We start from the raw sequence: 56,679 nt of genomic DNA on the forward strand, positions 1-56,679 counted from the left end.
TAAACCAGTCGGACCGTGATCGTGCGGATGTCGATCCGGAAGGTGTCGGCCAGGAGCTTCGTTTCGTCCAGATTCCTGACCCGTAAACTTGAAACGCTTTGAGACCTGGCGCCCGAGCCGGAGCTAAGGACGGCCAGGCAAAACAACGGGATCAACGCCGCCCAGAATCGCCAGGTTACGGCCTGAGTTCGATGTTCCCTCGACATGCTCATCTCCCTCGGGGAGGGCCTGAACCGAGCCCCCTTCCCCATTGCGAATAACGATGCGGGCTCAAATATTGCTACATCGAAGCCCGGCCCGGACTCCGGCTTCAGCCGACGACCTTATATCTGACGATTCGCAGGGTGTCGTCGGGCGCGCTCTCCCGGATGAACAGCGAATCCCCCTGAATGTTGAGCAGACGCCCCGGCGTCTTCAAGTAAAAAGCGTCGAGATATCGTCCCTCCGCATCAAAGACGTCAAACAGAATGCCCTTGTCGGGATCCTTGATCGAGGTTTGGACCCAGAGAACATCCTTGTATGAGTATATCGCGGTTATGTCGTCGGCAAATTCCGCCCCCGGCAGCTCATGTCGGGTCCCATCCGAAGATATGATGGCGCCCCGCTTCTCTTTCGGGGGCGCGGGGACTTTCTTGTACTTCCGGTTCAAGACCAGCAGCCGATCCGGCTTCTGAAGATCGAGGATCTTGATGGAGTAATCCTTCGTGTGGGACACGGCGAAACGGCGCGATGATAACGGAACTCCGAAAAAGGCGTCCCACTTAATGGCGCCTCCCGCCCTTATCATCCGGACAGGGAAAGCGGCCAAGCGGCGAGCCCCGCTGCCGTCATGCGCAATGGAAACCAGGGCGACTTCCATGGTCTTGACGCCCGCCGTAGCACCCGGTTCCGGCCAATGCATTTGCCAGCCGAGCAGGCGGTCACCCGCCTGACCGATAAAATCCCACCTGTCTCCGAGGCTCTGGAGGGAGATGTCGCTGACCAGCTTGTCCCGGGAGTCGAACCTGACGAGCTTGCTCGAATCATTGCTGTGGACGATAACGCCGTCAGGCAAGGCTTCCAAGCCCGAAACGTAGTTCAGCTCGCCGGGTCCTTGGCCCTTACGATAGAGGTTGGCCATGAATTTGCCTTTGGCATCGACGTGGATGAGCTGATCCTGATCATAGAAATAGAGCGAGCCATCCGGCGCGACCTTGAGATAACTCGGATACTTGAGGAAGAACTCGCCGCTTTCGTCGGTGATCCGAAGATCCTCCTTAAGCTGGAGGATCCGTCCCGCTTCGGGATTCAGGGGCTTGTCCGGGACATGAACCGGAGCCTGGGCATCCGCGGACACAAAGGCCGAAAGGATCATAGCCGCAGCGGCGGGAGCTATTCTCATCGCATTCCCTTTTCGTGACGTTCCCCGATTTTATAGCCCAAAGCCTTCCCGCCCGCAAGCCAGTCAGCCGCCGATTAGTAATGATACCGGGCTTGTAGAAAGTTGATCGACTCGTCTCGCACAAGATAGACCAGCCGATGTTCCTGGGTCAGACGCCGCGACCAGGCTCCCGGAGCAAGGTGTTTCAGAGGTTCTGGTTTGCCAATGCCCTTATACGGGTCCCGCAAAACGGCCTCGACCAGCTCGAGGATGCGAAGCGCTGTTTTTCGGTCATTGCGGACCCAATGGCGCAGATCCTCGAGAAACTCGGGGAGGAAGACGGCCTCACGGTTCTTTGGGCTCAAGGCCGACCTCGGCACGGAGCTCGTTCAAGGTCATGGATGCTCCCTCACCGGCCAAGGCCCCCCGCAGGGCGGACAGCAGCCGTTGCGCGTTTTTCGGCGAGCGCAGAAGGTGCGCCGTCTCGAGGATCGAATCCAATTCGTCCGCGGCGATCATGGCGACTCGCCCCTTGCCGCGGCGGCGTTCGATGACGACCGTTTCCCGATCAAGGGAGACGCGGTCGAGCAGCTCGGCGAGATTCGCCCGGGCATGGCTGTAGGTCGTTCGGAGGGACATCGGATTTTCTCTTAATTGTACAACTTTATTGTACATGTTTTTCGGCCTCCGTCAAGCCCGGATGGCGGGCCCCTTGATTAAGACGCATCGGCGAGGGCTTTTTCTCAAGAAGCTCCAAAAAGCGGCGGCAAGCCGCCCGGCCGGTTTGACTAAACACTCCCCGGCCGCTATATTGTTCGGCAAGGAATCATCCCATGAAGCACGACACGATCGCGGTCATCGATTTCGGGGGGCAGTACGCCCATCTGATCGCCACCAAGGTGCGGCGGATGAAAGTCTATGCCGAGATCCGCCAGCCCGAGGACCCGATCGAGATGTTCCGCGACTGCAAGGGCATCATCATCTCGGGCAGCCCCAGCTTCTCGGCCTTCGGGGAGGATTCCGGCTACACCAAGGCCATCTATGATTTGCCCATCCCGATTCTCGGCTTTTGCTTCGGCCACCAGGAGATCGCCAAGCACTACGGCGGCAAGATCGTCCACGGCGGCAAGGAGTGGGGCCACACCGAGCTTCACGTTTGCGCCGATTCGCCTATTTTCCGGGGGCTGGATCGGGTCGAGCAGGTCTGGATGAGCCATTTCGACACGGTCACGGAGATCGGGCCGGACTTCGAGGAGATCGGATATTCGCGGCTGGGAGCCGAGGGGGACGTCCATCGCTTCGCGGCCATCGCCTCAGACAAGCTCAAGCGCTACGGATTCCAATACCATCCTGAGGTCGACGACACGGTCAACGGCGAGACGATGATCCGCAACTTCGTCCTCGACATCTGCCGCTGCCGCCAGACCTGGACGATGGGCAACTACGTCGGGGAGCAGATTCGCTCGATCAAGGACCGGGTCGGCGGCCAGTCGGTCTTCCTGCTGGCCTCCGGCGGGATCGACTCGACGGTCTGCGCCGTCCTGCTCGGCAAAGCCCTGGGGCCGGAGCGGCTGCATCTGCTCCACGTCGACAACGGTCTGATGCGCAAAGACGAGAGCCGCACGGTCGTGGAGAAGTTCCAGGCCGTCGGCCTGGGCACGAACCTCCACTTCATCGACGCCTCGGAGGACTTCCTCAAGGCCCTGGCCGGGATCGTCGAGCCGGAGAAGAAGCGGCTGGCCATCGGCAACACCTTCATCGAGGTCTTCGAGCGCGAAGCCCGCCGGCTGGGCATTCAGGATCATCTCCTGGGCCAGGGCACGATCTACCCGGACACGATCGAGACGGGCGGCACCAAGCGCTCGGACACGATCAAGACCCACCACAACCGGGTCCCCCTGATCGAAGAGATGATCAAGGCGGGCCGGGTCATCGAGCCCCTCTCCGATCTTTACAAAGTTGAGGTCCGGGAGCTGGGCGAGCTGCTCGGCCTGGAGCGGGACATGGTCTGGAAGCACCCCTTCCCCGGCCCGGGGCTGGGCGTCCGGCTTCTCTGCAATACGGGGGTGGCGGATACGTCCGAGTTCGAGCGGATGATCCCCGAGGCCAAAGCCGCAGCGGCCAAGTTCGGCGTCGAAGCCGAGATCCTGCCCATCCGGTCGGTCGGCGTCAAGGCCGACCTGCGGGCCTACGAGCACCCGGTTCTTCTCTCGGCCGACAAGCCTTGGGAAAAGATTGTAGAGACGGCCGGGACGATCTTCCGCGATGTCTACGGGATCAACCGCTGCCTCTGGAACCTGGCCGGCGGCGCGCCCAAGAGCTTCGAGCCGCTGGCGGCGACCGTCACCCGGGATAGGCTCGACCTTCTGCGGGAGGCCGACGCCCTGGTCATGGACGGACTGTGCCGCCACGGCATTTACGACGAGATCTGGCAGTGCCCGACGGTCTTCGTGCCCCTGCGAATCGACGGCCGGGGCCGCGAGCTGGTCATCATCCGGCCGATCCACTCCGAGCGGGCCATGACGGCCCGCCCGGCCCGCCTGCCCGAGGCGCTGATCGCCGAGCTGCGGACCTCGATCCTGGCCCTGCCCGGAATCAGCGGGCTGGCGCTGGACGTCACGTCCAAGCCGCCCGGCACGATCGAGTGGGAGTGACGGCCGAACGCACCCGCCGTTATAGGCGCTTTTTAATAAAGAATCTCTTCCATTCAGTGTGGGTAGGTGAGACGGCACGGTATTCGGCCGACGGCGAAACCGCGCGGGTTTAGACTTTTTTACGAACCTCTTCGAGGGAACCCAACGGGCGCCGAGGGATGTTTGAGCACGTGGCGCTCATCGAGAACGAAACAGAGTGGGTGATCGTGCAGATTGGGAAGATCGAATATGCGGAGTTCCGCAGGCGCCGAGAAGAGTAGCGCAAAAAAGGCGTGAAAAACCCGCGCCGCCGGGCCGAATTCCGTGCCGTAGGCCACACAGAATGGAAGAGAACCTTAATAAAGTTCTTCTCCCGATTCCGGGAAACGCGGTCCGGAGATGGGAAACGAACCTTAATCCCGCTCCTTACTGCCTCCAGGATTTACGCATCGTGGCCAGGCCGCTGCACGTCCGGCGATCGGCTGGAGCGTCGATCGCCGGCCCGACGATCTCCATCTTGAGAAAGATATGATCGCCGGGAGAACCGGCAGCTCCGTCTTTGGGCAGGGTCAGCCAATAGTCCACATAACGGTCGAAGCGGCCGATGCGAAAGTCCCAGCGGTCCTCGGCCACCGGCTTGGCGCCGGCCCGGTCGGGGCCGCGCAGCAGCGTCACCGCCCGCGTCTTGACGCCCGAGGCCCCGTCCTCGAATCGCAGAGTCACGTCGTATTCGCCCGGTCCGTCAATCGCTCCGTCGACGTCGGCCCACAGCTCGATGGCATCCGAACCGGCGAAGTCTTCGCTTTTCCAGCGGGCGACCGGGCGGCTGCGAAAGGCGGCGGCGGGATCAGGCAGATGGAGATCCGCGAAGAAATAACGTTCGGCATCCGCCAAGTGAGCGGAAAAGTCGACCGTGTCCCGAAAGCGCGAGGCGAGCTTGTGGCGGGGCACGGGATTGACTTCCCTTCCCCAACGGTCGAGGGCTTGGGTAAGCGAACGAGCGGTCGCGTCGAGCCCGGCCAAGGCCCGGCCCAGACGCGCTTGCTTCTCTGCGGCATCCGTCAATGATCTGGCCGCAGCGATTTCCTGCAGACCGGCCAAAAGATCCAAAACACCGGCCACGCTCAGCGTTTCGACCAGGATGGCGGGATCGTCGATCGTGACAGCCAAGGCCAGGGCTTTATCGACGCGGGCCCGGCTGTCGGCGAAATCGGAAGCATCCGCGAACTCGGTCAGGAGCGTCCCCCCGAAGGCCATCCGGGTGAGCGATTCGGACAGGCTGCCCGGCACGATCCGGCCATCGACAAAGACCAACCCTCCGGCGCCGAAGAGCAGATTCTCGACGGTCCGGCTGCCGGCCAGCTTCCAGCCGACGGGTCCGAGCATTTCGGCCCAAGCCGCGAATTCAACCGGATGGGGAATCCCCCGCCGCAAGGCATAGACCTCGGCAAACTCCCGCGGCGTCCGGCCGCTGCTATTCCAGCCCCATTCGGCGGCGGCCGTGACATTGAACTCATAATAGCGATTGTTGGGCGTAGCGTAGCCGAAGAAACCGTGCAGCCCCTTGGACGCGAACTCCAACATCCTGGCTTTCATGAAATGGGCGCCGCTGAAGGGGAAAACGGTTCGCCAGGAGTTCGTCAGCTGGGGATAGACACCCAACCAACCGCCGGCGGATGCGAATTTTTCCAGCAGCGGCTCGATCATCGGCCGGTGGGAGCTGTCATAGGTCCGGCCGCCGTCGTAATAGATCACCTTGGTCTGCGGCGCGATCGAGGCCAGCACCTCGTCGTTGACGTCGTGGCTGGCCTGGGTCAACAGGATGCGGAGCCGAGAGCCGGGATGACGCGGGCGGATCATTTCAAAGGCCCGTTGGATGCCCTGGGCCTCCAGGACGAACGGCTCTTTCCCGGCACAGAGAGGGCAGTAGCAGCGATTCGTCTCTTCCGAAAGCCAGACGTCCACTTCGTCCACACCGGGAAGCGCCAGCAAGAGGCCCATCCAGCCGGAGAGCAGCTCGGCCGTTTTGGGTTGGGAGAAGCAGACGGGCGGCGTGTAGTCGGTCGGGAGAGGCTTGCCCGGTTCGGGAGTCGCCGCCACTTCGGGATGGTAGCGGAACAGGCCCGTGCCGGCCAATTGCTCCATGTGGAGGATGATAGGGACGAGCTTAATGCCCTGCCGGCCGCTTTCCTCCAGCCATCGCGGATCGAGCGAAGCCTTGGGCGAGCCGTCTTCGTTGAAGCCGAGCTGGGCATGGACTTCGACGGCGTTCATCTTGCGCTCGGCCAGCCAGGGCATGTCCAGGATCGAATTGCCGCCCCATTCGCCCCGCTCTTCCAGGTCGGGCCAATCCAGGATCGAGACTTGCGGGATTTCGAAGCGCGTTTCGGGAGTCGGGCCGGGCGAAACGAGCTGACGCAGCGTTGTGGCGGCGTAGAGAAGCCCCGCCGGCGTGTTGGCGGCCAAAAGCAGGCCGCGGAATCGGCCCGCCTGGAGAATGGGCCGGATGGCGTAGGCTTGCGCGCTGTTGGGCGCGGCCCGCAGTGCGTCCTGGAGATCGGCCGGACAATCTCCCGACGTCAGCACGCCGCGGATCTCGAATCCCTCCCCTTTGGCCAAAGGAGCGAGGATCGCGGCCGCAGTGCGGATAAAAGGCGATTTCATGTCCGGTAGTGATAGAGAGATTTCGCGAGAGGCGATCCGTACGGATCCGGCCGTCTCGATCTTCTGGGGCAAAGGGATGAGCCGGTCCGTCCAACGTTTGAGGACGCCGGGCGAATCGACGGCGGGCGCGCTGATGAGCGCCGTCGCGCCGCACAGGAAAACGCCGGCCCAGAATAGTTGAGGAGCGGGGAAGCGGTGTTTGGCCAAGGGCATTTCCTTCAGTAAAGGACTTTATTTGTCCGGCCGGCCCACTCGGCAAAGACACCGAGACAGGCCTCGCGCAATAGCGGGCGGGCCAGCGGAGCCCCTTTCACCGGCCGGCCGGCAAGGGCGTCGTAGATATCCTTGTCGGCGAAGCCGATACGGGCCGCGTCCCGCCGATCGCAGCCGAAATAAAAGACCTTGATCCGGGCCCAGTGCATCGCCGCCAGGCACATCGGGCAGGGCTCGCAAGTCGTATAGACCGTGCAATCGGGGAGGTGGAAACGGCCGAGCTTATGGGAGGCGCGGCGCAGGGCCACGATCTCGGCGTGGGCGGTGGGATCGTTCGAGGCGATCACACGGTTATGGCCGCGGGCGATGATCTGTCCGTTACAGACCAGAACCGCACCGAAAGGGCCGCCATCGCCCGCCCGAACTCCGCGGCGGGCCTCCGCTACAGCCAGGCGCATCCAGCGTTCGGCATCATCGCGTTTTCGGTCCATCGCTTCGCTCACCCGGCTATCATACCGGGCCGGCCGCCACGGCGCAACCGCTGGGGCCGCTTCACAATCCCATAAACTTGATGGCGAAGCCGCACAGGAGGATCATGGCCCCCGCCGTGGCGTGCATCCACCGCTCCAGCCCGCCGAAGCGGGCGATCCGCAGGCCCGCCGATCCCAGGCCGACGATCGTCAGCATGGTCCCGATCGTGGCGACGGCGAACGCGGCCGTAACCAGGACGACCGAACCGGCCCCCATCCGGGCCGCCGGATACATCAGGATCGGGATGAGCGGCTCGCACGGCCCGAAGATAAAGATGGTGAACAGCACCCAGGGCGTGATGTTGGCCTTCGGCTCGGGACCGACGGCGGCCGGATCCCCGGCATGGGCGTGGACATGCTCATGGTCAGGGGAGTGGCCGTGATCGTGCCCGCCGTGGGGATGATGATGGGCGTGGGTATGGGCCCGGCGGCGCAAGGCCCGCTTGATCCCCCATATGGCATAAACCAAACCGAAGCCGATCATCAGCCAGGCCGCGATGTCCCCGCGAGTCGCTTCGATGCCCTCCAGCCGGGCCACGGCGAGACCCAACCCGATGCCGGCCAGGCCGATCACGACCGAGCTCAAGACATGGCCGAGGCCGCAGAGCAGGGTGATGAAAAGAGTCTTGCGCCGGGTCCAGCGGCGGGCCTGGGACATGGCGATGAAGGGGATGTAATGATCGGGTCCGATGAGGGTGTGGACGAAGCCCAGCGAACCGGCGGTGAGGAGAAGGGCGGTCAGTTCGGATGTCATTTTTAGAACTTGGACTTGAGAGAGAGGCCGACGTTGCGGCCGGCGGCCGGGAAGCCGAAGCGCTCCAGATAGGCCGCATCGAGGATGTTGCGGACGAAGACGGAGGCTTCCAGAAAGCCCGTGATCGGGATCCGCGTTTCGAGGTCCACCCGGACATACCCGGGCTGGGTCCGCAGGCGCAGATCGGTGTTGTAAAGGACGTTGTTGTTGTAGATGACCTTCTGCTCGGAAACGGCCTGGACAAACAGCGCCGCGGAGAAGCCCTTGGGCGAACGATATTGCAGTCCGACGTTGGCCTTGTGGGCGGGCAGCCCGGGGAGCTCGTTAAAGCCCCGATCGACCGCGTCGACGAACATGCCGACGAACGGGTCGCCCTTGGTCCGGCTGGCCTGCCAGGTGTAATTGGCGAAGGCCGACCATCCGCCGCCGAGCGATCGGCTGACTTCCAGCTCGATCCCATAGAGATCGGCCCGGTCGATGTTGTAGGAGACGAAGTTGATCAGGTCGAACTGGATGTAGCGGCTGATGCCGTAGAAGTAAGGCGCGATCTCGAAGCGGGCTCCCCCCCATTCCGCCTTCCAGCCGGCTTGGAGAAGCAGGCCGTCTTCTTCCCGGAACGGCAGGCCGCTCGTGTTGACGCCGGCGTCGTCGGGGTCATAGTGCCAGTAGTATTCGGGAGCGGCCGGCATGCGCAAGGCCCGGGCCGCGCTGAAATAGAGCATCGCCTCGGGGGCGTAGGACCAAACGATCTTCAACGAAGGCGCCAGCCCCGACTTGGCGATGTCGGGAATCTGTTCGACCTTGCCTTGGGGACCGGCCAAGCCTTGATAGTCTAGATACCGAAGGCCCGGAACCACAGTTACGGCCGCCTCAAATAGCCGGATCTCGTCCATGGCGTAGATCTCGAGGTTCTTGGTTGAGACGTAGGATCCATAGACATAAGGCGCGCGGAAGTCGTCCGTCTCGTTCCTTTCCCCGGCGTCCCGCAAATGGGAGAAATCCAGGCCGAAGGTCAGGGTCTGGGCGGCTAAAAAGTGGGTGTAGCTCGTCGAAGCTCCGTAGGAGCGATCGTCGAAAAACGTTTTATGAAAGATCCGGTTGAGAGAGGCGCGAGTGTTAAGGGATTCACGATCGCCCCGGTTCTGCCAGTAGCGGGCCGAAAGGAGGCCCTTCTCCCCGATCGCCTGCTCGTAGCCGAGGTCGGCCGTCCATTTGGTCTTGACCCAGTAGCTGCCGGGCTCGGCGTTGGCGCCCATGCCGCCGTACATGATCTCGCCGTCGGCGGCCGGGTAGTCCGGGTCGAGCGGGGTGTCGTAAAGGGGATCGCCGAATAGTTTGGAAGCTCGGTTGGAGACGGCGAAATTCTTTTTGACGTCGGCGAAAGCCAGGTCGGCCGTCAGCCGGCCTTTCCAGGCGAAGTCGTATCCGAGGTGGACGTCGGCGTTGGCCATGCGGGCGGCGCCGTTTCGCAGGTAGCCGTCGCTTTGGGTATAGCCGCCGGCCACCGAATATTCGAAGGCCCCGGGCTTGGCTCCGTGGAAGAGATTGAAGGCCGAGGTGACGTAGCTGGCATAGGAGGCCTGGACTTCGGTCGCGAACCGCTGCGTGAGCGTGCGCGGGACGAGGTTGACGACACCCCCGATGACGTTGCCGGTGCGAGGGTCGCCCACCCCTTTGACCACCTCGATCCGGTCCGCGCCGTTGAGCGGGATCATGGTCCAATCGATGAAATAGCCGCCGGCCGAGCCCGAGGTGTTGAGCGGCCGGCCGTTGCGCAGGACCTTGATCCGGCGGGCTCCCATCCCCCGAATCTTGATCGAATCGTCATCCATGGCCGTGCCGACCTCCTGGATGCGCTGGACGTCGACGCCGGCCTGACGGGACAGGGCGGCGTCCAGAGTCACGCCGATCGACTGGGGGAAGAGCTCCGGCTTGACCACGGTCATGTTGGGGACGGCCTTGTCGCGGGCCGATTCGACGACGTCGATGACGACGGGGTTGAGCTGGAAAAGCTTGGTCTTCTCCTGCTTGTCCTTCTCGGCCTCTTTCTTCTTGGCCTGCTCGGCCTCGGCCTTCTGTCCGGCCGGGGCGGGAGAAGGGACTCCCGGCTTTTTCTCCTCCGCCCGCAGGAAGATCGAGAAAACCAACCCGAAAGCCAGTACCGATACCGCGAATCTGTTTCTTCCAGCCATGAACGTCTCCTCCATCAAAGCCGCGACTCCGCCTGCACTAGCGGGACTCAAGTGCTATTAGAAGATGTATTCGTGCTACCAAGGATACAAAAAAAAGGTTCATCTCCCATCTCCGGGATATGAGTGCGGTTCGGGGTGTTGGCCAACGGCGAAATCGCGAGGGCGGCGCCTTTTTCCACAACTTTCCGAGGGTACTTGGCTCTGGCCAGGCGACGAGGGCTGTTTGAGCACGCAAACCATCTGACGGAATCGAAACGGAGTGGGTGATCTTCAAGACCGGGAGATCTCGAATGCGGAGTTCCGAGGCGCCGAGGAAAGCTGTGGGAAAAGGCGAGTAGAGCCCGAAGCCGCCGGGCCAATACCCCGGGCCGCGCTTCCCGGAGATGGGAGAAGATCCGAAAAAAGGGGTCACTCCAAATCCTGTCCGGCCGTCGACATGCTGACCGTGCCGTGCTTGACGCCTTTGATCGAGCGGAGCGAGTCGGCCAGCCGGCCGACATCGCCCGCCCGGCCCCGAACGGCGATAATCTCCAGGCAGTGGTCATGGTCGAGATGGATGTGCTGGGTCGAGATGATCAAGTGGTGGTAATCGTGCTGGATGTCCGTGATGCGGCCCAGAAGATCCTTGCGGTGGTGGTCGTAAACCAGGGTGACGGCACCGGCGACCTCCTCCCCCGCTTTCCAGTCCTGCTCGATGAGCGAGCCCCGGATGAGGTCGCGAAACGCCTCGGAGCGGCTGGCAAAGCCGCGTTCGGCAACGAGGGCGTCGAACTTGGCCAGTAGGCCCTTCTCTAGCGAGACGCCGAAACGGACAAGCTTGGTCATTGATGCCACCTTCTAAGGAAATAGTAACACTGCCGGAAGGGATAAATCAAGTCAACGACGCCTCAATCTCGCGCACCTTTTCAGACAACCGCTTCGGCGATACCGTCACGGCGGCCTTGACCTCGGGCGCGAAGACCGCCACCTTGAACTCCTCGATCAGCCAGCGGAACTCCTCGACCCCGGCCTTGAACGCCGCCGAGCCTTTGGCCGCCTTGGCCTCCAAGGCGCGCAAGGCCTTGAGGAACGGCTCGACCTGGGCGGCCTTCTTGCGATCCTTCTCGGGATCGACCTTGACCCGGCCGGCCCGGACGGCCAAGGCTTCGAGATAGCCGGGAATCCGGGCCAATCGCTCGCCGCTCAAAGAGGCGAAGAGGTCCTTGGGCGCGAGAGACTCGAGCTCGGATTTGAACTCGTCTTGCAGCGCGCATAGTGTCTTGCTGGAGGGATTCGACGCGGGGATCGCATCCACCGCCGTTCGCGCCTTCCGATAGGCCTCGAGGACGGCCTCGGCGGACCGGAGAAGGGCCTGCCCCTTCTCGAACAGAGCGCGCACCACCTTGTCGGAGTAGGCTCGAAGCTCCACGCCGGACCGGATGGGCACCCGCAGAACATCCTCCTTCAATTTTTCGAGGAGGGCTTTCTCCAAGGCCGCCTTGCCGCCGAAGAAAAGCGCCGCCTTGTGGGCCTCCGCGGGGAGAACCACGTGCCGCTCCATGTATTTGACGTCCTTGGCGAACGTCCGCATCAGGAAGGCCTCGATGCCCACCTTATGCGCCGTCATGGCCTCGTTTTTGTCCTTGAATAACCGCACCCCCACCCCGCCCTCGCCAACCGACAACGCAGGATAGGCCGCGGCACCGTAGCCGACGGCCAAGGCCTCGGGGAGAGGCCCGAAGGCGCACGGGTCCGCAATCGGCGCTTCCCAACGGGCCTGGGCTCGTTTCCACTCCTCGCTTTCCGGCTCGACCTCCCCCTCCCGACCCAGCTTCTTCAATGCCTCCAGGTCACGGCCCGCGGCAAGCTCTCTGCCCTTCTGATCAGTGACGGCGACGCGCATCCGCAAATGCGGCGAGATCTCGACCTCCGCCCAGGCGGCCGGCGGGATCTCGGCCCGGAAGCGGGCTTTGACGAACTTGGACAGGGCGGCGAACAGCGAACCCTCGGCCCGCGGCATCTCGGCCATGATCACATCGACCTTCTCGCCGACTGGGACGAGGAGCTTGCGATGACGCTTGGGCAGGCCCCGGATGAGCTCGGTGATCTTTTCCTTCAACTGGCCGGGAACGCCCCATTCCAGGGGCTCGGCTCGAACGGAGCCTATTCGCTCGGCGGGGACGCGCAAGGTCACCCCGTCGTCCTTCTCGCCCGGGGCGAACTTGTAGAGGGCTCGGAAGCGCCGCTCGCCCAGGCGCAGATCGTCGGGAAACTGGCGCAGCTTGGCTTCGTCGGGGGCGTCCTCGATCAGGTCGGCCTCGGTCATGGCCAGGAAGGCGTCGCCGCCCCGCCGGTGGATGCGGTCACGCAGGCCCTTGATGTCGAAGACCCCGGCCAGACGGGCTTCGTAGAACTCGGCCATCCGCTCTTCGTCGGTCAAGATGTCCCGCCTCCGGAGCTTCTCCTCGGCCGTCTCGAGGCGGGCCTTGAGGGCGAGGTTGCGCGAGAGAAAATCGAACGGCTCCTTGGCCGCGCCTTCGACGAGCGCCTCGCGGACGAAGACGCGATGGGCTTCTTCGGGGTCGATGGGGCCAAAGGCCACGGTCCGGCTGGAGACGATTTCCAGCCCGAACAGGGTCACCCGCTCGGTGCAGACGGCCTGGCCGCGGGCCTTGTCGTAGCGGGGATCGGAGTGGCTCTTCTTGCACATCTCCCCGCCCAGCTCCTCCAGCCATTCGGGCTGGATGCGGGCGGCCAGCCGGGCGAACAGCCGCGAAGTCTTGACCATCTCGGCGGCCGCGATCCAATGCGGCGATTTGTTGAATAAGGCCGATCCGGGGAAGACCATCGCCTCCCGGCCCTTGGCCGCCGTGTAGATGTTTTTCTCTTTGAGGACGGCGATGTTGCTGAGAATGCCGGCCAGGATCGACCGATGGATGGCGCCGTAGAGGACCTTGCTGATCTCCGACTTGTGGGTCCGCCCCAAGGGGACGCGCATCTCCCGCAGGATGTCCAGGATCTGGGCGTGGACGTAGGCCCATTCCCGCATACGCGGGTAGGACAGGAAATGCTCGTGGCAGAAGCGCCGCTTCTGCCCCTGGCTCTTCAAGCCCTCGAAGTCGCCGTGAAAGCGCTCCCAGATGTTGAGCAGGGTCAGGAAGTCGGAGCTCTCTTCCCGGAACGGAGCGTGCATCTGATCGGCCAGGGCGGCCTTGTCCGGGGGCCGCTCGCGCGGATCACGAATGCTCATGGCGGCCGCGATCACCGCCACCTCGCGCAGGCAGCCTTCCTTGACGGCCTCGATCAGCATGCGCGATAGGCGCGGATCGAGCGGCATGCGGGCCATGCCACGGCCCGTCTCGGTCAGGACCTGTTCGCCATCCTGCTCGCGGATGGCCCCCAGCTCGTGAAGCGTCTCGAACCCGTCCTTGACGGCCGCCGCCGTGGGCCGATCGACGAAGGGGAACTTGGCCGGATGGCCGAGCCGCAGCGAGATCATCCGCAGGATGACTTCGGCCAGGTTGGAGCGCTGGATCTCGGGCGGGGTGAAGGCGGCCCTTTCGTTGTAGTCGTCCTCGGAATACAGCCTGACGCAGACGCCTTCGGAGACGCGGCCGCAGCGGCCCTTGCGCTGGTCGGCGCTGCTCTTCGAGATCGGCCGGATGGGCAGGCTGTTGATGCGCGCCCCGGGCAGATACTGGGAGATGCGGGCCAGCCCGGTGTCGACGACATAGCGGATGCCGGGGATGGTCAGCGAGGTTTCAGCCACGTTGGTGGCCACCACGATCTTGGGGCCCGTCACGCGATAAACGCGCCCCTGCTGGGGTCCGGGCAGGCGGGCGAAGAGGGGCAGGACGGTGACGCCGAGATATTTCCTGCCTTCCAGCTTTTCGCAGGTCTCGAGGATGTCCTGCTCGGTCGGCATGAAGATGAGGATGTCGCCATGACGCTTCCCAGCCCTCAGATCGTCGACCGCCTCGACCGCGGCGTCGGTATAGTCCTGATCCTGCCGCGACTCGGGGTCGGGCAGCCGGTATTCCACGTCGACCGGGAAAGTCCGGCCGCCGACTTCGATTATGGGGGGGCCGTCGAAGGCGGCCCGGAACTTCTCGATGTCGAGCGTCGCCGAGGTGATGATCAGGCGCAGGTCGGGCCGGACCGGAAGCAGCGTTTTGGCGATGCCCAGCAGAAAGTCGATATTGAGGCTCCGTTCGTGGGCCTCATCGATGACGATGGTGTCGTAGGCCAGGAGCCTCGGATCACCCTGCGTTTCGGCCAGCAGCATGCCGTCCGTGACGACCTTGATCCAGGCGTCTCGCGGGGTCGTGTCGTCAAAGCGTATTTTGTAGCCGACCGAGCGGCCGACCGGTTCGCCCATTTCCTCGGCGATGCGGCCGGCGATGGTCACGGCGGCGATCCGGCGCGGCTGGGTGACAGCGATCATGCCCCGCCGGCCGCGACCCGCCTCGATGCACATCTTCGGGATCTGGGTGCTCTTGCCGCAACCGGTCTCGCCGGCGATGACGACGACCTGCCGGCAGCGGATGGCCTGAACGATCTCGTCCCGCCGGACCGTGATCGGGAGCTCCGGCGGGTAGACGAGCTTGGGGCGGGCATTGTCCCTCGACCCGGGCGGGGCCGGAGGGGGGACGGACGGATCGCCGGGTCGGATCATGGAATCCCGGACATGATACCCCGTCTCGGCTATTTCTTCGCGTTCTTCTTGAGGAAGTCGGCCGCCTCTTCGCTGAAATCGCCCTTGCCGGCAGCCAGCGCCCGCATAGCGGCCAGGGCGGCTTCGGACTTGTCGAGTCCGAATAAGGCCTCGGCCACGGAGTACTTCAGGCTACGGGCCTCGGCCGAGTCTCCAGCCCGGGCCAGGATCGCCTTCAGCTTGGGCGCGGCCGGCTTCATTCCCAGGGCGGACGCCGTCTGGGCGGCCGTGACGACCAGTGTGTCGTCGGACTCGTCGAGCAGGACCAGCACGACCTTCTCGATGCGAGGCCGGTCCGCCGGCGGGATGGCCAAGCCTTCGCCGGCCTTCTCCTTGGTGGCGAACCGCCAGAAATGCTCGGCGGCCGCCTCGCGCACCGCCGGCAGGGCGTTGCGATCGACCGCCAGGATCAGAAGATCCTCGACGATCGGATACCAGCTTCCGAAATTGAACAAATTGGAAACGCGCCGCCTGATCTCGGCCGCCGCCGGGTCGGCGTCGGGGCCCGTCTGGCGAACGAAGAGATTCCATAGCGGCCGTATCAAATCCGTGTAGTCGCCGGCCGCCCAGCCCTCATGGTCGGTCGTCATCAGGGCAAGAACCTCGAGGATATCGGCCTCGTCCCCTTCCCGAAAAGTCTTCAAAACTGAGCTTGTCTCCAGGGAAGGAGGCGCTTCGCTTGCGGCGGGAGAGGCTGTGGCGGCGTCCGCGGCGGGTGTTTTGGATTTTCGGCACGCGGCGACCGAGGCCAAGAGGACGATCAGAAGAAGGACCAGGCTTTTTTTCATGCGGACGCTCCTCTACCCAGTACTTCCGCTCCCCGTCCTTCGACCCTTTTCTTCGAAAGGACGGACTTATTCTACCACCGGCCGCGGCCGTCCGCAAACGGGCCGGCGGCGTTGACATCGTCCGACCTCTTCAAGCATAGTTGGCTCGAAAAAACAGAACGAGGAAGAGGGACAGCATGGCCAAGATGGTGCTCGCCGCCCTGATGGGCCTGGTCCTGCTGGCGACCGGAAATTCCTGCCGGAAAGGCGGGGATGCGGCGGCCGACGGGAAAGCCGGCCAAGCGGCCGAGAGCTATTTCCGGATCGGCCCGCAGGACGAATTGAGCGGACGCGTCGGGGGAAAAGTCGTCCTGGAAGGCCGGCTGGCAAAGACCCCCTGGCAACATATGATTCATTGGCCCGAGGGCACCACCGAGATGGCCTATTTCGATTATGAGCTCGGCCGCCAGACCGTGCTCTACGCCAAGGCACCCGTGGTTTGTCCCGGCTTCTTGACCGTCTGGGGGACGGTGGTCGAGGTCAAAGGCGAGACGAAGCGGCCGGGCTCCGACGCTCCCGCAGTGGAATACCATATCCTGGTCGAAAAGCTCGAGTGCGCGAAATAGCCCTCGGGCAAGCCCGGATTTTCCGTCCGAAGAAAGAGGAGATTTCCATGTCCATCCAAAACCGAATAACGGCCATCCCGCTTCTGGCATTCCTCCTGGCCGGCGCGGCCTCCGCGGCCTTTGGCCAAGCCCCAGCTCCGGCATCCGCCGGCCTCGTCGTGCAAGCCAAGTTCGGCGATTACCCCGCCATAGCCATCCCCCTCTATGATTCCTGGGTTCGGACCTCCCAATACGTGAAGATGCGCGACGGCATCCGGCTGGCCGTCGACATCCTCCGGCCGGCCCGCAAGGGGTCCGTCGAAACCATGCCCCTGCCCGTGCTTTGGACCCACACCCGCTACCGGCGGGCTTCGGTCATGGACGGCAAGGTCCGGAGCTCCCTGGAGGCCCCGCATCTTCTAGCCCTGCTCAAGCGAGGCTATATCCTGGCGGCAGTCGACGTCAGGGGCGCCGGCGCCTCGTTCGGCGTCTCGAACGGCGTTTTCACTCCCGAGGAATCCGAGGACGCCCGGGAGATCACCGAATGGCTGGCCGTGCGGCCCTGGAGCGACGGCAAAATCGGCATGTTCGGCGGCTCCTACCTCGGCATCACCCAGCTCATGGCCGCGGCGCGTAAGCCGCCTCACTTAAAAGCCATCATGCCGATGGTGGCCCTTTTCGATTTATACGACATGGGCTCGCCCGGCGGCGTCTTCCGGGAGGATTTCACCAAGACCTGGAGCGACCTGACGCGGCAATTGGATCATCAGCCCGGTACTGCGCCGGTTGACGAAGACAAGGATGGGAAGCTCCTCAAGGCCGCCCTGGAGGAGCACCGCAAGAACCGCCCATTGATCGACATCATGAGCCCGCTCCGATTCCGGGACAGCCTGGACCAAGCCACCGGGACGCGGCCTTTCGCCCTCTGGGATCCCGCCTCCCATATCAAGGAGATCAACGAGAGCGGCATCCCGGTATACCTCTTCGGCGGCTGGTACGATTCCTTCACCAGCGATCAGTTCGCCCTCTGGCGAAACCTCTCCGTCCCCAAGCGATTGACCGTCGGAGCCTGGTCGCACTCGCCCAGGGATCCGGCCGTCGCGCGCGAGGAACTGGTCCTGCTGACGATCGAATCGCTGCGCTGGTACGATTACTGGCTCAAAGGCATCGATACGGGCGTCATGAACGACGCGCCGATCACCTACCAGGTCATGCTAAGCCCCGGGGCCGGCGAGTGGCGGACAGCGGCCGACTGGCCGCTGCCCGCGGCCAAGCCCGTCGAATTCTATCCGGGCCAAGGAAAGTCCGGGACCATCGGCTCGGCCAACGACGGCTTCCTGCGCCGCAAGCCGGCGGCCGAGGGAGCGGACGCCTTGACCATCGATTACTCGGCTACAAGCGGCACGGCGACTCGCTGGGACAACGCCGTCGGAGGCGGATTCGGCTGTCCCGATATGGCCGCCAACGACCGCAAGGGCTTGACTTACACGACACCGCTCCTGGGGGCGGACCTCGAAGTCACGGGAGCGCCCGTCGTTAAGCTTTGGATCGATTCGACCGCCAAGGACGCCGACGTCTTCGCCTATCTGGAGGAAGTCGACGCCAAGGGCATCTCGACCTATGTCACCGAAGGAGTTTTAAGGGCCTCCCAGCGGATCGTGAGCGGCGCGCCCTACAATAACGATGGTCTCCCCTACCACCGGGGCTTTGCCGAAGACGCCAGGGATCTCGCGCCGGGCGAGCCGGTCGAGCTTGATTTTGAGATGGAGCCCACCTCGAACGTGTTCAACGCCGGCCACCGGCTGCGGCTGACGATCACCGGCGCCGACAAAGACAACGCCCAAACGCCCGCCCTGACGCCGCCGCCGGTTCTGAAGGTGCACCGGGGCAAGGGCGCCCTTTCGGCTCTCGTCCTGCCGGTGGTGGGAAGCGTGCAGATGGCGGAACCGGGCGCCAAAGCGGCTTTTTCGCTGGCCCTCCTCATCACCCTGGCCGTTCTGGCCCTGGTCTTCTCCTTCACTTTCTTTTTACGACGACGGATGGTGACGAAGGCCTGAACCGGCGAGTCGGGCCGGCCGAGTATAAACCCGCTCGATACCCCGGGCTTTGCAGTCCTCAGCCGCGAAGCGGATGAGGGAGGGCTGAAGCCCCGGGGTATTTATAGGGTTCATACTGAGCGGCGCTTATATCCCCGATTTGAAAATCGGGGTTTGGCGCCGCGAATGTATCAGCGGTAGGCCAGAAAGCCCAACACGGCCGCCCCGACGATAAGCAGGACGGGGTGAACCTTGGTGAAGGTCAGCAGGACGAAGGCGGCCAGAACGATCAAAATCTTGTCCCAGCCGATGGTCAGGGCCGAAGCCCAGCCTTGAGCCTTGACGCCGAAGACGTTGGCGGCCATGTCGTAGGCGGTCCAGAGAAGAAAGCCGACGACGACCGGCCGCACGGCTTTGAGCATGGCCTTGACGGCCGGGCTGTCCTTGATGCTGTAGAAATAGACGATCATAACCAGCATGAGGAGGGTTGTCGGAAGAACCGTCCCTGCCACCGCCATGATCGCCCCGGGCAGGCGGGCCAGCTTGTAGCCGATGTAAGCCGAGACCTGGGGCGCGATCGGTCCGGGCAGGGCGTTGCTGATGGCCACGGCGTCGGCGAATTCGCTCGACGTGACCCAGCCGGCGTGGGTGACCTCGCGCTGCATCAAGGCCAGCGAGGCTGGGCCGCCGCCCCAGGAGAAGAGCGCCACCCGGGTGAAGATCCAGAAGATCTTGAACAGCATGGGCGCCTCCTCGCTTACCCGCCGACCAGGATCAGACGGGTCTGCGGGTCGGAGAGCCATTCGGCTCCCGTCTCGGTCACGACGACCATGTCTTCCACGGTCACAACCCCCCGTCCCGGGACGGTCAGGCGGGGCTCGATAGTGAAGACCATTCCCGGCTCCAGCGGCCGGAAGGGCTTGCGGGCGTATTTCTCCCAGGCCGGGCCGAGCAGCGCCGTTCCGTCGTGCGGGAAACGGCCGACCTGGTGGCCCAGCCCGTGCGGAAATTCCTCGTAGCCGGCCGCGGTGATGACGCCGCGGGCCGCCGCGTCGACGTCTTTCCCGAGCACGCCCGGTCTCATCGCCCGCTTCGATGCCTCGATCGCGCGGGTGATGGTTTCGAAGCCCCGCCGGACGTCGGCGGGCGCTTCAGTCTGACCCGGCTCGAGGATATAAAACGTTCTTTGCAGGTCCGAGCAATAGGCTTGGAACTTGACGCCGAAGTCCATATTCAGAACATGGCCGGGCTGGACCGTCCGCCCGGTCGGGCCGTAATGGGCCTGGGCGGTGTCGGGCCCGGTGAAGACGGCCGGGCAGGAGACCTCGCCCCAGGCCGACGGCAGGCCGCGGCGGACGCGCTCGGCCGTGATGAAGGAGGCGATCTCTTTTTCGGTCCGGCCCGGCCGGATGAACGGCGTCACCAAGGCAAATATCTCCTGCGTCTCCCGGATGGCTTCGCGGATAAGCCCGATCTCGGCCTCCGACTTGCGCTCCCGCAGGGCGGAGACCAGGCGTTCGGCCGAAACGAGCCGGTCGGCCAGCCCGATTTCGCCCAAGGCTTCGACCAGGGTCAGGTACATGCCGTGGGTCAGTCCGTCGCAGATCTCGCTGTCCTTGGAATAGTTGACGGCAATTGTCCGGGGCGAGGCGTCTTTGAGGATGGCCTGCAGGGGCTCCTTGAAGCCGGTGACGAAGGCCGTCACCTCGTCGTAGGCGCCCGTCTCTTCAACCGTCTTCTGATCGTAGCGGCCGACCACGGCCTTGGCCCGGCCGTCGCGGAAGACAAGGAACGACGAATGCCAAGTCACGTCGCCCGTGGTCAGGAACGGGAGCACGGGGTCACCCAGAACCTGACTCTCCCGGGTAAACGTCAGCCAGCAGTCCAGGTCGAATTCGCCCAGCAGGGCGCCAGCCTGGCGGATCTTCTCGCGAATCAGCATCGGAGTCTCCCTACCCGGCGAAGCGCCGGAGCCTTTTCATGAAGACGAGGATCAGTCCGGCGGACGCCGCCAGCAGTCCCGTCAGCAAAAGGAAGTACTGGTGGTGGGCGAACTTGCCGTAGGACTTGCCCAGCAGGCCCGAGCCGTAGCTGCCGAAGGCGGTGGCCGCATACCAGCCGCCCATCATCAGCCCGGCCAGCCGGGGTGGGGCCACTTTGGAAACATAGGACAGGCCCATCGGCGAGATCAGGATCTCGGCCAGGGTGACGAGGAAATACGTCCCGATCAGCCAGGTCGGCGACATGACGGCGATGTCCCGGTTGCCTCCGGCGAGACAGGCCAGGACCATGACGATCATGGACAGGCTCATGATCACCAGGCCGGAGAAGATCTTAACCGGGGTGGATGGCTCGCGGCCGCGGGCGTTCCAGCGGGCGAAGAGGGCCAACAGGATCGGGGTCAGGATCAGGATGAAGGCCGGCTCAAAGAACTGGTAAGTCTCCGGCCGGAGCCAGGACAGAGCCTTCGTCGAGCGCGCGGCGAAGAGGGTCAGGGCGAACCCGTTCTGGTAGAACCCGGTCCAGAAGAAGATGACGATGAGGAAGAGCAGGATCAGGGTCACGACCCGAATCCGATCCTCGGCCTGATCCGCGGGCGGCGCCGCGGCGGCCGCCGACATCCCCAGGGGTTTCGGGGCGCTCCGGAAATCGGCCGGAGCGATGGCCTTGTCCCCGGCCTGGAAAATGATAAGCGAGAGGACGAGGCCGACGGCGCAGATGGCGAACGAGATGTTATAGCTCCCCCAGACCACGCCGACGAGTGTGGCGCCCAGAGGGGCGATCATGGCCCCGAAGTTGACGCCCATGTAGAAGATGTTGAACGCGGCATCCTTGAGCTGGGGGCGGTCGACGTAAAGATTCCCGACCATGACCGACATGTTGACCTTGAAGATGCCGGTCCCGACGCCCACCAGGAGAAGACCGAGGAAGAAGCTCGTCGTCCGGGCGGCCGAGGAGGCGGCCAAAGCGACGTAGCCGGCGGCCATCAGCCCGGCGCCGATCTTGACCGTCGTCCGGCGGCCCAGGACCCGATCGCCCAGCCAGCCGCCCAGGAGGGGCATGAAATAACAAAGGGCCAGGAAGAGCCCGTAGATGTCGCCTTTCCGATCGTCGGGAAAGCCCAGCGTCTTGTCCATATAGAGGACGAGGACGGCGATCAGGGTATAGAAGCCGACCCGTTCCCAAACCTCAGTGCCGAGCATGAAGAGGAAGCCGCGGGGGTGGTTCTTAAGCATGCTTATATCCTCAGCGGGTCTTCGGACAGGATTCGCGCCAGGACCGCCAAGAAGAGGTCGGCGTCCGCGCGGTCGAAAACGAGCGGCGGCTTGATCTTGATGACGTTGCGGAAAGGACCGTCCGTGCTGACAAGCACGCCCTCCTCCCGCATCCGTTCGGCCAGATAAGCCGCCTGAAGCGGCGCCCGGGCCCGGGTCGAGGGATCGAGGACTAGCTCGAAGCCCAGAAAGAGCCCCAGCCCGCGCACATCGCCGATGATCGGAGCGGCCTCGGCCAGCCGCCGCAGGCCGGAGAGAAGATAAGCGCCTGTGTCCAGAGCGTTCCTCTGCAGGCCCTCGCCTTCGATGACGTCGAGGACGGCCAGTCCGGCGGCGCAGGCGACCGGGTTGCCGCCGTAGGTGTTGAAGTACTCCATGCCGTCGGCGAAGGCGTCGGCGATCGCCCGGGTCGTGACCACGGCGGCCAGCGGGAAGCCGTTGCCGATCGGCTTGCCCATGGTCACGATGTCGGGCACGACGGCCTGAGTTTCGAAAGCCCAAAAGGCCGATCCGGCCCGGCCGAAACCGACCTGGACCTCGTCGGCGATGCAGACGCCGCCCGCGGCGCGGACGACCCGATAGGACTCCGCCAGGAATCCCTCGGGCAGGACGATCTGGCCGCCGCAGCTCAAGATCGATTCGGCGATGAATCCGGCCGCGGGCCGTCCCTCCCCCGCCGCATGGACAAGAGCATCGGAAACCGCGCGGGCATATTTCGACCCCGCTTCCGGATCGCCGGCCCGGAAAGGCCCTTGGTAAAGATCCGGCATCGGAACAACATAGGTCCCCGGCGGACAGCCTCGGCCGCCTTTGCCGTTGAACTTGTAAGGGCTGATGGCGATGAGCGAGGTCAGATGGCCGTGGTAGGCGCCGTCTACAACGACCATGGACTCGCGGCCCGTGAACCGGCGGGCCAGCCGAAGGGCCAGGTCGTTGGCTTCGCTGCCGGAATTGACGAGATAGACGACCGCAAGCGAAGGCGGCAGCTTGGCCGTCAAGCGATCGATATAGCGCGCCAAATGATCGTGAAGATATCGGGTATTGGTGGCCAGGACAGCGGCCTGCCGCCGGACCGCCTCGACGACCCGGGGGTGGCAATGGCCGACGTGAGGGACATTGTTGACGGCGTCGAGGTAGATGCGGCCGGTGTCATCGTAAAGATGCTGGAGGAAGCCGCGAACGATCTTGATCGGATGGCAATAGGAAAGGCTCAGCGACGGGCCGAGGTGTTCGCGGCGGCTCTTGATGATCTCGGCGGGAAGGAGCGCGGGGTCGGCCAGCTCGTCCGCCGGCAGGCCGAGGATCAGATTGGGGTCGGGACAGAGGCTCGTCCAAATCTCCCTCTCCGAAGCCCGGGCGACGCCAGGAAAGTCCCCCTCCCGATCCAGCAGGTCGAGGATAATCTGGAAATGGAGATGCGGAGGCCAACCGCCGTTTTCGGGATCGGGGCCGATCGCAGCGAATGGCTCGCCCCTGCGGACGGGGCGGCCTTTCGCGAGCCCCGCCGTCGAAGCCCGGGCCAGATGGCCGTATAGAGTGTAGAACGCCGGCCCGCCCTCTTCGAGGCGGTGCTCTAAAATGACGGTCGGCCCGTAATCGTAAGGGCGCGCGTTGTCCGCGATGCTATGGACGACGCCGTCGAGCGGGGCGCAGACCGGCTCGCCCGCCTCGACGAACAGGTCGATGCCGAGGTGGACGGTCCGCCCCTCGGCCAGAGGATCGCCGGTCGGCCGGAAGGCGGGCCCGGCGTAGATGATCCGCGGCTCGTTATAACGGCCGAGGCCGAGCGCGGCGCCCCGCGTCTTCATCTCGCCGAACAGAATCTCCGTCAGACGCGCGGAGTCGACGGCTTCGGCCGGATCGGCGATGAGCAGCGTCCCGATCGACAGGTCGAAGACGGTCCGTTTCGAGGCCGGAGGGATTTCCCCCAGGACGGGGGCGAATCGTCCGGCCATCGACCGGAGGGCTTGGACGGCGGCAGCATGATTCGGACAGGGGGCGAAGCCTGCGGCCCGGCGGAGGACCGCCGCCGCGAAACGAGGATGGATGCTGTCCAATCGCTCCAAAAGAGCCCAAGCCGCGGCGTTGGAGATCTTAAGGTATTCGTTCCCGGGACGAAGCAAGGATTGGCGGGCGCAATTGGCCACGCTTAGGAGCAGCCGCAGGACGATGAGCGGATAGAGGAGGTCGATCTCTCCTTCGGGCATCGGAAGCTCAGCTTGGAAACCCGCCAGGACCTGGGCAGCCGCAGCCAGTGGGTCGGCCTTGCCCAGCATCGTATAGGCACAGGCCACGGCGGCGTCGGAAAGCGTGAAGGAGCGGACCATGTCCCCGAAATCGACCACGGCGGCGACGCGGCGCCCGAAGGACGCGTCGCCCGACGCAGCCGGGGCGACGATCACGTTGTAATCGTTGGCGTCGTTGTGGACGACGCTTCGGGAAAGCCGGCCCCAATGAGGTTCGGCATCGCGTTCGAGCCAAGCCAGGAATCGTTCCAGCAAGGCCCATCGGCTCGGCTCCCGGACAAGCCCGCCGTGTCGCCTGACGACCGCGATCCCGCCGTCCAGGTTCCAAACGAAAGGCCGCCCGGCCATGGGGTGTTCGAATCCGCTGAGTCCGCGGGCGATTCGTCCGACGGCCCGGCCGACGTCCCGTAGCAGCTCGGGGGAATGCGGCTTGACGGCGGCCAAAGGCTCGCCCTCGATGTAAGACACCAACCTGACGAAGTGGCGCTCGCCGCCGGCCGGCGAGAATTCCGAAATGAGGCTTCCCTCCAAGTTCGGCAAAACCTCCGGGACGAGCCCCGGGTCCGCGACCGCCAGCCGCCGCAAAGCGGCGTTCTGCATTTCCAGGACCGCGCGCTCTTCGTCGGGGTTGGCGATCTTGAGGACGAACCGGCCGGAGCCCGGCGCGGCATCGAGCCGCGTGAGCAGAAAATTCTGATCTCGCTCCCCAGGCAAGATCTCGGCCCGGGCGCGCAAGCCGAACAGCGATTCCGCCAGCCCGGCCGCGTCGGCGAGACCGAACCGGGGCGCGCGGTCGACGGAGGTCATGAGCGGGTCACCGGACGATGACCAAGCCGCGGATGCGGGCGAAGGTCTTGTTCTTGGTCCCCTTGATCTTCATCAGATTCTCAGCATAGACCGGGCTTACTTGCCCGTCTTGGGCTTGGCCTTGGGCCGGGTGTTTTCCCAGTTCTCGATGAACCGGCTCTGGGCCGGCTTTTCGGACATCTCCAGCACCGCCTGGAAGATGGCCTTCAGGTTGGCGTAGGGCAGGGTGCCGATGATCATCCGGCCGTTGATGATCATGGTCGGCGTCGAGCGGATGCCATGCGAGAACTTGTCCGAGGTCTTCTCGTACTCGGCCCCAGTCTGGATGATGCGTTCGACCATGGCCTTGGTCCCCTCGTCCGTCAGGGCGGCTTCCAGCCCATAGCGCTTGACGAGCTCGGCCCGCCACTCGGGCTTCTTGGCTTCCTGGAAGTTGGCGAAGATCTCCTCGTGGATCGACGGGAACCGGCCCGGATCGTAAGCCGCGATCAGGGCCAGATCACAGGCGCCCGGATGGATGTCTTTCTCGACGACATGGTTGCACTTGCCCTCGAGCGGGAAAAACTGATAAGCGATGTTCAGCTTGCCGGCGAAGTCCTTCTTCAGCTGGGACAGCTGCTGATGGAGGAACAGGCAGTCGGGGCAAGTGTAGTCGGAGAATTCGATGACCCGGATGGGGGCGTCCTCCCAGCGCTCGGTCGCCTGGGCGATCCGATAGGGGGAGATGAAGCTCGGCTCGGGGACGACGGCCAGGCTGAAGAACTCCTTGGCCATCTTGGCCGCCGTACCGCCTAGCTGGGCCTGCTGTTTGGCCCCATGGAATTCATGGAACCCGTAGCCGCCCGCCCCGACGACGACCGCGGACGCGATCAGGATGGCGAGGGAGGGCTTGAGGTAGGAGCCGAAAAAGCGGCCGATCCCCTTCCCGGCGCCGCGCAGCCCAAGCTTCCAGAACAGGAAGAAGCTGAAGAGCGAGAACAGATAGAACCCGCTGCACAGCAGGCAAAGGCTCTTGAGGACGAAAAGAGAGTAGCCCAGCAGGGCCAGAACGCCCAAGGCGTTAAGCAGGGAGAGGGACTTGTTGGTCCGCTCGAACCGGGGCGAGGGGAAGACCGCCCCCAGAACGACCAGCGATCCGACGACGAGGCCGAACCAGCCCATCGGAACGCCCCAGATCTGGGCGATCGGCGAGAAAGCCGAGCCGTCGCAGTTGAAGAAGGCGCTGATGTCGCAGAAGGCGCCTTTATAGATCGAATCGGGAAAATTGGCCAGGAAGAAATGGCGGATGGTCATGGCCGACGCGGCGATCATGCCGGCCCCGGCCAGGAAGCTCCATAAGCGCCGCCAAGGGTGCTGTCCGACGGTGAGGGCTTGCTCCATGGGGGTCTCCTGATGCGGCCCATTTTATCAAAAGAGCGGGTTTTTAAGTATACTTGCCTCTCATTCGTTTCAAGGAGTGCGGCATGAGAATCGTCATCCGGACCTGGGGGGCCATCATTCTTCTGCTGGCGACAGCCATCGTGTCCGCGCCTCGATCCGCCGGGCAGGCGCCGGAGCCCATCTCCGCCGCCGTCCTCGTCTCGGCCAATGCAGAGTGGGCCGTCGTCCGGACGCTGTTCCCGAACGAGGCTTACCAGAAATCCCCCTTCGGCGAATTTTTTCTCCGGGACTTTCGGCTCCCGGACGGATCTTCCCGACGCGTCCTCGTTTTTCACGGCGGCTGGGGCAAAGTAGCGGCTGCCGCCTCAACCCAGTATGCCATCGACCGTTTCGCCCCCGGCTTGCTCATCAACTTCGGAACCTGCGGCGGGTTCGAAGGAGCCATCGAGCGGAACTCGATCATCCTGGCCGACCGAACCGTCATCTACGACATCATCGAGCGGATGGGCGATTTTGAGGGTGCGATCCGAGACTATACGACCGACATCGACCTGACCTGGCTGACCGGGAAGCCGCCGCTCGACGTCGTCCGCGGGACGCTCGTTTCCGCGGATCAGGATCTGGACCCGGCGGCCATAGCCGGCCTGCGGAAAAAGTACGGCGCCGCGGCGGGCGACTGGGAATCGGGGGCCATCGCTTATACCGCGGTCCGTAACAGCAAGCGCGTCCTCATCCTGCGCGGTGTGACCGACCTGGTCAACACGCACGGCGGCGAGGCCTACGGCAAGATCGAAGTCTTCCAGGCCGCCTCCAAATCGATCATGAAGCGGCTCTTCGATTCGCTCCCGGCCTGGCTGGCAGCGGCCGGCAGTTGATCAGCCTGATATGCGGGCCTTAAGCCAGGCCGCCGCAGCCTTGAGCGTCTCCGCCCCCGGCCCCTCGTGGCCTTTACCCGCTTCGAGGCGGAACTCGACAACGGCCCCGGCCTTTTTAAGCTTCCCCACCAGCTCGATTGTCAGCTCGATCGGGCAGTTGCGATCCTCGGAGCCGTGATAGACGAAGATTTCCTTCCCGGCGAAGCAAGCTAGATTTGCCTCGTCCAGAAAGTCCACGTCCGCCCCCCACAGCCGCGGATGGCCGGCCCAGACCATCAGCCCCCGCCAGGGCTTGGGATTCTCGAAGAACGTCCGGTAGACGCCGTAACCGCCCATGGAGAATCCGCCCAGAAAGATTTTCTTTTCGTCCACGGAGAAATTGCCGAGCACATCGGCCAGAGCCTCGCGGATATCATCCTGGGCCCGATCACGGACATAGTTATTGGACGTGCCGCGGCCGTTCGGCGCCAGCACGATAGCCTCCGGCGCCGCAACATTGAGCCCTATGGGCAGACTGCGGTCGTCCTGGCCGCTGCCGTGAAGCCAGACGATTAGCGGGCACCTCTTATTGGGCGAATATTCGGCCGGCAGCTGGAGCGTATAGGGCTGAAGCGTACCGTCGACGGCCGAACGATAGGCCCGGCGGCGGCGGCCCGGGCTGACATCGCGGGCAACCGCGTCCACGCCCCCGCTTGCGTCCTCGATCGCGCCGGCCAGGACGGCGGCCTGAGACGGGAGGTCCTCGGGCGCGTCATAGGGCTTGAGCGCGGCCAGCCTACGCCTCGTTTCCTGCAGATGAAATCGCAGGCAGGCCAAGCTGGACGGCTTGAGCCGGTCCACGTTCGCCTCGAGCGCCTTGACCATACCGTCGCCGTCAAACGGGGGCAGGATGCTCAGGGAGAGAGAGGGCAGGCCTTTTTCGAGCTTGAGGGTGTACAGCCCCGCCTCCCAATGTCCCTTGTCGATCGTCTGCGTGACGACCTGCAGGCCGGGCCGGAGATTGAACGCCAGCCGCTTCTTGGAATTCCCCGCCGAGCCGGCCCCGGGAGTGGCCATCATGACGAAGCCGGTCGCGGTTGAGACGGCCGTGGATTCCGCCGCCGTGGCCGGCGTCGCCGCCGTGACGGCCAGGCGCGGAGCGAACAGTCCGCCCCGGTTCGATGCAGCGGTGCGCGGTTCGATCTCCACGATCGAGACGTAATTCTCGCGCTTGGGCGAAAGAACCGCCGCCCGGATCACGACCGGCTCTCCGGCCCGGATATTGTTGCGTTCAAGCACCGCGTAGGCTTGCGTCTCGCCCGCCGGGGTCGGCGGCTCGAAAGCCAAGCGGACGGAGAGTCGGGGCCTTTGCTCCATCTGAATGGAACCATCGGGAAGGACGAAATGGTATTTCCGTCCGGTCTCGCCGACGGCTTGGACATAGCAAAGATTGAAGCCGATCGCCTCGCTCAGCCAAGGGTGGTAGGGATAAACGTCGGCCCACGGGATGAGTATTTCGAGACCGGCCTTGCCTCCCTCGCTCCCCTCGCGGAACTGGGCTCGGCGGAGCGGCTGCATCACTACGTCGACGTTCCGGTACCAGATGAACTGCCGCTGCCAGCGTCTAGCCGGATCGGCGGTGGGTGTAAAGCCCAGGACGTAGAATTCTTCCGACGCCGCGCCGTCGGGCCGGGGCAAGGCCAATACGAGATGGCAGCCATCGCCGTTCTGATAGCCGCGGTCGCGAGCCGCGAACGCGGATTGGTCGGCTTCGATGAAGACATAGAAAAACTCGGTCCCGTAAGCCAATCGGTAAGTGACGTTCAAGCCGGGACCGGCCTCCCGGCCAGGCTCGTCGGAGGCGAAGCGGCGCACCGGCAGTCCCAGCAGGGCCTCATCGAGCCGGCCGTCGATGAAGGGGGGCTTGGCCAAAAAAGTCACGGCCGGACCGAGGTTGGCGTCGGCCGATGCCGGCCGTTGATTCGCCTGCACCGCCGTCGCGATTAAAGCAGCGGCCGCTATTAAAAGCCCGATCGCCGGGCGAATCAGAAGGCCGTCTTTTCGATTCACAATGGTTCGCACGCTTCGATTTCCTCGGATTTGGCGCTGCCTACAGATTATACGAAATCGGGACCGCTTTTATTGATGATTGGATCTGATAAACGGTTGCTCCGGTGCTCTATACCAATTCGTTTAATAGTTTGACAATCAATTGTTTGTATAATACAATTATCATATATTTCAAACATAGAAATTCGCATGGAAGAACAAAAAATCATTAAATTACGGGAAAAGCTGCGTATTCTCGAGCGTGAATCCGGCGGCGTATTCGACGGGCAAGCCGATTGCTGCGGCGTCACAATGGGCCAATGCCATACCCTTCTCGAGATCGGAAGCCGCGGCGAGATCAGCCTGGTCGACCTGGCCGACGCGTTGGGCTTGGACGCCAGCACCATGAGCCGCACCATCCAAGGATTGGTTCTAATCGGGCTGGTGGACCGCCGGTCCAGCGACAAGGACCGCCGCTTCGTTGTTATCCGGCTGACCGATCAAGGCCGCAAGATCTTCGCCGAGATCGAGACGCGCTACAACGCTTATTTCAGCCGCGTCAGCGAGCTTTTGCCCGAAGACAGGCGTGAGTCGATCCTGGAGAGCGTGGGCGAGTTCGCCGATGCCATCAAACGCCTGAACACCGCCACCGGATGCTGCCGGAAAGGACAGAGACCATGACCAAGATATTCGATCGCTTTCTCAAGGATCCCGGCGAGGTCTCCTGCGGCTGCGACGACGGTGGCTGCTGCGGGTCCGGGCCCGCCAAGTCCGACCATGACGCGGCCGCGGGCCCCCTCTCCCCTCTCACGCCCGCCGATCACCGATGGATCATCGGATCCGTCGAAACACCCGCGGGGGTCATCCCCGTCGTCGCGACGGAGCTCAGCCGCGCCGATCGCCGCGGGAGGATTCTGGCCCGGCTATCCGTCAATCGAATGAGCTACTCCGTGCGGCCGGGGCTGTATGCCGTCGGCAAGCCCGATCCCTGGTCCTCCGTCTTCGTCACCGGGAACTATAAAATGAGCTTCGACCATCTGCGGCGAGCGCTCGACGGCCGAGACGGCTGGATTCTCGTTCTCGACACCCGCGGCATCAATGTCTGGTGCGCCGCGGGCAAAGGCACCTTCGGGACGGAAGAAATCATCAGCCGGGTGGAGGCGGCGGGCTTGGCCCGCGTAGTCTCTCATCGCACCCTGATCCTGCCCCAACTGGGAGCCCCCGGTGTTGCCGCCCATGAAGTCGCCAAACGGACGAAGTTCAGGGTTGTTTACGGCCCCATCCGGGCCGAGGATCTAGGCGCGTTTCTCGAGGCCGGCTCGAAGGCGACTCCGGAGATGCGGCGGTACCGCTTCCGATTCAGGGACCGCATCGTCCTGACGCCCGTCGAGATCGTCATGGTCTTCACCAATAAGTATTTTCTGGCCGTCCTGGCGCTTTGGGGGTTGGGCATAGCCGGGGTGAAGTTTCTCGCTTTCAATCTGCCCCTGGTTCTGGGGGCCGTCTTCATCGGGACCGTCCTGGTCCCGGCTCTACTGCCCTGGATCCCGGTGCGGCGGTTCTCCCTCAAGGGATGGCTGTTGGGCTTTCTCTGGACGGCCGGTTTCCTAGCCCTCCAGGGAGCGCCTGTCACAGCCGCCGGCTGGTCCTTGGCCGCCGCGTATCTTTTGATACTCCCCGCGCTCTCGGCTTTCATCGCCATGAACTTCACCGGATCGAGTCCCATCACCTCGCTGTCCGGGGTGGTCAAGGAAATGAAGACCGCCGTGCCGCTGATGATCTTGTCTTCGGGGTTGGGATTGGCGGCCTTTATCGTTTCAGCCGTGATTTAACCGCAAGGAGCCTGCCATGTCGCTTCGCTATCTGGAAAACGTCGTCACCCTCGAATACGACCGGAATAAATGTACCGGCTGCGGCAAATGCGTGGAAGTCTGCCCCCACGGGGTCTTCGTCATGGAAGGCGAGCGCAAGGCCCGGCTGACCGATCGCGACCTGTGCATCGAGTGCGGCGCCTGCATGCGCAACTGCCCCTTCGACGCCATCAAGGTCCGGGCAGGGGTGGGCTGCGCCTACGCCTTGATGATCAGCGCTCTGCGCGGCAAGCCCGCCCCCGTCTGCGAGTGACCGTCGAATCTCTCGAGCCGCCGTCGAGCCAAGCGCCGAAAATCGCGGATAAATAGCCGCCGGGACAGCCGATGACCCGGTCCGCCTCACCGTGATATGATGCGGGGCCGGAGGCGATTCCACATGAGCTATCTGTCCCACCTCGAGTGCCCCGAGTGCGGCCGCACCTACCCGGCCGACGATCTCAACACCATCTGCGCCCCCTGCGGCTCCCCGCTGCTGGCCCGCTACGATCTGGACCGGGCCTGCGCGGAACTGGACCGGGACGCATTCCGCTCCCGCCCGGGCGATATGTGGCGCTGGCGCGAGCTGATGCCCGTGCGCGATAGAGCCCGCATCATTTCGACGGGCGAAGGCGGAACGCCGACGCTCGAAGCCCCCCGGCTCGGATCTCGGCTCGGCGCCCGCGCGCTCTTTATCAAGGACGAGGGCCGCAACCCGACCGGCACGTTCAAGGCGCGCGGCCTCGCGGCGGCGGTCTCCCGGGCCGTGGAGTTGGGTGTGAAGGGCTTCGTCATCCCGACGGCGGGGAACGCGGGCGGCGCGCTGGCCGCCTATGCGGCGCGCACGGGATTGCCCGCGCACGTCTTCATGCCGACCGATGCACCGCCGGCCAACCAGCATGAGGTCGAGGCGGCCGGGGCCCATCTCCATCTGGTCCAGGGGCTCATCAGCGACGCCGGGCGGGAGTGCGCCAAGATGGCGCTCGAATCCGGGCTGTTCGACGTCTCCACGCTGAAGGAGCCCTATCGCCTGGAAGGCAAGAAGACGATGGGGTACGAGATCGCCCTCGACTTCGGCTGGACGCTGCCCGACGTGATCCTGTACCCCACGGGCGGCGGGACGGGCCTCATCGGCATCTGGAAGGCCATCGACGAGATGCAGCGCCTCGGCTGGATCGGGCCGCAGCGGCCGCGCATGGTCTGCGTCCAGGCGGCGGGCTGCGCCCCCATGGCCAAGGCCTTCGCCGAGGGCCGCGAGCGCTGCGAGTTCTTCACGGGCGCCCAAACGCAGGCCGCGGGGTTGCGCGTACCCAAGCCGCTGGGCGACTGGCTCATCCTACGCACGCTTCGCGAATCGAATGGGACGGCGGTCTCCGTGCCGGACGAAGAAATGTTTGAAATGCGGGCGCTGGCGGCGGCCGGCGAGGGCCTACAGGTCTGCCTGGAAGGCTCGGCCACTCTGGCCGCCCTGCGGCGATTGCTTGCCTCGGGCTGGATCCGCCCGGACGAGCGCGTCCTGTGCCTGAATACCGGCACCAGCTTGAAGGACGCGGTCTAGGAGGATGGCGTGGCCCCTCGGGCCCTGCCCGAGCGGCTTTCTTGACACCACTCACCACGTGGAGTAACTTCGTTTTATGGTCAAGGGGGCTGGCTCCGAGCCGGAATCAGGCAGCCTCATCCCCCGACCGCCTCCGAGGCGATTCCCCGGGAGTGATCCGGCGGCCGCGCCAGGGCGAGCCGGACGGCCAAGAAAGACAATTTTCTAAAAAGGAGAATCGCTATGAAGAAAACAAATATCGGGAGGGCCTTGATACCGACGCTCTTGGCGACCGCCTACACCGTCCCCAGCCTGGCCTACTCGGGCAACCAGGCCGACATGGCGCCGCAGCCCGGGCGGGACCAGATCAAACCCGCGATCGCCTCCCAGGCGATCCGGCAGGAAGTGATCCAGTTGCTGCTCAAGGAACATTCGGACTTCGTCACGCTCAATATCGCGGGACAGCCCGGCATCCGCTTCCGCGTTTATTACAGCTTGACGGGCAAGGACAAGAGCTACCGCATAGCGCCGGAAAGCGAAAAGGTTATCGGCACCGACGGAACGGGCTCGGTCGGCCTTAAGCTCGGCCAGTTGAGCCAAGGCGAGATCTATCTGAAGGTCAAGACCTCCGACAAGGCCGATTTTTCCGAGACGCTGACGATGGCCGAGCCTTTCGTCCTGGAGCTGGCTCCGCTCGCCGAGGACCGCATGACGAGCAAAGGATTGGGGCTGTCCGAAGAGGATAAAAAGAAGGACGAGAAGGGCGTCGTGGAAAAAGTGAAAGACAAATACGAAGCCACAATCAAGGAAATAAAGGAGAAAGTTCAGAATAAGTTCGAGACAAGGACCCGAGTCAGCGCGGTCGCCGGCGTACGCGGTTGACCCCAGCGAGAAAAAAGGGCGCCGGCCCGGGGCGATCGGGACCGGGCGGTGGCGCCCGCAGCATCCCTATTGTCGGGGCGCGCCCCGGAAACCGTGACGGCGGCTCGCCGCAGCGGGCCGAACGGACGAACCCGGGGCCTCCGCGGCGGGGCGCCGAAGCCGACGTCACCCTCGTCAATTTGAATCTTCTCTATATCAAGCTCGACGACCGGATCGACTACGAAGCCCACCCTCCGCTGGGGCTCCTCTACCTGACCTCGGTGCTCGAGCAAAAAGGGTATTCCGTCGATCTCGTCGATTACCAGGTCCTTCCCCGGGTCAGGCCGGACATGGATCCTTTCAATCTCGAAACGGCGCTCGGCTATATCGGCGCAACCGCCGCTGTGGTGGGCTTTTCCTGCATGGCCAATCTTCTTCCTTTCACTCTGCTCGTGGCCGAGCGCTTCAAGCGGCTCCATCCCGAAAAGACGATCCTTCTCGGCGGGGTGGGGCCCTTCGGGGTGGAGTCCGCGATCCTGGCACGCTTTCCCTGGATCGACGCGGTCGTCCGCGGCGAAGCCGAATTGAGCCTCCCCCTGATATTGGATGCCCTTCCGGACCGCGAACGCCTGGCCCAAGTGCCGGGCGTTTTCCTGCGCCGGCCGGACGGGTCCGTCTTTCAGACCGCGAGCCCGGAGCGGATCCCTGATCTCGATCGGCTGCCGCTGCCGGCCTATCACCGCCTCGATATGGCCGCCTACGACGCCTTCGGCATCGTCTCCTCACGGGGCTGCCCCTACGGCTGCCGCTTTTGCAGCGTCGCGCCCATCTGGGATCGAAGAACCACGCGCCGGAGCCACGCCAACATCATCGAGGAAATGCGGCTGCTCCACGAAGGCTATGGAGTCAAGACCGTCCTGTTCCAAGACGAGTTTTTCTTCTCCAGCGAGGCGAAAATTCTCGATTTCTGCGACCGCCTGCAAGCCTCGGGACTGCCCATGCGCTGGAAGTGCTACGGCCGGGTCAACCTGGTGACCGAGCCGGCGATGAGGCGGATGGCCGAGGCGGGCTGCATTCAGCTTCGGTTTGGGATCGAATCGGGCTCCGACCGCGTGCTGAAAAGAATCGTCAAGGGATTCGAGTTCCGGGACGCCCTGCGGGCCGTGACCCAGGCGCTCGGCATTTTCGAGTCCGTGGAGACTTTTTTCATCTGGGGCTTCCCCTTCGAGGAGATGGAGGATTTCTACGCCACAACCCTGCAGATGGCCCGCTTCCGGCAAATGGGCGTCACCGTCCTTCCTTCGCTTCTATCTATGCTTCCTCAGACGGACATCTATCGGGAATACCGCGAGGGGCGCTACGGAGGAAGTCTCGATTTGATCCCGGCGCTGATCCCGATCTACGTGGTCACGGGACACGAGGTCGTCGGCGCGCTGAACCGAGTTCCGAACCGATACCGGCCTTATTATGACTTCATCGGCGCCCACCCGGACATCTTCCCCGGATTCTTCCTCTACGACCACGAAACAAACGTCCGTCCGAAACACGCCGTTCTCCAGCAAATGGGATTCGCTTGAGCCAGCGGAGCCGGGGGGCGGCCATACTCGGCGGAAGCGGGTTCATCGGCCACGCCGTGACGGAGGAGCTCGTCCGGTGCGGCTATCGCGTCAGCGTGGTCAACCGGGGACTCACACCCGCCGCCTTCGCCGGTCCGGTGGAGCGAGTCAAGGCGGATCGAACCGACCCGCTCAGCTTCGCCCAGGCTCTGGCGGCCATCGATGCCGATTGCGTCGTCGACGTGACAGCCTTCCGGGAGGAAGAAACGCGGGCCGCGATCGAGGCCTTTCGCGGGCGCATCGAACGCTTCGTCCACATTGGCTCCCTCAGCGTCTATCAGTGGCCGTTCCCCTGCCCCGTGGCCGAGGATTGGCCTCTCGAAACGGACCCGTTCGTCTCGTACGGATTCCATAAGGCGGGCTGCGAGCGAGCCCTCCAGGCCGAGCCGGTGGCCGGCCTCCCCTGGTCGATTCTGCGGCTGCCCGCCGTCTGCGGACCGCGCGATCCCACCTCCAGGGAAGCGGACCTGCGCCGGCAAATCTGCGGAGGCCAGCCCGTTTACGTGCCGCCGCGGCCCTACTTTTGCCAGAACCTCTTCGTCCAAGACGCGGCCCGGGCGGTCCGCATGATGATCGAAACGCCCGCGGCGGCCGGGCGCGCCTACAATGTCGGCGGCCCGCCCTTCACCCTCGAAGAGTATGCCGGACTCCTGGCGGATCTCCTGGGAAAGCCGCCTCGGCTGGTAAGAGCTTCCGGCCGGGCTCTCGCCGAGGGCGGGATCGATCCGCACAAGATCCCGTACTATTTCGAGGGCGATTTATGCCTCGACACGCGGAGGATCCGCGACGAGCTTGCCTTCACGCCGGCCTTCGACCGGGAACAGGCCTTAAGCCTGACCCTGGATTGGCTGGCCCGCGCGGAGGGAGCGGATGCGGCCGAGTGACCCCATGAAGAAAGAGCGCCGGCCCGAACCTGTCGACGTCGATCTGGTGCTCGTCTTCCCGCCTTTCGAAAGGCTCCTCGTCTCGATGGAGAACATCGGCATCGGTTCCATTGCCGCCTCGGCTCGCGCGGCGGGCTTCAGGTGCGCCATCATCAATGCCGGGCTTTACGGGCTTTCGACCGGCCAGGTGATCGAGATCCTGCGCCGTTCCCGGTTCCGGGTCCTCGGACTCTCGACGATCCACTGGACGATGCCCGCGGCGATCGAGATCGCCCGGGCCGTCAGATCGTCCCATCCCCATTGCCACATCATCCTGGGCGGCCTCGAGGCGGCCCTCGATGCGGACCGGCTTCTCCGGACCCAGCCCTGCGTGGACTCGATTGGCCTCGGCGAGGGAGAAAGGACGGTCGCGACCTTGTTGCGGGCCTTGTCCGAATCCGCTGACTGGCGCGGGATCCCCGGTCTGGCCTATCGCGATGGCGCCGTGGTGCGCCGATCTCGCCCCGCAGGCCTCATCGCCCCCCTCGACGATCTCCCTCTCCCGGCTCGCGACGACATCGCCGCGGTGCTCGCCGCCGGGGGGCCCGTCAGCATCGGCACGAGTCGGGGCTGCCCGGGGCGATGTTCCTTCTGCTCCGTGCGGGCCTTCTACGGAGTCTCGGAAGGCCCGGCTTGGAGGGGGCGTTCGCCCCGGTCCATCGTGGCGGAAATGCGGGAGATCACTGATCGTTACGGAGCCCACCTCTTCTCCTTCGTCGACGAAACGGCCATGGGCCCGGGGCCGCGCGGGCCGGCCCGCCTGGCGGAGCTGGCCGGGCTCATCAGGACCTCCGGCTTGACGCCCGAATTCTTCATGGCCGTGCGGGCCGACCAGGTCGAAGAGCCTCTCTTTCGGGAGCTGCGGTCCGCCGGCTTACGGAAGGTCGAGGTCGGCCTCGAATCGATGGCCCCGACCCAGCTGAAGCGGTTCGGCAAGGGGACACGGGTCGCGGACAACCGAAGGGCCCTCCAAATTCTCGAGAAGCTGGGCCTAGCCGTCGAGATTCTCATGATCCCGTTCGATCCGGGGGTCACGGCGGGCGAGCTGAGGACGAATCTCCGTTTCTACCGGAAACGATTCCAGACCGGCCGGAGCTACGACGTCGCCCCGCTCAGCATGGGCAATTACTTGTGTCCCTATCCCGGGACGGGGACGCGAGCCGTTTATGAGAGAAACGGCTGGCTCGCCGGAGACGGCCAAGTCTCCTTCCGCGCCCTGGACGCTCGCCTGCAGAAGGTCGGCCATGCGCTGATGAGGTTCATCGGTTCGGCGGAGTTTGTTTTCCCGAGGTCCTACATGAATCTCGGGAACCTCTGGGTCAACAGCGCCGGCCTGCCGGCATCCGTCTCGGACCGGATCGGCGGCATGTGTTCCGAGACCGGAAATCTCTTCCTGGATTTCGCCGAGTGGGCACTGAAGATCACGGCCGGGCCGCAGCCGATCCCGATCCAAGAGATCGGGCGGCTGATCGACGACCTGCGCCGGTTCTTGGCCCGGCTGCAACCGCTGCGGGAAGAGCTGGGTGCGCTGGTCGAAGCCCACGCCAACGACCGGCGGCCTATGCCCCGCGGCACGTCAGACTTGGCTAAAAGGCTCTTTCTCTTGGCGAGGCGAAGGAAGCGCCGCATCCTAATTGAAGCCAGCCGCGCGCCGGACCCGTACCGGATCATCACCGGAATCCTCGATGCCCTGACGAGGGACGCGCCTTCTTGAGGCCCAAGCTCCGCCGGCCTCCTGCGGGATCGACCGGGAAGCCCGCTCAGGCAAACACGATATAAAGCCCGATCATAATCACGATCAGGACCGCGGCGACCAGCCGGTAATCGAAGAGCCCGGTCCAGGTCCCCCGAACCGCAGCCCAAGGGTTCCTCCAGACCAGCGCCTCGCTCTCGGGCGTGTGGCGATGGGGCTTGAGATACGAGACAGCGGCCAGGACGATCGAGCAGATCACGAACAGATAGAACGTCGCCATCATCGACGGCACATTCCAGCCGGTCTTGGCCTTGAACCAGTCAAGGAAAAAGACGCCGAGCCCCAAAGCCGACCCGATCGTCAGCGTCGCAGCCGCCGCCTTGGCCGAGGCCCGCTTCCAGAAGACGCCCCAAAGGAACACGGCGGTGATCGGCGGCGCGATGTAGCAGATCAGAGCCGTGACACCCTGGAAGATGCTCTGGAAGTGGCTGATGAGCGGAGACCACAAGATGGCCGCGACCATGGCGATGAAGGTGACGACACGGCCAATGTGGGTCAGCTTGCGGTCGGAGGTGGCCGGCCGCCAGCGCTTATAAAGATCCAAGCTGAACAGGGTGGCGATCGAATTCAGGGCTCCGGACACCGTGCTCATCAATGCCGCCAGGAGCGCCGCCGCCACAACCCCCTTGAGCCCGACTGGCAGAAGATGGTTGATGAGGACCGAGTATGTATCGGCAGAATCGCCGAAAGCGGGCAGCTTTCCCTGTCGGACGAGTCCCGCCGCGATAAGCCCCGGCAGGACGAACAGGAAGACCGGCAGGATCTTGATGAACCCGGCAAAAAGCGGGCCCAGCCGGGCGTTGCGTTCGTCCTTGGCGCCCAGCACCCGCTGGACGATGGTCTGGTCGGCGCACCAATACCACAGCCCGATCACCGGATAGCCCAGAAAGACCGCGTACCACGGCAGGGACGGCGTCTCAGCTGCCGTGCGCAGGATGGTCAGCTTGACCGGCTCGACCGAGGCTGCCAACCCTCCCCAGCCGCCGACCTGGACCAGGCCGATGACCACGACGCAGGCTGCGCCGGCGATCAGGATGACCGTCTGGACGGATTCGGTCAGCACCACGGCCAACAGCCCGCCGACGATCGTGTAGAGGCCGGTCAGGACGGCGGTCAGAACGATGCTGACGTTGATCGGGATGCCGAAGAGGCCCTTCAACACGACGGCCCCGGTGTAAAGCGAGAAGCCGATGTGAATGAAGACCGCGGAGAAGATCGACAATACCGCCAGCCAGTCGCGGCTGGCCCGGCTGTAGCGCTTCTCCAGGAAGTCGGGCAACGTCGCGACGCGGGAGCGGATATAGAACGGGGCGAAGAAAAACGACAGGACGACAAGGAGAAAGGCGGCCATCCACTCGAAGTTGCCGTAGGCCAGGCCGTTGACGTAGCCCTCCTGGGCCAGGCTGACGAGGTGGATGGTGGAGATGTTGGTCGAAAAGAGGGCCAGGCCGATGATCGGCCAGCGCAGGGACCCGCCGGCTAAAAAATACTCCTGGCTGGATCCCGTGCGGGACCGCCTCCCCTTCCAAGCCCACAGGCCGAGTCCGACGATGCCCGTCAGGTAAACGGCGATGACGGCCAGATCGGGCCAGGCCAGCCGCAGAGAGCTTCCCATGGCGTCCGTTCCGCGTCCCGGCTCAATCGGTGTGGAAGACTTCTTCCAGGGCCGACCACCAGTCCTTCTCCCCGCTCAGGGGAATCCGGGTTTGGCAGGGATCAGTCTCCTTCCACCAGCGCTGGGTCTCCGGGTCGGCGGCCATCTTGGCCATGTCGGCGGCGAAGTCGCTGCCCGTGTACTCGAAATAGGCGAAGAGGTAGAACTTGCCCTTCTCGATCTCTTTTAGATAGATCGAGTAATTGCGGATGTTGCACTCCTTGATCCGCTTCAGCACCGACGGCCAGACCGCCGCATGCAGTTCTTTGTAATAGGCCAGCTTCTCGGGCTTCAAGGCGATGATCTGACCGAACCGCTGGACCTTCGGCTCCGAGAACGCGGCCAGCAGAACGGCCACCATTCCCGAAAAGATCAGAACGCTCGTGAGTCCGACCGTGATCCCTCTCAGTGTCATGAGTCCTCCTCTTCTTCCTTCCCCGTTATTTCTTCTTGGCCACGGGCTTCTTGGCTGGGACGCTTCCCGCCGTTGCATTGGTGATCTTGACGACGATCGGCCAGGCAGGGCCCCAGGTCATGCTGGGAGCTTTCGCTCCCAAGGCTTTGGCCATCGCCGCCGGCGTCTTGATGAGCTGGACAGAGTGGGTCTGCGAAACGGTGACATGCAGCCCCTGCTTGTCCTCGTTCCATTCAACCCCTCCGTCCTGGCTCAAGACGGAAACCTGGGTGCCGGTGCCGGCCTTGACCGATTTCAAGGTAAAACGGGCGCCGCCCGGAGTCTTGATCCCCTTGAGGCCGTACTGCAAGCCGACGAAGGCATAAACCGTCCCGTCGGAGCGCCGCGTCGTCAGCCAGACGTCCCCCTCGTTGGTCGTGATCCAGGGCCGCACGCCGCGCACGCCCTCGCCGTAGAGGCTCATCCACAGACCCAGCTCGCGGAGCAGGGCTTCGTCGGGCGGGGCGATCTTGCCGTCCGGCCTCGGGCCGACGTTGAGCAGCATGTTGCCGCCGCGGGCCCGGATGTGGATCAGGTTGCGGATCACCTCGTCCGCCGTGCGGACGTCGGCGTTGGGCTGGTAGGCCCACTGCCAGCTCGTGGTCATGCAGCTTTCCCAGGCCCGGTCGTCGGCCTGACCCGGGATCTCCTGCTCGGGAGTCGGGATCTCGCCCCGGCCGATGAAGACATCCTGCTTGACCTGCCAGGAGCGCTTCTTGAGCGGCTCGCACTTGCCGTCGAACCAGATCATGAAGATATCGCCGTACTTGGTCAGCAGCTCTTCGATCTGCCCGCGTTCGTAGTCCAGGAAAGTCGTCTGCTTGGGGCCGAAGAGCGCCCCGGCCGTGAAATCGGCCTCGTAGAGATGGGTGAAGCGCTTGCCGGTCACGAACTGATATCGGAAATCGCCGGGCGAATAATAAATCCCGACCAGGATGCCCTCCTTGCGGAAGGCATCGGCCACGGCGGCGGTGATGTCTTTGCCGTAGGGCGACTTGGTGATCTTGAAGTCGCTGTAGGCCGTGTCGAACATGGCGTAGCCGTCGTGGTGCTTGGCCGTGAAGCAGACGTACTCGATCCCGGCCAGCTTGGCCAGGCGGGCCCACTCGGCCGCGTCGAAGGCGGTCGGGTTGAAGGTCTCGGCCAGGGCGTAGTAGCGCTTGACATAGTCGTCCGAGGCGCCGTTGAGCGGCCAGGAGATCTCGGTCCCAAGCTGGGAGTTGGGGCCCCAGTGGATGAAAAGGCCCAGCCCGGCGTCGCGGAAGATCTCGGTCTTGGCCGGATCGTTGGACAGCCGGACCTTATCCTCCGGGATGAGCGTGACGGGCTTGACGGCGGCGGCCGCGGACTTGTCCGGGCCGGGGCTGCAGGCGGTTAAAAGCAAAAGCGTTGTTCCCGCTAGAACCAGAAGGATGCCGATTTTCCATTTGTTTCGGATTTTCATTGAGCCTGCTCCTTTAATCGTCCTCACGGCTAAAGTCCTAAGACGAGGTCCCCACGCCCCGACGAAACGTCGGGCGCTCGGGACGACAAGCAAAGTAGTCGGTCGTCGCATGACATCGACATGGCGAGTGATTCCTAGCATAACAGCGTCATTGCGAGCCTCAGGCATGGCAAATAATAGCATCTCATCTTTATGTCATTGCGAGCACTCGCACAGCGAGTGCGTGGCAACGCTTCGTCGTCCCTCGCGGCGATAGTCGAGGCGATTTCGCGTCGAGGACGGCAAGGCACCGCCTCGCTGCGACCAGCGCAAGCAAGTCGCCGCGAGGGCAACCTCTCCATTATAGATACCCCCCGCATTCCCGCACAGTGTCATATAGCGCGATCGTGTTTTCGACGTTCGTTTCGGGCAATAGATAATCGTGGCTGGGCGAGGCGATATAGCCTCCGCCGGGCTTCATGGCCGCCAGGATGCGCCGGGTTTCACTTCGGACAAGATCCGGCGTCCCGGCAATGAGGAGATGATGGGTATCGAGGCAGCCGTTGAGGACAACGTCCCGGCCGTAAAGCCGCTTCAGCCGCTCGGGCTCCATGTCGCGCGCGTCAGGCTGGAGCGACTGCAGGCCGTCGATGCCGGCCTCGATAAGCAGAGGGATGAGGGGCGCGAAGCCGCCGCAGCAATGCAGTTGGACCTTCAAGCCGAAGGCATGGCCCAGGCCAGCCAGCCGGCGCAGGTGCGGCAGGAAGAACTTCCGGAACATGACCGGAGAGACGACCGGCCCGTTCTGGGTTCCAAAGTCGTTGCCGATGAAGAAGACGTCGATGGCCCCCGTCGCGGCCTCGAAGATCCGGCGGCTGACTTCGGCGTAATAATCGGTCATCCGGGCCAAGACCGCCTCGACGATCGCGGGAGTCTCGACCATGAGCGTCATGAACCGCTCCATCCCGAACAAGTCGATGGCATCGTGGAAAAAGGGCGACCAGTCGCCGCCCAGGACAGCGTATTCGCGATTCCAGGCAAGGGCGTCGGCCCGGATGGAAGAGACATCCATCCAATCGGGATCGGGCCAGGCGAAGCCTTCGACACCGGCCGGGGACGCGGCTTCGGCCAAGGGATGACCGAGCGGTTGGCCATATCCATATCCCGTCCGCTCGACTCCGAACGGCGTGCGGGACGTGGCTTCAGGGTGGTTGAAATAGGAGGATGGAGAGCGGCCCTCGGGGCCGGCGTAGCGGGCGAAAACCCGCCGGAAATCATCGCCCAGCCGCCGCGACAGGCCTTCGTCGTCGTCCCCCAGATCGAGCCGGTCCCGCAGCATGGCCCGGAACTCGGGCGAGGCGCCGCACCAGGCCGGGACCCGATCGGGTTCACGGTGGGCGTAGACGGCCAGGACCCGCTCGCGGGATGTCATGCGGGTCCTTTTTTATACCAGCCGGCGCCGCAAGTCAAAGTGCAGCCGCCGATGGACGGATGGATTTTGGGCCGCCCGGGCTTTGCGCTATAATTCGCCCGCCTCACCGGAAAGGGGGGCCGCCTTCATTCATAAGGAGCTCTCTTCATGTTCGACCTCAACGATAAAGTCTTGAAGTTATTCCAGGATTCCGACGCCCTCCTGCGCGGCCATTTCAAGCTGACCTCGGGCAAGCACTCCGAGTGGTACTTCGAGAAGATCCGGCTGATCGAGAAGCCGGCCGTCATGGATCGGATCATCGACCTCCTGGTCGAGAAGATCCGCCGCGAGGTGCCCGACTTCGACTACGTCGTCTCCCCTGCCTACGGGGCCATCGCCCTGGGCTTCCTGGCCGCCCTCAAACTGGGCAGGAAGTTCGCCTTCACCCAGCGGGTCGAGGAGAAGATGGCCTTCCGGGCCGGCTTCTCCGGACTCGAGGGCGCTCGGGCCGTCATCGTCGAGGACATCCTGACCACCGGGGGCTCTCTCAACGAGGTCGTGGCCGCCCTTAAGGAAAAAACCACCGAGGTGGCCGGAATCTATGTCCTGGTCGACCGCACCGGCGGCGCTGTCCCGATCGAAGGCCGGCCGGTGGGAAGCCTGCTGGCCCTCAAGGTCGAGGCCTTCGAGCCCGACGCCTGCCCCTTCTGCAAGCAGGGGCTGCCCCTGACCAAGCCCGGCGCCTCCGACAAGAAGGCTTGAGCGAGCAACCATGCGGCTCCTGATCATCAACCCCGGCTCCACATCGACCAAGATCGCCGTCTATGACGACGAGCGCGAGGTCTTCTCCGAGAACATCGCCCACACGGCCGAGGAGGTGGCGCCCTTCGCCCGCATCGTCGAACAGAAAGGCTTCCGCAAGGACATCATCCTGCGGGTGCTCAAGGAGCGGACGATCGATGCGACGAGCTTCGATGCGGTCGTCGGCCGGGGCGGACTGCTCAAGCCCATCCCGAGCGGCATCTTCGCCGTCAACGACCGCCTCCTGGAGGACCTCTTCCAGGGCGTCCAGGGCGAGCATGCCTCCAACCTGGGCGGCCTGATCGCCGACGAGATCGCCCGGCCGCTGGGCATCCCCGCCTTCATCGTCGATCCCGTCGTGGTCGACGAGCTGGCCGACTGGGCCCGCCTGACCGGGATGGCGGAGATCAAGCGGCGGAGCATCTTCCATGCCCTCAACCACAAATACGCGGCTCGGCTGGCGGCCCAAGAGCTGGGCAAGCCTTACCCAGAGTGCAATCTCATCGTCTGCCACTTGGGCGGCGGGATCTCCGTCGGCGCCCACGAAAAAGGCCGGGTCATCGACGTCAACAACGCGCTCAACGGCGAAGGGCCGATCGCCCCGGAGCGGGCCGGCACGGTACCGGCGGCCGATCTCGTGGAGCTCTGCTTCTCCGGCAAGCTCGGCAAGGACGACCTCAAGCGCAAGCTGGCGGGCAAGGGCGGCATGGTGGCCCTCCTTAAGACCAACGACATGCGCCCGATCGAAGCCCGCGTCCTGGCCGGCGATGCCGAAGCCAAGCTGGTTTTCGAAGCGATGACGGCAACCGTGGCCAAGCAGATCGGCGCCTGCGCGGCCGTCCTGTGCGGCGCCGTCGACGGCATCGTCCTGACGGGCGGGCTGGCCTACAGCCAGCCGTACGTCGACGGCATCGTCGCCCGCGTCAAGTTCCTGGGCCGGGTCTTCATCTACCCCGGCGAAAACGAAATGATCGCCCTGGCCACGGCCGCCCTGCGCGTGCTGCGGGGCGAAGACACGGCCAAGGTCTATTCATAAGAGAGGATTCATCCATGATCACAACGCTCGCCCAGATCGTCGAAAACGTCAAGGGCCGTCCTGCCAAACGGCTGTCCGTCGCCTGCGGCGAGGACCCCCACACCATCGAAGCGGTCGGCCGGGCCTGCCGGGAGGGCCTGGTCAAGGCCGTCCTGACCGGGTCCAAGGCCAAGATCGAGAAAGTCGCGGCCGAAAACAAAATCGACGCCGGCCTGTTCACCATCCTCGACGAGCCCGATCCGGCCAAAGCCCTAGCCGCGGCCGTGGCCCGAGTCCACGGCGGCGAGTCCGACTTCCTGATGAAGGGGCTGATCGACTCGTCGCTCTACATCAAGGCCATCATCGATAAGGAAAAAGGCCTGCTCAAGCCGGGCAAGCTCTTGTCCCACGTCAGTGTCATCCAGGTGCCGCGCTGGAAGAAGCTGATCATCTGCGCCGACGCCGCCGTCATCCCTTACCCCGATCTCGAGGCCAAGGTCCAGATTTTGAACTATTGCATCGAGGCCGCCCATCGGCTGGGCATCGAGAAGCCCAAGGCCGCGATCATTTGCGCCGTCGAGAAGGTCAACCCCAAGATGCAGCCGACCATCGATGCGGCGATCCTAAGCAAGATGGCCGAGCGCGGCCAGATCAAGGGCGCGATCGTGGACGGGCCGCTGGCCCTGGATGTGGCCTTTTCCAAGGAGAGCGCCGGGATCAAGGGCGTCAAGTCCGAGGTTGCCGGCGACGCCGACATTCTGCTCTTCCCGGCCATCGAGACGGGCAACGTCTTCTTCAAGGCCTGTTCCTATCTGGCCGGGGGCGAGACGGCGGCCGTCGTGGCGGGGGCCAACTGCCCCTGCGTGCTGACGTCGCGGTCCGACAGCGAGGATTCGAAGTATTATTCGATCGCCGTCGGGGCGCTGCTGTCCTGAAACCGTTCTGAAATAGAAAGGGCGCCGCCGCCCCGGGCTTAGCTTGGAAGCGATCTGTCCCGAGGCCGTCGCGGCGCCCTTTGGATAGGCGCGGAAAACTAAGCGGCTTACTTTTCGATGGTGATCGAGCCGTTGGTCGTGTCGAGCTTCATCAGCGGGCCGCCGTCGCCGATCGTGCCGGACAGACGGCTCCGCGACTTGCTCAGATCCTTGATCGTCACGGGCACCGCCACATCGATGTGGCCGTTGGTCGTGCGGGCCTCCAGCCGGGCGTTGACCGTGCCGAGCAGCTTGACCCTGATCGAGCCGTTGGTCGTATCCGCGGTGACGTTGTCCTTGAGCCCGTCGACGGTCAGAGTGATGCCCCCATTGGTCGTGTCGGCCTTGACCGAACCGCGGATGTCGCGGGCGACGATGTCGCCGTTGGTTGTGTCCAGGACGGCGGGGCCGGCGGCGCCTTCGAGGCGGACGTTGCCGTTCGTCGAACTCGCGGCAACTTCGCCGAACTTGCCGATGAGCTCCACATCGCCGTTGGTCGAGCGGACGAGCTCCAGCCGGACGCCGGCCGGGACCTTGATCTCGTAGTCGACACTGATCCGGAGGTTGCGGAAGGGCGATTTGGGCCAGATCGTATCGATAGCCACGAATCCGGAGCCGCTCTGTTCTTCGATCTTGACCAGCTTGAGGTTCTCCTCATTGCTCTTGGAGATCTTGACGGCGGTCACGTCGGCCTCGGCCTTGTCCCACGTCGAGATGTGGATGTCGCCGTTGACGTTTTTAACGCTGAAGCGGCCATCAGGGCCGAGCGGGAAGGTCTTGTGGTAGTCCTCCCGGAATTCTTTTCCGCCGGGGAGAGAAAAGCCGCCGTCAGCGGCGACGATAACGCAGCCGCTGAGGACCAATCCCAGAACCAGCACCGCGGCGATAGCCAAACTGTTGTTCTTGTTAGAGTTACGCATGGACATGATGAGTCCTCCTTGTTCGGATGTCACCTGAATAGACGCAAATAGCCCCGGAATGGTTCCCTGGAGGCGGAACAAAGTCCAATTCTGTGATGTCATCGCGAGCCCTCGCCGGGCGAGGGCGCGGCGATCCGGATCCCCACGCCATACCCAAACGGGTACGGCTCGGGATGACAGCCAAAAGGCAAGACGCGCGCGTCCGAAAACGCTATTTTATAGCCGCCGGCACTTCCAGCCGCGGTGCGATATCGTAGCCGCCCGAATCCAAGTCGATTGTCACGGTCGTCCCGTCGGCGTAAGTGAAACGCTGGCGGCGATACGAACCGTCGAGGAATTCGTGCCGGACAAGCTCCAGCAGTCCGACCCGAGCATTCAAGGCGCACATCGTCCGGACTTGTTCCAGCTCTGCGGCGGACGGATCGAGCGACAGATACGGCAGGCCGGCGTGGCCGAGCCCGTGCAGGAAGCCGAGATCCGTCTCCGGGATGCCCCAGGCGCCCTTGCCCAGCGACCAGGGCAGGAGGATCGAGTCGTGGTAAACGAGGTTGAAGAGCGGAACGGGAATCCCCATGGCCGGTCCAGATCCCGGATTGGGATCGAGGGCGAACGGCCCATGATGGACAAGATCAAGCTTCGGCACGGCCCAGTCGGCCGGTTCCTCCGAGCTGACGACACCGCCGCGGGATCGAATGACGTCGAAGGCTTCGCCCCGATAGCGCAGGCATTCCGTCCGCGTAACGGGGTGCTCGGGATTGTAGCATTCGTCGGGCGGGACGACGGCAAAGACGTCGAGGTAGGCTCCGCGGACCTTGATGCCGCGGTCGAGCAGGGCGCCGTAGTTCTTCCGGACGTTTCCGGGGGCCAAGCTGGGGCAGAGATACGTCTGCATCCCGCCGTACCAGGTCCCGTGCGTCGAGAGCTTGCCGTCCTCCTCTATCTGGGCGTTTCGCGGCGTGTAAGAGGGAGCGTCCAGATAGAAGTCGCGGTACTGATCATGAACGGCAAAGATGAATCCCAGAGTATCGCAGGCCCAAGAGAACCGGCGCATGCCGTCCCACCCGCCTGCCTCGGGGTTCGGCGGCAGGATGTCGGGGTGGAGGTTGTCGTAGCCGCGAACGCCCCAGCCGTCCAGGTGGACGTAGGCCCGGCCGATCCCCTTCCCCGCGAGGGCTCGAAGCTCCGCCGCGCGGGCATCGAAGGAAACGAGCTGATGATTTTTGGCCGGGTCCTTGCGGTCGTAATAGCTCGACTGCGGCTGGATGTGATAAAGGATGCTGGTGTGGACGACCGGCGCGCCCACCAAGCGGGCCACGAGCGGATTGCGGGCGATTTTTTCCTTGAGCGAGACGAAGCGCCCCCGCTCGATCACATGGCGCCGATAACGCTTGGCCAAATCGACGTAATTGCCGCGGTCGAGGAAGGCGAAACGGACCGAGCGCGGATAAGCGAAGCGGCCCAGCGAATGGACCCAGCGGACATCGATCCGGGTCGGGCCGCCGGCGGGATGCTCAAATCGGCATCCGGCGTCGTCGGGCGTCTCCAAGATGACCGCCGCCGCCGCGCTCCCGCGCTGGAATCCCCACCAGGGCATGTAAAGGCCCCGGCCGTAGCTCATGGAGTCGTAAAGCCAGACCTTGCGCGGCCAGTCGCGGGGCAGGAGCATCCCCTGCATGAACGGCACGACGGCGAAGTCGGGCCCGGCCGGATCGACGGCGGCCGGCCAGAGCAGTTCGCGGATGCGGTCGGCGCCGTCGGCAGCGACGATCCGGCAGACGAGGTCTTCGTCGATGCCGTCGAGCCCGACGAAAAGCTGGATGGCCGTGTCGAGCGCCGCATCGGCGGCCTTGAATTCCTTGAGCTCGATCCGGACTCCCGCTTGGAAGCCCGTATCATAAGGCCCGGCCGCGCGGCCGGAAGCAGAGGCCAGCCGCAGCTTGACGTCACTCTCCCCGCGCCGGACGACGAGATCGCCGTCAAACGACGGCAGGGTGGCCCAATCGGTCCCGCCCGAACGGACTTTAAGCGCCAATGACGCCGCATCGACCTCGACCGTGCGTTTCGAACCGGCGATCGTCCAGACGTCGCCGCGCCGCGAGATCCGCGCCGAGGGAGATCCCCGCCAAGCCTGGGCGCCGACGGCCGCGATCGAGGCGCCTTCGACGGGTGCGCCGTCCGCAACCGATAGCCAAGTGATTCCCCCCTCCTCGGCCCTGAACCGGCGGGCCCGGATGTTCGAGCCGGCGCCTTCCTCGTAATAGACGATCAGGACCGACCCGTCCTTGAGGGGGGCCATGGAGGGGTAGGCGCCGAGGCAATCGTCGACGAGAACGTCCGCGCTCCAGGACTTGCCCTCGTCCAGACTGTAATGGAGGGAGGTCTGCGGCAGACGATGGGCCAGCAAAAGGATGTCGCCGGGGGCGCGGAAAAGATAGGGGCAATGGCCGGGAAATCCCATGGGCTTGGAGACGCTCCAGGTGCGGCCGCCGTCGGCAGAGATCGAGGCGCACATCGTCGTGGACGGTTCGCGCTCGACGGCCAGGATCGTGCCGTCTTTGAGCGGGACGACGTCGGTCTCGGCGTCCAGCTTCCAGCCGCCGTTGGGGATATCGACGACCGGGCCCCAGGTCCTGCCGGAATCGTCGGACGCGATCACGGCGCCCCAGGCTTTGTCCTTCTCCTGCTTGTAAAGGCCCAGCATCAGGCGGCCGCCCGGGAGGATGCGGATCGGCGAGCTGCAATAATAGTCGGCCGAGAGCCGGCGGGGCGACGACCAGGTTCGGCCTAGGTCGTCGGACTCGACGAGCCACGTGCCGAGCCCGTCCCAGGCCTTGGGATCGCCGGGCTTGGCCCGGAGGGTGAAGAAATTGCACAGGAGGCGGCCCGAGGCGAGCTGGACGATAGACGGGTCGCGGTCGTCGTCGGGCCCGTCGAAGACGGCGGACGGCTTGCTCCACGTCCGGCCTTCGTCCGAGGAGAAGCAGGCCGCGATCCGGCCGCCCTTGGGCCACGCGGCCGTGGGCAGGCTGACGTGGTCGTACCCCGCATAGAAGACGGACATCAGCCGGCCGTCGCGCAGGCGGCAGACGTCGGGAAACGCCTCATAGCCGCCGGCGCCGGCGTCATGGCAGACAAAGGCGAAGTCGCGGCCGGGAATTTGGCCGGGGCCGGCGGAAGCGGGGGTCGGAACGGCCGTCTGCGCAGCGCCCGCGTCCACGACCATTCCAGAGGCCATGAAGGCGCCGATCGAAATAGCGATAAAAGCCAAAAAGCCGCCGATTCTTTTCATTGATGGCTCCTCCTGCCGCGGGCCGGCGCGCTTGATCAATCGAGGGCTCCATGAATCGAAGCGCGATTTTCCACCCTCCGACCCCCAGAAATCGAGTCGATCTCCATCACTTGGGCAGGATTCCCGGATCCAGCACCACGTGGCGGATTTTCTCGCGGCGCCAGGTATAGGTCACGTGAAGTCGGCCGTCGGCGGTCTGGATGACGGCAGGATAGGAAAACTCCCGGGCGGGGTCGTCTTCGAGACGATAGGCAGGCCGCCAGGACTTGCCGTCCAAGCTGTAAGCGACATCCAGGATATCCCGCCCCCGACGCAACGGATTATAGACCAGCACGGCGCGACCATCGGCCAGCGTCACGGCGTCGATGCCGCTATCCGGGTTGGGGACATCGGTCGGAGCGAGCCTGGTCCAGGACGATGGATCCGCGGCCTTGCCCCAACTCGCCATAAGAACGCCCTGCTTGGATCGGCAGAGCGCCTGAAGCAAGCCGTCGGGGAATCGCAAGATGGCGGGCTGGATGGCGGAGATCGCGGGTGCCTCGTTTAGGTCGGCGCCGCGACTCCAGGCGCCGACGGGGTCACGGGTCCATTCCATGTGGACGCGCCACCCGCCTTCTTCGACGCTCGAACCGCAGAGCATGGTCCCGTCGGCCAGCTCGATCGGCTTGTTTTTGATCGGGCCGAGGATGCCAGCGGGAAGACGATGCGCCGCCCCCCAAGTTCGGCCGTCGTCGGAGGAGATTTTCAGCATCCCCCACCAGGACGCCGGCGCGGGACCGACTTTGTAGAAAAGAAGAAGCTCCCCGGATCGACGACGGAACAGCACAGGGTTCCAGCAGGGATAGCGGCGCGGGTCGCCGGATAAAACGCCCGCCGCGACTTCGGACGGCTCCGACCAGGCTCGGCCGTCGCGGAGCGCCAGCCAGATGCCGACATCGGGCGCCCCTTCGCGGCTGCCCCCGAACCAGGCCGCGACGAGCCCGGAAGGAGTTTCGACGATGGTCGAGGCGTGGCTGGAGGCGAAGGCCGGCGAGGGGACGATGAATTCGGATTCCAGGATGCGGAAGACCGCGGGGACGGGCGGAGCCGCCGGCTTCGGCGCCGCTTGACGGCTGGCGGCTGCGGAGAGAAGAATCCCGGGTCGGGCCGGCGCCGCCAGCAGAAACGATGCGATCAGCAAGGGGAACAGGGCCGGCCGCCGAGGGCGGATGATCATAGGCTTTTTGTTATCACACGCCTGACGGGATGTCAAAACGTCCGCCGGGGCGTGAAACGCCGCGAGCCGCCCGAACGTATTACTGTCTTAAGGAGCCATCGCCATGCCCAAATCGACGCCCCTCCTCGCGGCCGCCCCGTTGATGCTTTTACTGGCCGGATCTGCCGTTCTGGCTATCGACCGATACGCCGCCCCGAATCGCATGGCTCTCCAAGCCGGCGAGATCCACGCCGCGGCCGCCGCGGGCGACCTAGTCAAGCTGAAAGCCCTGCTGGCCTCGGACCCGGCGCTCGTCCGCAGCCGCGACGGCAAGGGCATGACGCCCCTGCATATCGCGAGCGTTGAAAAGCGCAAAGACGCGGTCGCCCTTCTGCTGGCGGCGGGCGCGGATGTGAAGGCAATCGACGCCGATAAATACACGCCGCTTCACCGCGCCGCGTTCGTCGGCGACGCCGAGAGCTGCCGGCTGCTTCTCGAGGCGGGCGCCGATCCCAAAGCCGTCGAGACGATGGGCCGGACTCCGCTGATGCTGGCCTGCGGCTTCGGAAAGGATCTGGAAACGGTCAAACGCTTGATCGCAGGCGGGTCGGACATCAACTATGCGGTCCCGGGCGGCGACAACGTCCTGCTGTCGTCCCTTTTCTTCGGCAAGCCGGAGATCATCGATTTCCTGCTCCAGAGCGGGGCCCGGCTGGCCGAGGACGGGCGGTCGATCTGGATGGCTGTGCTGGTCTCCACCAGGACCGGCCAGGAGGCGGTCTTCGAGCAGGCCCGGGAGGCGGCGAAGAAGAAAGGCATGCCCCTGGACCGGATCGTGTCCCTGCAGGACGCGGCCAGCGGCGGCTCGGTCGCCATCGGCGAAGCCCTGTTGGCGGCTGGGTATACCGTCGACCAAAAGAACGTCTATGGCTGGACGGCGCTGCACGCCGCCGCGGACCAGGGCCGCACGGCTTTCGTGCAATTTCTCCTCGCGCGCGGGGCGAAGATCGACGATCCGGACCGCATGGGCCGGACGGCCTGGCATTTGGCCCGGGAGAACAAGCACACGGAGACCGCCGATCTATTGAAAGCCCGCGGCGCGGCGCAGGGCAAGCCGAAGTTCCCCGAGCTCCGGGGGCTTTGGCTGGGCCAGCCCGAGCCCGGTGACACTCCGGCTATTTTCGCGCCCGGGATCGTCTCGGGGTACGCCTACGAGAGCGAGCACAGCCCGGTCGCCTTTTCGCCGGACCTGAATGAGGCTTATTGGACGCAAAAATACCGCGGGCCGCTGATGGTCTCCAAGCGGATCGGCGGGCTGTGGACAGTACCCCGGCCGGTCTCCTTCATGTCGCCGTGGGGGGATGGAGAGCCCTTCCTTTCGCCCGACGGAAAAAGGCTCTACTTCCTGAGCTTCCGCCCGCTCATGCCCGGCGGCCGCACCGACAAGGAGAACGTCTGGTATGTCGAGCGCCGGGGCGGGGACTGGGGCGAGCCCAAGCCGGAGTCGGAGGCCGTGAACGCCTTCGATCATCACTGGCTGTTCTCGGTCGCGGCCGACGGCACGCTCTATTTCTCCTCCAGCCGGGACGGCGGGATGGGCGGCGGGGACATCTACGTCTCCAAGATGGCCGGCGGCGTCCACCAGGCGCCCCAAAACGCCGGCCCCGTCATCAATACGGCCGGCGACGAAAGTATGCCCAGCATCGCGCCCGACGGAAGCTACATGCTGTTCGTCTCGCGCGAGCCCCAGGGCCAGTTTCGCATGCTGATCAGCTACCGGGACGGCGAAAGTTGGACGAAGCCGGTCGGGCTGGGCGAGAAGATCGACAGCATCCAGCAGGGCCTGTGCCCGCTCGTCACACCGGACGGCAAGCTCATGTTCTTCATCGGCCAGGGCGACATCTACTGGGTGCGGGCCGACTTCCTCAAGAGGGGTCAGGTCTCAACATTCAACATTTCTCCAGCTAATTGACGGCCTCGCGAAAAACAAATGTTGAATGTCGAGACCTGACCCCTCCCGCTTGACAGCCGGCGGCGTCTCGTTTAGCGTAGCGGTGCGCGCCCGGAAACCCGGGGAAAGGGAGACACCGATGACCCGCTGTTCCACCCGCTTCGCCTTCGCCCTTGGACTCGTCCTGGCGGCCGCCGGCCTCGGCCTGGCCCAGGACATCCAACTCGACGTTCCCTACGTTCCGACGCGCACCGCGGTCGTGGACGAGATGCTCCGGCTAGCCCGGGTGACGAAGGACGATGTCGTTTACGACCTCGGTTGCGGCGACGGCCGCCTGGTGATCGGCGCGGCCCAGAAGTACGGCGCCCGCGGAGTCGGCTTCGACATCGACCCCGAACGGATCAAGGAATGCCTGGAGAACGCCCAGAAGGCCGGCGTCATGGACAAGGTCAAGTTCATCCTGGGCGATCTGTTCGAGGCGGACTTCCGCGAGGCCACGGTCATGCCGATGTACCTGCTGACCTCGGTCAACCTAAAGCTGCGGCCCAAGATCCTGAAGGAGTTGCGGCCGGGGGCGAGGGTCGTATCACACAATTTCGGCATGGACAACTGGCGGCCCGACGAACAGACCATCGTCCGAGTCGAGGATGTGCCGCACGACGTCTTCCTGTGGATCGTCCCGGCCAATATCAGCGGGACCTGGATTTGGACCCTGGTGAACGGAAGTGCGCCGCAGGCTTATAAAATCGAAATCGCCCAGAAATTCCAGCACATCGAGGGCAGGATTATGATCGATGGGGCACCGGCCGAAATGAAGGATCTAAAACTGCGGGGGGACAAGGTCGCTTTCACGGTCGAGACCAAGATCGGGGGTAAGCCGGCCGTTTTGGCGTTCGAGGGCACAGCCTTCCTGCACCAGATCGCGGGGATGATCAAGGGCAAGGTGGACGGCAAGGACGTCGCTTATGCCTGGAAGGCCGTGCGCGACCCGGCCACGGAGACGCGCATCGACGACGACCCCTCGTGGATTTATTAGGGGTCAGGTCTTAAGATATTAGATTTCTTCTATCGATTTGCGACATTTATTGACAATTATCGCCATTAGAAAACTAATATCTTAAGACCTGACCCCTATTTTATCAGGGCTGGCGGATCTCGAGAATTTCGGCTGAATCCGATAGGTCGTGACGGAAATGGCGCTCGGCTCGCTCGCGCGCCACGAACCCGAAAGTCATCAACACCGCGCTCTCGGCCCGCTTGAGATTCACGGACTCGATCCGGATACCGCTGGAAGCCGCGAGGCCGCCGATCTTGTCGGCCGTAGCGTCCATATCGGGGATTTTCAAGGTATAGGCATAGCTGCGCCTCTTGGGAACCGCAGCCTCCACTTTTCGGAACAAGGCCAGAGTCAGGACGATCATGGCGGTGAAGACGACGGCCACCAGATAATAACCGGCTCCCACGACCAAGCCCAGCGCGGTGACGGCCCAGAGCGTCGAGGCGGTAGTCAGGCCTTGGACATGTCCGCCCGCCCGGATGATCGTGCCGGCGCCCATGAACCCGATCCCGGTGATGACGCCGGCGGCGACGCGCAGAAGGTCCGATCCGCCCGCCGCGGGGGCGGCGAGGATCATGCCCGAAAGGGCCATCATCATCGTCGCGCCGGTGCAAATCAGGATGTTGGTCCGCAAGCCGGCGGGCTTGTTGCTGAGCTCGCGCTCCAAGCCGATCGCCCCGCCCAGGACAAGAGAAACGGCCAACCGGATCAGGATGTCGGTAATGAGCACGGGAACCTCCGGCCCAATTATACGCCCCCGGCAGGGGTCGCGTCTTGCGATTTGCGGTTTCAATTGCCGTGGAACTGAAATAATTCCTATTTTTCGGCTCGAGAAACCGCAAATCGCAAGACACGACCCCTCGGGTTTCATAGGCGGCCTCTCTGGTGCTAAAATAAATGAACGAGGTGATCGGAATGAAAAAACACGCCGCTGTCGGAATCTCCATAGCCCTTCTGGCCTTCAGTCTCGGCGTCTCCGGATGCGCCTGCGCCCAGGGGGATCAGAGCGCCGCCAAGGAAAAGCCCGCCGGACAGGTCCGCCCCCCGGCCGAGCCCGCCCCTGCGGCCAATTTCCAGCTGACCGAGGACGAGCGCAACACCATCGACGTCGTCAAGCGCAATAAAAACTCGGTCGTCTATATCACCAACATCCAGCTGGTCCGCGACTTCTTCTATGGGGAAGAGGAGAAGATCCCGAAAGGCAGCGGCTCCGGATTCGTTTGGGACAACGAAGGCCACATCGTGACCAATTTCCACGTCATCGAGGACGGCGTCGAGTTCCTGGTCGCCCTGCCCAACGGAGAGCAGCGCCAGGCCAAGCTGGTCGGCAAGGAGGAGAGTAAGGATACGGCCGTCCTCAAGCTCGAAGGCGGGTTGAGCGGGATCTATCCCATTACGCCGGGCTCCTCGCGGGATATCCAGGTCGGCCAAAAGACGATCGCCATCGGTAATCCCTTTGGGTTCGACTACACGGTGACGAAGGGCATCGTCAGCGCCGTCGGCCGCAAGATCCTGGGCGCCGGCAACGTCACCATCCGCGACATGATCCAGACCGACGCCTCGATCAATCCCGGGAATTCGGGCGGCCCCCTGCTCAACTCGGCCGGCGAGCTGATCGGCATGAACACCGTCATCTACAGCCCGTCGGGCGCCTCGAGCGGGGTGGGTTTCGCCGTTCCGGTCGACATCATCAAGAAGATCGTGCCCGAGATCATCCGGACCGGCAGCGTGTCGCGCCCGGGGCTGGCTGTCTCGTTCGTGGCGGATGAATACGCCCGCCGGGCTCGGATCGAGGGGGTTGTATTGATGGAAGTCCAGGCGGGAACAGCAGCGTACGCGGCCGGCCTGCGCGGCGTCAGCCGAGACCGCTACGGCCGGACCTTCGTCAACGACGTGATCACGGCGATCGACAAAGCGCCGGTCAAGAGCTACGACGATCTGTTCACCGCCCTGGAGAATTACAAGATCGGCGATAAGGTGAATTTGACGGTCGAAAAGAACGGCCAGAAGCGGCAGGTGCCGTTCACCCTCGTCCGCGATTAAAAGGGGTCAGGTCTTAAGATATTAGTTTTCTATTACCAATATTCGGCGTTTTTTGACGATTATCGACAAAAACCCTCACATCATAAGGCCTGCCCCCTTTTGTTCGGCAAAAGATAACTTATATCTTAAGACCTGACCCCTCTTGATTTTATCGAGCGGCGGGGATCGAAGACCGCGATGACATCATGGTCGAATATCGGCGAAATGCGCCTCCATGCCTCCATTCCGAGCGCATTCAAAGGCGTTCCGGCCTTTTCCGCCTCGGCCACCGCCGCCCCGACGATGCCGTGGGCTTCGCGAAACGAAACGCCACGCCCGACCAGATAGTCGACCAGATCGGCCGCGTACAGCCCGGGATCGAGAACGGCCGCCGGCACCTCCGCCCGAGGCCGGATGTGGCCCAGGGCCTCGGCCAGGACCCGCATCACTTCGATCGGCTCCTCAACCCCCTCCCGGAGCGGACGCTTGTCCGCCTGCAGGTCTTTGTTGTATGTCGACGGCAGGCCCTTCAAGGTCATGAACGTCGCCATCAGCCGGCCCGCGGCCGCTCCCGATGCGGCTCGGATCAGCTCGAAGATATCCGGGTTCTTCTTCTGCGGCATCAGGCTGCTCGACGTGGCGACCGCCGCGTCCATCTCGATCAGCCCGAATTCGCGCGTGACGTAGATCACCAGATCGGACGCCAGCCGGCCGACGTCAAGCATCATGACGGCCATGGCGTAGAGCACATCGAGAATAAAAGTCCGATCGGCCACGGCGTCCATCGGGTTTTCCGTCACGCGGCCGAATCCCAGGTCCGCCCTCATCTTCTCCCGATCGAGGGCGACCGTCGAGCCGGCCAGCGCCCCCGACCCGAGCGGCAGGACGTCGACCCTGGCCAAGGCCTCCCCTAGCCGC

Annotated in this window: 44 protein-coding genes; 18 read left to right on the top strand and 26 right to left on the bottom strand. The window is 64.2% G+C overall.

Annotation, left to right across the window (positions count from 1 at the left end):
• The 4 genes from NTZ26_11630 to NTZ26_11645 form a co-directional block, all read right to left on the bottom strand.
• Positions 1-206, bottom strand: a 206-nt coding sequence (locus tag NTZ26_11630) for a hypothetical protein (GenBank protein MCX6561146.1), incomplete at its 3' end; no start/stop codon positions are given.
• Between the two features lie 104 nt (positions 207-310).
• Positions 311-1,381, bottom strand: coding sequence for a hypothetical protein (locus NTZ26_11635; protein ID MCX6561147.1), 1,071 nt, complete (start codon positions 1,379-1,381; stop codon positions 311-313).
• A gap of 74 nt (positions 1,382-1,455) precedes the next feature.
• A complete protein-coding gene (locus NTZ26_11640; GenBank protein MCX6561148.1) occupies positions 1,456-1,725 on the bottom strand; it encodes a Txe/YoeB family addiction module toxin in 270 nt (89 codons plus the stop codon).
• Positions 1,706-1,999, bottom strand: coding sequence for a type II toxin-antitoxin system Phd/YefM family antitoxin (locus NTZ26_11645; GenBank protein ID MCX6561149.1), 294 nt, complete (start codon positions 1,997-1,999; stop codon positions 1,706-1,708). The genes NTZ26_11640 and NTZ26_11645 overlap by 20 nt, the downstream gene beginning before the upstream one ends.
• Before the next feature lie 194 nt (positions 2,000-2,193).
• Between NTZ26_11645 and guaA the strand changes: the two genes are divergently transcribed.
• A complete protein-coding gene (gene guaA / locus NTZ26_11650; GenBank protein MCX6561150.1) occupies positions 2,194-4,014 on the top strand; it encodes a glutamine-hydrolyzing GMP synthase in 1,821 nt (606 codons plus the stop codon).
• A gap of 405 nt (positions 4,015-4,419) precedes the next feature.
• Here guaA and NTZ26_11655 read toward each other — a convergent pair whose 3' ends face one another.
• The 7 genes from NTZ26_11655 to NTZ26_11685 form a co-directional block, all read right to left on the bottom strand.
• Positions 4,420-6,864, bottom strand: coding sequence for a hypothetical protein (locus tag NTZ26_11655; GenBank protein MCX6561151.1), 2,445 nt, complete (start codon positions 6,862-6,864; stop codon positions 4,420-4,422).
• Between the two features lie 11 nt (positions 6,865-6,875).
• Complete coding sequence (locus tag NTZ26_11660; protein MCX6561152.1) at positions 6,876-7,361, bottom strand: nucleoside deaminase; 486 nt, start codon at positions 7,359-7,361, stop codon at positions 6,876-6,878.
• A gap of 61 nt (positions 7,362-7,422) precedes the next feature.
• A complete protein-coding gene (locus NTZ26_11665) occupies positions 7,423-8,154 on the bottom strand; it encodes a hypothetical protein (protein ID MCX6561153.1) in 732 nt (243 codons plus the stop codon).
• A 2-nt stretch (positions 8,155-8,156) separates the two neighbouring features.
• Positions 8,157-10,346: a TonB-dependent receptor gene (locus NTZ26_11670; GenBank protein ID MCX6561154.1), complete on the bottom strand. Its 2,190-nt coding sequence runs from the start codon at positions 10,344-10,346 to the stop codon at positions 8,157-8,159.
• 408 nt (positions 10,347-10,754) lie between these two features.
• Positions 10,755-11,171 carry a nickel-responsive transcriptional regulator NikR gene (gene nikR, locus NTZ26_11675; protein ID MCX6561155.1) on the bottom strand — a complete coding sequence of 139 codons (417 nt, stop codon included), beginning with the start codon at positions 11,169-11,171 and terminating at the stop codon, positions 10,755-10,757.
• Positions 11,172-11,217: 46 nt separating this feature from the next.
• Entirely contained in the window at positions 11,218-15,000 is a 3,783-nt protein-coding gene (gene hrpA / locus NTZ26_11680; GenBank protein ID MCX6561156.1) for an ATP-dependent RNA helicase HrpA, read from the bottom strand.
• Positions 15,001-15,029: 29 nt separating this feature from the next.
• Positions 15,030-15,827, bottom strand: coding sequence for a hypothetical protein (locus tag NTZ26_11685; GenBank protein MCX6561157.1), 798 nt, complete (start codon positions 15,825-15,827; stop codon positions 15,030-15,032).
• A gap of 176 nt (positions 15,828-16,003) precedes the next feature.
• Here NTZ26_11685 and NTZ26_11690 point away from each other — a divergent pair, with 176 nt between their 5' ends.
• Entirely contained in the window at positions 16,004-16,432 is a 429-nt protein-coding gene (locus NTZ26_11690; protein ID MCX6561158.1) for a hypothetical protein, read from the top strand.
• A 47-nt stretch (positions 16,433-16,479) separates the two neighbouring features.
• Entirely contained in the window at positions 16,480-18,468 is a 1,989-nt protein-coding gene (locus NTZ26_11695; protein ID MCX6561159.1) for a CocE/NonD family hydrolase, read from the top strand.
• A 170-nt stretch (positions 18,469-18,638) separates the two neighbouring features.
• On the opposite strand, the gene NTZ26_11700 is transcribed toward NTZ26_11695, so the two are convergent.
• The 5 genes from NTZ26_11700 to NTZ26_11720 all read right to left on the bottom strand — a co-directional run bounded on the left by NTZ26_11700 (position 18,639) and on the right by NTZ26_11720 (position 26,155).
• Positions 18,639-19,190, bottom strand: coding sequence for a chromate transporter (locus tag NTZ26_11700; GenBank protein MCX6561160.1), 552 nt, complete (start codon positions 19,188-19,190; stop codon positions 18,639-18,641).
• Positions 19,191-19,204: 14 nt separating this feature from the next.
• Complete coding sequence (locus NTZ26_11705; protein MCX6561161.1) at positions 19,205-20,389, bottom strand: Xaa-Pro peptidase family protein; 1,185 nt, start codon at positions 20,387-20,389, stop codon at positions 19,205-19,207.
• 10 nt (positions 20,390-20,399) lie between these two features.
• Positions 20,400-21,683 carry a peptide MFS transporter gene (locus NTZ26_11710; GenBank protein MCX6561162.1) on the bottom strand — a complete coding sequence of 428 codons (1,284 nt, stop codon included), beginning with the start codon at positions 21,681-21,683 and terminating at the stop codon, positions 20,400-20,402.
• A gap of 2 nt (positions 21,684-21,685) precedes the next feature.
• Positions 21,686-24,775: an aminotransferase class III-fold pyridoxal phosphate-dependent enzyme gene (locus NTZ26_11715; GenBank protein ID MCX6561163.1), complete on the bottom strand. Its 3,090-nt coding sequence runs from the start codon at positions 24,773-24,775 to the stop codon at positions 21,686-21,688.
• 96 nt (positions 24,776-24,871) lie between these two features.
• Positions 24,872-26,155, bottom strand: coding sequence for a thioredoxin domain-containing protein (locus NTZ26_11720; GenBank protein ID MCX6561164.1), 1,284 nt, complete (start codon positions 26,153-26,155; stop codon positions 24,872-24,874).
• 83 nt (positions 26,156-26,238) lie between these two features.
• Between NTZ26_11720 and NTZ26_11725 the strand changes: the two genes are divergently transcribed.
• Positions 26,239-27,030 (top strand): 5'-methylthioadenosine/S-adenosylhomocysteine nucleosidase, encoded by a 792-nt coding sequence (locus NTZ26_11725; protein MCX6561165.1) that lies wholly within the window; start codon positions 26,239-26,241, stop codon positions 27,028-27,030.
• Here the strand turns inward: NTZ26_11725 and NTZ26_11730 are convergent, their stop codons facing one another.
• Positions 27,031-29,091, bottom strand: a complete 2,061-nt coding sequence (locus NTZ26_11730) for a prolyl oligopeptidase family serine peptidase (protein MCX6561166.1) — start codon at positions 29,089-29,091, stop codon at positions 27,031-27,033. It lies immediately after the preceding gene.
• A 177-nt stretch (positions 29,092-29,268) separates the two neighbouring features.
• Between NTZ26_11730 and NTZ26_11735 the strand changes: the two genes are divergently transcribed.
• The 8 genes from NTZ26_11735 to NTZ26_11770 all read left to right on the top strand — a co-directional run bounded on the left by NTZ26_11735 (position 29,269) and on the right by NTZ26_11770 (position 37,556).
• The gene (locus NTZ26_11735) at positions 29,269-29,739 is read left to right on the top strand and encodes a MarR family transcriptional regulator (protein MCX6561167.1); all 471 of its coding nucleotides are present in this window, start codon (positions 29,269-29,271) and stop codon (positions 29,737-29,739) included.
• Entirely contained in the window at positions 29,736-30,890 is a 1,155-nt protein-coding gene (gene hgcA / locus NTZ26_11740) for a mercury methylation corrinoid protein HgcA (GenBank protein ID MCX6561168.1), read from the top strand. The genes NTZ26_11735 and hgcA overlap by 4 nt, the downstream gene beginning before the upstream one ends.
• Before the next feature lie 16 nt (positions 30,891-30,906).
• The gene (hgcB, locus tag NTZ26_11745) at positions 30,907-31,182 is read left to right on the top strand and encodes a mercury methylation ferredoxin HgcB (protein ID MCX6561169.1); all 276 of its coding nucleotides are present in this window, start codon (positions 30,907-30,909) and stop codon (positions 31,180-31,182) included.
• Positions 31,183-31,305: 123 nt separating this feature from the next.
• Complete coding sequence (locus NTZ26_11750; GenBank protein ID MCX6561170.1) at positions 31,306-32,463, top strand: threonine synthase; 1,158 nt, start codon at positions 31,306-31,308, stop codon at positions 32,461-32,463.
• A gap of 222 nt (positions 32,464-32,685) precedes the next feature.
• The gene (locus tag NTZ26_11755) at positions 32,686-33,324 is read left to right on the top strand and encodes a hypothetical protein (protein ID MCX6561171.1); all 639 of its coding nucleotides are present in this window, start codon (positions 32,686-32,688) and stop codon (positions 33,322-33,324) included.
• Positions 33,321-34,880 (top strand): radical SAM protein, encoded by a 1,560-nt coding sequence (locus tag NTZ26_11760; GenBank protein MCX6561172.1) that lies wholly within the window; start codon positions 33,321-33,323, stop codon positions 34,878-34,880. The genes NTZ26_11755 and NTZ26_11760 overlap by 4 nt, the downstream gene beginning before the upstream one ends.
• The gene (locus NTZ26_11765; protein ID MCX6561173.1) at positions 34,877-35,803 is read left to right on the top strand and encodes an NAD-dependent epimerase/dehydratase family protein; all 927 of its coding nucleotides are present in this window, start codon (positions 34,877-34,879) and stop codon (positions 35,801-35,803) included. Before NTZ26_11760 ends, NTZ26_11765 begins: the two co-directional genes overlap by 4 nt.
• Positions 35,804-35,807: 4 nt before the next feature.
• Positions 35,808-37,556, top strand: a complete 1,749-nt coding sequence (locus tag NTZ26_11770) for a radical SAM protein (protein ID MCX6561174.1) — start codon at positions 35,808-35,810, stop codon at positions 37,554-37,556.
• A gap of 46 nt (positions 37,557-37,602) precedes the next feature.
• Here NTZ26_11770 and NTZ26_11775 read toward each other — a convergent pair whose 3' ends face one another.
• From NTZ26_11775 to NTZ26_11790, 4 genes are all read right to left on the bottom strand, one after another.
• The gene (locus NTZ26_11775; GenBank protein MCX6561175.1) at positions 37,603-39,210 is read right to left on the bottom strand and encodes a sodium/solute symporter; all 1,608 of its coding nucleotides are present in this window, start codon (positions 39,208-39,210) and stop codon (positions 37,603-37,605) included.
• A 22-nt stretch (positions 39,211-39,232) separates the two neighbouring features.
• Positions 39,233-39,610, bottom strand: coding sequence for an L-rhamnose mutarotase (locus NTZ26_11780; protein MCX6561176.1), 378 nt, complete (start codon positions 39,608-39,610; stop codon positions 39,233-39,235).
• 79 nt (positions 39,611-39,689) lie between these two features.
• Positions 39,690-41,147 carry an alpha-L-fucosidase gene (locus NTZ26_11785; protein MCX6561177.1) on the bottom strand — a complete coding sequence of 486 codons (1,458 nt, stop codon included), beginning with the start codon at positions 41,145-41,147 and terminating at the stop codon, positions 39,690-39,692.
• Positions 41,148-41,487: 340 nt separating this feature from the next.
• On the bottom strand, positions 41,488-42,558 hold the full coding sequence (locus NTZ26_11790; GenBank protein ID MCX6561178.1) for a hypothetical protein: 1,071 nt from the start codon (positions 42,556-42,558) through the stop codon (positions 41,488-41,490).
• 147 nt (positions 42,559-42,705) lie between these two features.
• On the opposite strand from NTZ26_11790, the gene pyrE reads away from it, so the two are divergent.
• From pyrE to NTZ26_11805, 3 genes are read left to right on the top strand one after another with little or no spacing between them, the layout of a single operon-like run.
• The gene (gene pyrE / locus NTZ26_11795; protein MCX6561179.1) at positions 42,706-43,299 is read left to right on the top strand and encodes an orotate phosphoribosyltransferase; all 594 of its coding nucleotides are present in this window, start codon (positions 42,706-42,708) and stop codon (positions 43,297-43,299) included.
• A gap of 10 nt (positions 43,300-43,309) precedes the next feature.
• Positions 43,310-44,374 carry a butyrate kinase gene (gene buk, locus NTZ26_11800; GenBank protein MCX6561180.1) on the top strand — a complete coding sequence of 355 codons (1,065 nt, stop codon included), beginning with the start codon at positions 43,310-43,312 and terminating at the stop codon, positions 44,372-44,374.
• Positions 44,375-44,388: 14 nt separating this feature from the next.
• Complete coding sequence (locus tag NTZ26_11805; protein MCX6561181.1) at positions 44,389-45,288, top strand: bifunctional enoyl-CoA hydratase/phosphate acetyltransferase; 900 nt, start codon at positions 44,389-44,391, stop codon at positions 45,286-45,288.
• A 107-nt stretch (positions 45,289-45,395) separates the two neighbouring features.
• On the opposite strand, the gene NTZ26_11810 is transcribed toward NTZ26_11805, so the two are convergent.
• The 3 genes from NTZ26_11810 to NTZ26_11820 form a co-directional block, all read right to left on the bottom strand.
• Positions 45,396-46,253, bottom strand: a complete 858-nt coding sequence (locus tag NTZ26_11810; protein ID MCX6561182.1) for a DUF4097 family beta strand repeat-containing protein — start codon at positions 46,251-46,253, stop codon at positions 45,396-45,398.
• Between the two features lie 205 nt (positions 46,254-46,458).
• The gene (locus tag NTZ26_11815) at positions 46,459-49,536 is read right to left on the bottom strand and encodes an exo-alpha-sialidase (GenBank protein ID MCX6561183.1); all 3,078 of its coding nucleotides are present in this window, start codon (positions 49,534-49,536) and stop codon (positions 46,459-46,461) included.
• Positions 49,537-49,642: 106 nt separating this feature from the next.
• Positions 49,643-50,752 (bottom strand): exo-alpha-sialidase, encoded by a 1,110-nt coding sequence (locus NTZ26_11820; GenBank protein MCX6561184.1) that lies wholly within the window; start codon positions 50,750-50,752, stop codon positions 49,643-49,645.
• 103 nt (positions 50,753-50,855) lie between these two features.
• Between NTZ26_11820 and NTZ26_11825 the strand changes: the two genes are divergently transcribed.
• Positions 50,856-52,703, top strand: coding sequence for an ankyrin repeat domain-containing protein (locus NTZ26_11825; protein ID MCX6561185.1), 1,848 nt, complete (start codon positions 50,856-50,858; stop codon positions 52,701-52,703).
• A 118-nt stretch (positions 52,704-52,821) separates the two neighbouring features.
• Positions 52,822-53,718: a class I SAM-dependent methyltransferase gene (locus NTZ26_11830; GenBank protein ID MCX6561186.1), complete on the top strand. Its 897-nt coding sequence runs from the start codon at positions 52,822-52,824 to the stop codon at positions 53,716-53,718.
• Between the two features lie 103 nt (positions 53,719-53,821).
• On the opposite strand, the gene NTZ26_11835 is transcribed toward NTZ26_11830, so the two are convergent.
• Positions 53,822-54,469: an MgtC/SapB family protein gene (locus NTZ26_11835; protein ID MCX6561187.1), complete on the bottom strand. Its 648-nt coding sequence runs from the start codon at positions 54,467-54,469 to the stop codon at positions 53,822-53,824.
• A gap of 185 nt (positions 54,470-54,654) precedes the next feature.
• On the opposite strand from NTZ26_11835, the gene NTZ26_11840 reads away from it, so the two are divergent.
• Positions 54,655-55,782, top strand: coding sequence for a trypsin-like peptidase domain-containing protein (locus tag NTZ26_11840; protein MCX6561188.1), 1,128 nt, complete (start codon positions 54,655-54,657; stop codon positions 55,780-55,782).
• Between the two features lie 125 nt (positions 55,783-55,907).
• Here NTZ26_11840 and NTZ26_11845 read toward each other — a convergent pair.
• A partial coding sequence (locus NTZ26_11845; protein MCX6561189.1) for a lyase family protein occupies positions 55,908-56,679 on the bottom strand: 772 nt, incomplete at its 5' end.

The organism is Candidatus Aminicenantes bacterium (assembly GCA_026393855.1).
In the GTDB taxonomy this organism is placed as follows: Bacteria; Acidobacteriota; Aminicenantia; order Aminicenantales; family UBA4085; genus UBA4085.

Bases quoted from the DNA above. Each gene is read 5' to 3' on its own strand.
- NTZ26_11635 (MCX6561147.1), bottom strand. From the start codon at position 1,381: ATGAGAATAGCTCCCGCCGCTGCGGCTATGATCCTTTCGGCCTTTGTG.
- NTZ26_11645 (MCX6561149.1), bottom strand. From the start codon at position 1,999: ATGTCCCTCCGAACGACCTACAGCCATGCCCGGGCGAATCTCGCCGAG.
- guaA (MCX6561150.1), top strand. From the start codon at position 2,194: ATGAAGCACGACACGATCGCGGTCATCGATTTCGGGGGGCAGTACGCC.
- NTZ26_11660 (MCX6561152.1), bottom strand. From the start codon at position 7,361: ATGGACCGAAAACGCGATGATGCCGAACGCTGGATGCGCCTGGCTGTA.
- NTZ26_11665 (MCX6561153.1), bottom strand. From the start codon at position 8,154: ATGACATCCGAACTGACCGCCCTTCTCCTCACCGCCGGTTCGCTGGGC.
- NTZ26_11670 (MCX6561154.1), bottom strand. From the start codon at position 10,346: ATGGCTGGAAGAAACAGATTCGCGGTATCGGTACTGGCTTTCGGGTTG.
- nikR (MCX6561155.1), bottom strand. From the start codon at position 11,171: ATGACCAAGCTTGTCCGTTTCGGCGTCTCGCTAGAGAAGGGCCTACTG.
- hrpA (MCX6561156.1), bottom strand. From the start codon at position 15,000: ATGATCCGACCCGGCGATCCGTCCGTCCCCCCTCCGGCCCCGCCCGGG.
- NTZ26_11685 (MCX6561157.1), bottom strand. From the start codon at position 15,827: ATGAAAAAAAGCCTGGTCCTTCTTCTGATCGTCCTCTTGGCCTCGGTC.
- NTZ26_11690 (MCX6561158.1), top strand. From the start codon at position 16,004: ATGGCCAAGATGGTGCTCGCCGCCCTGATGGGCCTGGTCCTGCTGGCG.
- NTZ26_11695 (MCX6561159.1), top strand. From the start codon at position 16,480: ATGTCCATCCAAAACCGAATAACGGCCATCCCGCTTCTGGCATTCCTC.
- NTZ26_11700 (MCX6561160.1), bottom strand. From the start codon at position 19,190: ATGCTGTTCAAGATCTTCTGGATCTTCACCCGGGTGGCGCTCTTCTCC.
- NTZ26_11705 (MCX6561161.1), bottom strand. From the start codon at position 20,389: ATGCTGATTCGCGAGAAGATCCGCCAGGCTGGCGCCCTGCTGGGCGAA.
- NTZ26_11710 (MCX6561162.1), bottom strand. From the start codon at position 21,683: ATGCTTAAGAACCACCCCCGCGGCTTCCTCTTCATGCTCGGCACTGAG.
- NTZ26_11715 (MCX6561163.1), bottom strand. From the start codon at position 24,775: ATGACCTCCGTCGACCGCGCGCCCCGGTTCGGTCTCGCCGACGCGGCC.
- NTZ26_11720 (MCX6561164.1), bottom strand. From the start codon at position 26,155: ATGGAGCAAGCCCTCACCGTCGGACAGCACCCTTGGCGGCGCTTATGG.
- NTZ26_11725 (MCX6561165.1), top strand. From the start codon at position 26,239: ATGAGAATCGTCATCCGGACCTGGGGGGCCATCATTCTTCTGCTGGCG.
- NTZ26_11735 (MCX6561167.1), top strand. From the start codon at position 29,269: ATGGAAGAACAAAAAATCATTAAATTACGGGAAAAGCTGCGTATTCTC.
- hgcA (MCX6561168.1), top strand. From the start codon at position 29,736: ATGACCAAGATATTCGATCGCTTTCTCAAGGATCCCGGCGAGGTCTCC.
- hgcB (MCX6561169.1), top strand. From the start codon at position 30,907: ATGTCGCTTCGCTATCTGGAAAACGTCGTCACCCTCGAATACGACCGG.
- NTZ26_11750 (MCX6561170.1), top strand. From the start codon at position 31,306: ATGAGCTATCTGTCCCACCTCGAGTGCCCCGAGTGCGGCCGCACCTAC.
- NTZ26_11755 (MCX6561171.1), top strand. From the start codon at position 32,686: ATGAAGAAAACAAATATCGGGAGGGCCTTGATACCGACGCTCTTGGCG.
- NTZ26_11770 (MCX6561174.1), top strand. From the start codon at position 35,808: ATGAAGAAAGAGCGCCGGCCCGAACCTGTCGACGTCGATCTGGTGCTC.
- NTZ26_11775 (MCX6561175.1), bottom strand. From the start codon at position 39,210: ATGGGAAGCTCTCTGCGGCTGGCCTGGCCCGATCTGGCCGTCATCGCC.
- NTZ26_11780 (MCX6561176.1), bottom strand. From the start codon at position 39,610: ATGGTGGCCGTTCTGCTGGCCGCGTTCTCGGAGCCGAAGGTCCAGCGG.
- NTZ26_11785 (MCX6561177.1), bottom strand. From the start codon at position 41,147: ATGAAAATCCGAAACAAATGGAAAATCGGCATCCTTCTGGTTCTAGCG.
- NTZ26_11790 (MCX6561178.1), bottom strand. From the start codon at position 42,558: ATGACATCCCGCGAGCGGGTCCTGGCCGTCTACGCCCACCGTGAACCC.
- pyrE (MCX6561179.1), top strand. From the start codon at position 42,706: ATGTTCGACCTCAACGATAAAGTCTTGAAGTTATTCCAGGATTCCGAC.
- buk (MCX6561180.1), top strand. From the start codon at position 43,310: ATGCGGCTCCTGATCATCAACCCCGGCTCCACATCGACCAAGATCGCC.
- NTZ26_11805 (MCX6561181.1), top strand. From the start codon at position 44,389: ATGATCACAACGCTCGCCCAGATCGTCGAAAACGTCAAGGGCCGTCCT.
- NTZ26_11810 (MCX6561182.1), bottom strand. From the start codon at position 46,253: ATGTCCATGCGTAACTCTAACAAGAACAACAGTTTGGCTATCGCCGCG.
- NTZ26_11815 (MCX6561183.1), bottom strand. From the start codon at position 49,536: ATGAAAAGAATCGGCGGCTTTTTGGCTTTTATCGCTATTTCGATCGGC.
- NTZ26_11820 (MCX6561184.1), bottom strand. From the start codon at position 50,752: ATGATCATCCGCCCTCGGCGGCCGGCCCTGTTCCCCTTGCTGATCGCA.
- NTZ26_11825 (MCX6561185.1), top strand. From the start codon at position 50,856: ATGCCCAAATCGACGCCCCTCCTCGCGGCCGCCCCGTTGATGCTTTTA.
- NTZ26_11830 (MCX6561186.1), top strand. From the start codon at position 52,822: ATGACCCGCTGTTCCACCCGCTTCGCCTTCGCCCTTGGACTCGTCCTG.
- NTZ26_11840 (MCX6561188.1), top strand. From the start codon at position 54,655: ATGAAAAAACACGCCGCTGTCGGAATCTCCATAGCCCTTCTGGCCTTC.